Raw genomic sequence first — 52,865 nt, 5'->3', positions numbered from 1 at the left:
GGGCTGCTGTTGATTTACAGCATCCGGCGTCCGCCACAAACCTCCGTCATTTCCGAAATACATGACTCCGCTTGCGGCGTAAGTTGCGTCGAATGCGTGCTGCGAGGGCGCGACCCTGGCAGCCGCGCAGCCGTCGACATTCGTAGTGTTGCGCCAGGCACAGTTATTAAGCAGGCTGCAGCGAAAAATATCGCGCGTCCCGACGAAGAGCAGCGTATCGCCAAGCGCGGGCACTGCCGCGAGAGAAAGATCGTAGTCTCCCTGCGAAATTACCGTTCCGCTACCGCCGTCGATCGCAGCATCCTGTATCTGCTGAGAAAATGTCACGGTCGCAGAGGCGCATCCGCCATTGTTCAGATTGCATTGATCCTGCCAAAGCCCCTGGTCGTTATTCGCATTGTCGACAGTGAGAGCAAAAAGGTCGCCGGTCACTGGCTGCGCAGTAATCGTTCCACGAAAGATCGGGCATGCCGGAGAGCCGACACCGCCTGGATTGGCAGGGCATTGCCCTGAAAAAAGTGTCGATAGGCTGGGCTGATTGTCCAGGCGTGTCCACGTAATACCGTCCGCAGACTCGTAATAGCCGTGATAGCGAACCGCCGCATAAAACTTGTTCCGCACGGGATTCCATGTGACGGATGTTGCCGAATTGCCGGGATCGCCGGTCGACGCGCCCTGGGACGATTGAATAATTTTCTCCGACCCGTCTTCGATGGTGGCAAGCAGCCACGTCTTCCCGTCGTCAGTGGAATAGTAGAGGCCTGCGAAGCTGCTGGCGCTGGTGGCATTCACCGCATCGCCTTCTGCTGACCTGGCGGCCGCGGCCACCACGAGATGCGAATTCAGAGTGCTCCAGGCGAATCCCGCGAAGCCCAGCCCGCGAAAAGAGAACCCACGCAGCGCCCCGTAAAAGGCGTCCATGGAGTTCGGAATCAGGCACCACGTTTTTCCGTTATCAGTGGATCGAAGAATGCCCGTACCGTAATAGGAGTCCAGCGAGTCGTTTGGATCCCCCGTACCCGCAAGCACAACACCTGTGGCGCCCGGCTGCACTGTAAGCGCACCGATGCTCAACGACGCCAGAATCGGCGCCGAACAACTACTTGATGTGGGAAGCGTATCGGTAAGCGGTGCAAAGGTAGGCGAAGAGTCTGCAGCATTACTCGATTTCCAGACCCCTCCGCCGGTTGTGCCGACATAAACAACATTCGAATTGGAGGGATCGGCGGCAATACTGGTAACGCGTCCGCTCACCTCTCCGTAGTTCGAAGTCTGCACCGCAGATGGGCCCAGCGATACCCATGGAGCATTGAGCGATGCTGGGCCTGAAGATGCCGCAGCCAAATCGCGATGCTGCTGGCGTGCATGCTGCAACATCTCCGCTGGACTGGATTCGGCGGCGGCCCCGAGACTGCGCTGCGATAAAAAGCGTTGCGAGGTCCGCGCGGGCTTTGGCAAGGACGGATGCTGCGTCTGCTGTGCGGGCAGCAGCCCGCAACCCGGTGCGACCATTGAGGCCCACAGGGCCAGCTTCCAGCAGCGAATCGTTGCCATGAGTCCCTAGTCCGCACACAGGGAAAATCGCTTCTGCGCCATAGACAGGCGCAGAAGCATGTCCAGTGACTTACTCTAAGTTGCGGAAAGTGGCTTTATTATGTGGGAAGCTCTGCGGAACGCAAAGTTACTTTGGTTCAGCTAATCGCCACTCCAGTTGCCGTCTGCAATGTTCTCGATGTAGCGCTTCGAATTGAATTTCTTCCCGGTAGAAGCTCCAGACATATAGCGAATCGTTCCAAATACAGGCCGCTCAAACCATGGCCGGTCATGCACGCCCGCGATCGCCCAGGCTATGCCCTGGTAGCCATTTGGATCGCGACCGTCCAACTCGTACTTGTCATTCAGAATCACCGCGTATTCGAAAGCGCTCGCCGGATTAGGTGACCATTCGAGGATCTTCTTCGCCCAGTACATGCGCAGGTAATTATGCATCCATCCGTACTTCATCATCTGCATCTGCGCGGCGTTCCACAGTTCGTCGTAGGTTTTAGCTTGCTCTAATTCTTCCAGCGCGTATTGCGGTTCCCGCTTGTCGCGCGCATGTTCGCGCAGCGTTTTCTGTGCCCATTCCGGCGCGCACTCCAGCGAGTCATAGTTGGGTACATACTTCACAAAGTTGACCGAAATTTCCCTCCAACCGATCAACTCATTCACGTAAACATCATAGGAGTCCTGAGTAGCTTTACCCTGATCAACAGCTTTCTGCGCGGCCAGCGCAATCGTGACCGGACTGATGTGTCCGAAGTGCAGATAGGGTGACAGGCGGCTCGTCCCGTCCCATTCGGGATGGTTGCGCTTCTTCGGGTACGCATGCAGATGGTTTTCTACGAAATCCTTTAGACGTTTTGTGGCCGCGTGCGATCCTCCGACGAACGTATCGACCGGCGGCACGCTGCGGTCTAGTTCCTTCCAGCCTTTGGTCACGTCCTCTCGCACATCGAACAATGCAAAGTTGGCAGGCCGCTTCCAAGCGTGTTGCGCCTTCCTGTTCGGGTGGGCCACCAGATACTTCGGCAGCTCGGCATACAGTTTTGGCTTCATGATGTGCAGAGCATACTGATGTTTCGGAAAGAGCTTTGACGGCACAACAACATCGGCATCGACGGTGACATAGGGCAGCTGTAGACGCCGCGACAGCACTCTTCTCCAACGCTCGGGCTCGCGGCAGGGATTTTCATCCCCAACGACAAGTGCCGCGCCGACTTCCTGCAGAAGACGTTCGAGCTGATGGTGTGGAGGCCTTCGCACCACAAAAGAAACATTCCGTTCTGCGAGATCCTCCTCAATATCGGGAAGGCCCTGATTCAGAAAAACGTAGTGCCTCAGATTCGCGTGGGGAAAATTGGAAATCGCAGAAAAGTATGTGATGACCGGTAGACCCAGCTCATTGCCAAGCGAGATAGCAAGATCGAGTGCAGGATTATCGATGCCACGCTGAGCACGCTGCATCCAGTAGACGATGCATTTACCGTCTTTGAGCGGTTCGCCGCCACGACGAATGGTAACTCGCGGATCATCGACGTAAGGCCGGAAAATTTCGGGCAAGGCATCGGCTTGAGTCATCGCTTTGATGATGGTAGATGCTCAAGTCCGTATGCCCGACAATCTGGAAGCATCAGATTTTGATCAGCGCAAAAAGGAAAACGGCGACCCGCAGGTCGCCGCAATTTTCAAAACGTGGTCGCCTACCAAAGCCCCCATGCGCGGCTGATGTAATCCGTCATGGTCATGGTAATTAGAACGAGGAAAGTGAAAAAACCGGCGGCAACAGTTAGCTTGGTGAGTCGCGAGCTGTATTTGATGTGCATGAAGAACAAAATGACCAGGACTGCCTTCGTCACGGCAATGGCGATGGCCACAATCGGATTGAATATTCCCAGCTCGAGGTAGGACGCTCCCACCGTCAGCGCGGTGAAGATCAGCAGTGCTCCAAAAATCAGACCGTAGACTTTCGGACTGACGATGTGCTCCTCATGGTGGGTCGGTTCCTGGTCGAGTTGCTCGCGACGTGTAGGCTCGGTCATTGGTTTTTCAAATCCTCACTGGTGACGACTGATCAAATAAAGCAATGGAAAGAGGAATATCCAGACGATATCGACAAAGTGCCAGTACAGGCCGAAGTTTTCTATCGTCGTCATATGGCCCGCGGTGTAGGCCCCGCCCCACGCCTTTACTACGAGCACCAACAGGATTGAGATACCGATAACCATGTGGAGCGCGTGCATGCCGGTCATGGCGAAGTAAAGCGAGAAGTACACCTGCGTCTTCTGCGCCATGTCCAGGGGCAGCGCCGGTTCAGCGTCCGTGGGGTGTGTAAAGTCCTGGACGCTGAAGTTCAGTCCGGGGACGTGATGCTTTTCCCACTTCTCGTGGTATTCATCGGCTTTAATACCAAGAAAGACCCCGCCCAATATGATCGTCGCCAACAGCCAGCCTACGAGTGCCTTCCGGCGCTTCATCTCTGCGCTGTAGACGCCCATGGCCATAGTAAAGCTGGAGCAGATCAGTACGGCCGTATTGATAGTGCCGAGCACGATCGAAAGCTGGTGGCTGCCCACCACAAACGCGGGATAGTACCAGTTACGGTAAATCAGGTAGGCCGTAAACAGGCCGCCGAAGAACATGATTTCGGTCAGCAGGAAGAGCCACATGCCGAAGCTCGATGCTTCGCGCTGCTGCTCCACCGTTTCAAAGTGGTGACGCAGGTAAGGCGCGTGGGCATGGGCCTCATGCGCATCGTGCACAGGCTGGGTTGCGATCACGTGACTATCCAACGGTCTGCACCTCGTGTTCCGTCTGGTGTGCCAGCCACTCGTAGTCATATGCCTCATGATCTACCAGTGGCGTTTCGATAAAGTTTTCTGTCAGAGGCGGCGATTGAATCTGCCATTCCAGGCCCGTTGCCTGCCACGGATTGCTGCCGGCAATCTTTCCGTACTTCAACGACCAGGTCAAATAGAGCATTGGAAGAAGATACCCGATACCCAGCACGGTGGCCCCGGCAGTCGAAAGCACGTTCAGAACCTGGAATTCCGGCGGATAGGCGGCATAGCGGCGCGGCATGCCTAGATAGCCCACGATGAACTGCGGGAAGAAGGTCAGGTTGAATCCAATGAACGTGGTGAGCGCGGCCAGCTTCGAGAGCGCTTCCGGATACATACGCCCTGTCATCTTTGGCCACCAGAAGTGGATGCCGGACAGAAACGCCATCAGCATGCCGCCCACCATCACGAAATGGAAGTGCGCAACGATAAAGTAGGTTTCAGTCAGATGAATGTCCATACCCAGCGAACCGAGGAAGACACCGGTAAGGCCGCCGATGGTGAATAACCCCATGAAGCCAAAGGCATAGAGCATGGGCGTCTCAAAAGTGATCGAGCCTTTGTATAAGGTTGCTGCCCAGTTGAAAATTTTGATTGCCGAAGGCACCGCAACCAGCATCGTCAGCAACGAAAAGACCAGTGCGGAATAATTCGAGACACCCATGATGAACATGTGGTGCGCCCAGACAAAGAATCCGAAGACGGCAATTGCGACCGAGGAGAACGCAACCGCGGTATAGCCGAAAACGCGCTTGCGCGAGAAAGTGCTGATGACTTCAGAGATGACACCCATGCCCGGAAGAATCATGATGTACACGGCAGGATGCGAATAGAACCAGAACAAATGCTGGAAGAGCAGCGGGTCGCCGCCCTTGGCCGGATCGAAGACGCCAATGCCGATGGCGCGTTCAAGAATGACCAGCACCAGCGTAATCGCCAGCACCGGCGTACCCAGAACCATCAGGATGGAAGCTGCATAATTCGACCAGCAAAACAGCGGCAGCCGGAACCACGTCATGCCCGGAGCGCGCATGCGGTGAATGGTCACGATGAAGTTCAGTCCGGTAAAGATGGAACTAAAACCCGCGATAAAGATTCCCAGGCCTGCCGTAATGACATGCGTATTGAGATAATGCGTACTTAGCGGTGTGGTGAATGTCCAGCCGGTGTCTACGCCTCCAAGTACGAGAGCGGAGATAGTAAAGATTCCGGCCACAATATAGAGGTACCAGCTCAGCAGGTTCACTTTAGGGAAAGCCAGATCTTTGGCTCCCACCATGATAGGGATGACAAAGTTGCCGATCGTCGCCGGAACCGATGGCACCAGGAACAGGAAGACCATGATGATGCCGTGCATGGTGAACACCTTGTTATAGGTGTCGGTCGCCATCAGGTCAGACTGCGGGGTCAGCAATTCCAGGCGGATCAAACCAGCCATGGCGCCCCCGATAAAGAAGAAGAAGGTGATCGAGATCAGATAAAGGATCGCGATGCGCTTGTGGTCGCCCGTCAGCAGCCAGCTCTTCAGTCCATACTCACTGTTCAGATACGACCTCTTGGGAAGACTGGCCGTCTCCTGCGGAGGAAGCTTGACGATTGTAGCTGTGCTCATTGCTTCACCATCCCCTGCCCTGCCGCCGGCGCTGCTGGCGTCGTGCTCTGGACCGTGCTCGTGGTCAACGTCTGCTGGACACGATAGTTTGAGTTTAAGTTCTTAATGTATTCGACGAGATCAATCAAACCTTCTTCGCTGACCTGTCCCTGATAGGTCGGCATGATCGGCGAATAGCCTGCAATCTGGTGCATCGTCGGGTTCAGGATTGAATCCCGCAGGAAGGCATCATCCACGGTGGCAAACGATCCATTCGCCAGTTGCACTTTACCGCCGTACGCCTGCGCCAGGCTCGGGCCGTGTGAGTCCGCATTGCCCGAGTGGCAGGAGCTGCAGCCAAGGCTGGCAAAGAGCCTTTCGCCGTTCTGCGCAAGGGAAGCGCCGCTGGTCGAGCCGTTCGTCCATTTTTCGTAATCGTCCGGCGTCATGACGACAATCTGGCCGATCATCTGCGAATGCAGCGTGCCGCAATACTGTGTGCAGAAGAGATGATACGTGCCGATTTGGGTTGCCTTAAACCACACCGTCGAATAGCGCCCTGGAATCACTTCGCGCTTTACACGAAATGCCGGAATTGAAAAGCTGTGAAAAACATCCTGCGAAATCATGGTGAGCTGCACTGCCCGGTTGACCGGAATGTGCAGCGCATTGATCTCGTGCTGGCCGCCCGGATGCTCGGCCTTCCACATCCACTGCTTGCCGACGATGTAGATGTTCATCGCATTGGTCGGCGGGTTGTAGATGCGGAAGTAAAGCAGCGCGCCCCAGACAAACGTGACCATGAAGAGCGCCAGCGGAATGATCGTCCAGGTGGCCTCAAGCAGCGTGGAGCCCTCGATCTGCGTCGGCTCCGGGTTGCGTTCCTTGCGGTACATGACCGAGAAGAGCACGACCAGCAGCACGACCACCGTCATGCCCACCAGCGAGATCAGCACCAGGAAGAAATAAAGCGAATCTGTGTAAGGCGCAATCTCAGAGGCTTCGGGCGGAAACAGCGCGAAGTGCGTGAGCCAATTAACTAGAAACTGCCAAAGTACTGGACTGATGAAATGCATCGTTCCCTTTTATCCGATCACGTTTTTCCAGTTTGGTAACGGCATGGCTTTCTTTTGCTTCAAATCACGCCGGAACATAACCACCATGTATCCGCCCAGGCAAAACATTGTCAGGACGCAACCAAGTTGCACTACGCGGGCCACGACCAGACTGTGCCTGTTCAACATCGGGTCATAGCGGTAGCAATACGTCAGAATCGCGTCCACCGGCGATCCAATCTTGCCTTCAGAAGCTTCTACCAGCCCGATACGCAAATCTTTCGGCGAATATTCGACGCCAAGGTAATACTGCGAGAGCCTCCCGTCGGGAGTCAGCAGTTGAATGGCGCTGGCATGCGCAAACTGCGTCATCTTCCCGTCCGGTCCGGGTACGCGCACATAGCCAAAGCCGGTCGCCGTGGCCAGCGCGTTGATGGCGGGCTGCTCTCCCGTTAAGAAGTGCCAGCCGTTCGCTGTCTCCGGATGCCCATAGCGCTTGAGATAAAAAACCTTTTTCTTGGCTGCTATCTGCGGCGTCTCGCTGGGATCGATGCTCACCACGATCACATCGAAATCATTGCCGGGCCGGAATTTCACCATCTCCAGCGCCCCGGTGAGTCCATCCAGCTCTTCCGAACACAGCGTCGGGCAGTTGTAATACACCAGCGCAAGAATCGCGGGCCGCTTCCCCAGGTAATCGCCGATTCTGACAGCTTTGCCGCTCTCATCGCGAAATTCTCCGTTAAGCGGAATCCGCGTGTTCAATCGCTGCACGATGCTGACCTTGTTCAGGACAGTCGGCAGATGATCACTCGCCGGATCACCCATCTGCTTATCGCCATAGCTCGAAACCTGCGCCAGCGCAGCCGAGCCCGCAAGCACCAGACAGGTCGCAAGCGCACAAAACCCTTGTGCCATCTTGCTTTTTCGAATTGTGTTTGCTGCCTGCATCTGTTCTTATGCTAATCCCCGGCGATGTATGCCGTTTTCAGGTTCAGTCCTTGCCTAGTTGTTATTTGCCTTCGTCGAGGTCTGTTCACCCGGCTCCTTGGCGCTTCCTTCACGCAGCTCCTGCTCGTAGGCAGTCCGCGCAAATCCGTCCGTTAGCGGCACTTGCACCGATACCTTGCTGTCGCCCGCCATCAGCGGCTCGTTCTGCTGCGGTTGCTGCGCTACTGGCAGTCCACGCTGCGCAATCAATTCCATTGCGCGATCGATGGGAATGCGAATGCTGCCTTTAGAGCGATCGATCCAGCTGTAGTTTTCGAGCAGCAGGTCTTCGCGCGCATGGAGATCGGCCGTATCCAGATTTCCATCATCCCCCTGCAAACGCGGCGTCGGAAAACTCTGCGTCAGCTGTTGCAATTGCTTTTGCCGCATTGCCGGATCCGATTCCATGTTCTGCCGTTTGCCTGCTGGAAAATTTGCCTGGTTCCATTGATTAGGTGGACCGTCACGCTTCTCGAGGGCATTATTGATCACCTTGCCCATGCCGAAACAGAAGACAAAGAAGACGCCCACCGAAATCGCCAGTCCGACCAGGAAGACCATGATTCCCTGTGCGCTGACGTCAGTAACTTCGTAGCCTTCGCGGACCGAAGCCGGCTTGTTATGCGACTCGTGCTCGTGAGGGTTAGGCGTGTGCATGTTCGGGCTCCAGAATCTCCGCTACGTGCGGATCGTTGGTGGCAACCAGCGGCCTGGTCTTCAATTGCGAGAAGTAATTCGCCATCCAGAAGGCGATCAGCCCGGTCGGAACAAAAATGTATTCCAGGATGCCGATGCTGAAATGAAGATTGCGTGCCGCGTCCTTAAAGTTCGGCTCAATCAGCCAGAACATATCCCAGCAGCGGGCGAAGATCATAATGCAGCAGACCACCACCAGCTTGCGCTTGATGCGCTTCAAGTCGCGCGAAAGCAAGAGTGTGAAGGGCAGCAACCAGTGGAAGACGAAATCGAGTGTGGCAATCACGCCCCATCCGCCGCGGATACGGTCTAGGTACCAGGGAATCTCTTCCGGCGAGTTGCCCGACCAGATAATGAGGAACGCTGCGAACGCGAGATAAATATTCAGCATGGTGAAGGCGAGGCAGAGCTTGCCCAGATCATGTTGTTCGGTAACGCGGAAGATCGTCTTGATGGGCTGGGCCGAAGATAATCCGATCAGTGTAAGAATGACCAGCGCCAGCACGCCGTAAGCCTGCCCTACGAGGAACTGCAGGCCATAAACCGTCGAATACCAGGTCGGGTCCAGTGACATCACCCAGTAAATGGCCGCGGCAGTGAGCGTAATGGAATAGAAGACCACTCCGAAGCCGCTCAGGTTCTCGAATCTCTTCTGCCAGTAAAAAACATTCGGCTGCGAATCCGCATCGCGCTGCAGAGACCAGCGATTGAGCAGGAACGTATAGAGCGCCCAGCTGGCGAAGATGAAGATTGAGACTTCCCAGAAAGTCACCGGATTCAGCAGAGGCTTCTTGAAGTGAATCGAATGCGCCTGCGTAGCATTGATGAGATGGTTCTTCAACGCATTTTCAGTGTCCGGATATTGCGCCCAGAGATATAGCTTTTTCAGCGATACGCCGAAAATTCCCACCGGCAGAAAATAGAGGAAGACCAATGGCAATGTCCGCGTCATCGCTTCCAGCGGCCGCCGCACCAGCAGGCCCCACTTGCCACCCGAGAGGTACTGCGTCATCAGCAGCGCCATACCGCCGCAGCAGAAGCCGAAAGAGATCATGAAACCCAGCAGCCATGCGCGCAGGAAGTGTGCCCAGCCGTCATTCGCCAGAAAGCCGAGGATGACGCCGATAATGGAGAACACTGCGCCGATGATGAGCGCCCGGCTTCGCCAGCCATTTACAAAGGCCGGCGCCGAAAGGTCAGCGGGCAATGTCTTCTCGTGATATCCCGAATGTTGCTCCATGCGATCTGGTCCTTATTTCCTGTGCTCAGGCGAATTTGCTTCGCCTTGTTTCGCGTTTGTCGCCGTCCGCCCGGTCAGGGTGGGAGTAGCCGGATTTTCTGCCGGCGCGCCTGCCGCAGTTCCCTCCGTCGGCAACGCCTGCACATTGGTATCGACCGCCATTGGCCACGGCCCGGCAAAGCTCGCCGGAAGCCCTTGCTGCTCGGCAATGTCCTTCAGGTTGCGCACCTGCGCTCCCTCCGGGACATCGGACTGCTTCGCGTTCTGGCTCAACTGCAGCGCCCGGATATACGCCGACACCGCCCAGCGATCCGCAGGAGTGAGCTGGGCCGAATAATCCGGCATGGCCCCGTATCCATTGGTCATGACGTAGAAATAATGGCTCAAAGGTTCAGCCAGCCGCTTGGCATCGTGATAGTTGCCCGCCGGCTTGTAGCCGCGATCGACGATCATTCCCTGGCCGTTACCAACCCGCGAATGGCAGGGCGTGCAATAAATGTTGTAGCGCTCCTGTCCGCGCTCGAGCACCGTCATCGTTGCCGGAAAAGGCATCGCATCCTGTTCTTTTCCATTCACCAGACCGGTATAAAAATACTCGTCTTCACGCAGTTGCCCGCGTGCCACCGTGTGCTCCACCTGCGGACGCGCCGAGCGCCCATCGGCAAAGAAATCCGTGCCTCGCTGCGGAATGAATTTCGGCTGGTTGTGCATGTCCTGGCGGCAGCCTGCAACCAATCCGATGGCTGCCAAGGCGCTCAAGGGCACCAGTCGCATTACACCCCATCGACGAAAACCTGTCGCCCGGGACCCCGTTGTGCGGATTCGGTCCATCGTCTTAATACTCCACCTCCACCACGGAGACTGGCTTAAATCCTTCAAGAAACACACGCGATTCAGCCACGTCGAACTTCGGATCGGTCGACTCCAGGCACAAAAAGAACTTGTCCGAAGTTGCGCCGTTGCGAAAGTTGACCGAGTTGAATAACGGATGGTAAACCTGCGGCAGTCCGTTTAACGCCAGCATGCCAAAAGCAGCCGAAAGTCCGGCGAACAGAATCGTCCATTCATAGGCCGGCACAACAAACGCAGGCCACGAATAATAAGGACGGCCCGCAATGTTCAGCGGATATGCCCAGACGGAAATCCATGTCTCCAGGCTGAACATCGCCACCAATCCAAGTAGCCCGCCGAGCAGGCAAAGCAACGAAACATTATCGCGATGAAAGCCAATCGCAGCAGCCGCCTCTTCGACGGGATACGGCGTGTAGCAATCCATGCGCCGGTAGCCGGAGTCGTACGCAGACTGCGCGGCCCGCACCAGTTCGCTGGGCGTATCGAATTCGGCAAGTAATCCGTAAGTTCCTTCTTGTATCGGCATTAGTCACCCGCCTCGGGCAGTGGTTCGCCTTCCGCATGAATCTTTGCCTGGGGCAGCAGAATGCGCAGCTCAGACATGGGAATCATGGGCAGGAAGCGAACGAAGAGGAAAAAGAGGAATGTAAACAGGCCCAACGTTCCGGCAAAGGTTGCATAGTCCCAGCGCGTTGCTCTGTACGTTCCCCAGGACGAAGGCAGGTAATCGCGGTACAGGCTGGTGACGACGATCACGAAGCGCTCAAACCACATGCCTGTATTGATGATGAAAGACATGATGAACATCAGCGGCACGTTTCTGCGGAATGCGCGAAACCACATTAGTTGCGGCAGAGCGATATTGCAGGTCACGAGAACCCAGTAGGACCAGCCCATCGGCCCGAACATGCGGTTCCACATCATGAAATATTCCCAGTGGCTCGCCGAATACCAGTAGGACATGAAGACTTCCATCGCATATCCGTAGGCTACAATCAGGCCGGTCGTAAGCATGACCTTGCCCATGTTCTCGATATGGCGGATGGTGATGACGTCTTCCAGGTGATAGAACTTGCGAATCGGCACAGCCAGGGTGATAACCATGGCAAAGCCCGAATACACAGCTCCGGCAACAAAGTACGGCGGGAAAATTGTCGTATGCCATCCGGGAAGCAGCGCCACAGCGAAGTCGAAGCTGATGACCGTGTGTACCGAGAGCACCAGTGGCGTCGCCAGTCCGGCCAGCAGCAGCGACGCTGTCTCATACCGGACCCAGTGCCGCACCGAGCCGCGCCAGCCCAGGGCCAGCCATCCATAGGCAAATTGCGCAATCTTCGATTGAGAGCGGTCGCGGAGGGTTCCCAGGTCAGGAATCAGTCCGATGTACCAGAACACTACCGAGATCGTCGCGTAGGTCGAAACCGCGAAGACGTCCCACAACAGCGGTGAACGGAACTGCGGCCACACATTCATCGAGTTAGGGTAAGGAAAGAGCCAGTATCCCAGCCACGGCCGCCCGACGTGAATCAACGGGAACATGCCGGCGCAAACTACGGCAAAGATCGTCATCGCTTCCGCGAAGCGGTTGATCGAATTGCGCCAGCTCTGCTTGAAGAGCAGCAGAATGGCCGAGATCAGTGTTCCCGCATGGCCAATACCGATCCACCAGACAAAATTGATGATCGCGAAGCCCCAGGCGACTGGCTGCGTAATCGCCCAGATGCCGACGCCCTTTAGAAAGAGCCAGCTGACTGCGACCAGCAGCATCGAGACGCCACCGCCAGCCAGCAGAAGACCGCCAAACCAGCCGATCGGCGTATGGCTGGTCAGTACGATGCGTGAGATCTTCTCCGTAACCGACTTGAAGGTATGCCCAGGCGCGATGACCCGGTCTTCGCCGGTGATCGGATCCAGCATCGGATCATTTAGTGGTTGATTCTTGGTTGCCATGTTCCGTTCAACCTCTCCTACGCTTCGGCCAGTTCAGGGTTCAGATTCAGCACTTCAGCAACATATGTCGTGCGTGGGCGCGTGTTGTTGTCTGCCAGCACTCCATAAGTGCGCGACTGCTCCTTGAGCTTCCGCACCTTGCTGCCGCGATCATTGATGTTGCCGAAGATGATCGCATTCGTCGGGCATGCCTGCTGGCACGCCGTCACGATTTCGCCGTCTCGTATCTCGCGGTTTTCCTTGTCGGCCTCAATCTTCGCTCCGTTGATGCGCTGCACGCAGTAGCTGCACTTTTCCATGACGCCGCGGCTGCGGACGGTTACATCCGGGTTATGCATAAACTTCAGGCTCTCGGTCTCGTAATCGGAGAAGAGCAGGAAGTTGAAGCGGCGCACCTTGTACGGACAGTTGTTCGAGCAGTAGCGGGTGCCCACGCAGCGGTTGTAGACCATCGTGTTGAGGCCTTCCGGTGTATGCACTGTGGCGCCTACCGGGCAGACCTGTTCGCAGGGAGCGTTCTCGCAGTGCTGGCAGGTCATCGGCTGGAAGTGCGCGCGCGGTGCAGCCAGATCGCCTTCAAAATAAGTATCGATACGCAGCCACTGCATGTTGCGCCCGATCTGCACCTGATGTTTGCCGACAACCGCGATATTGTTCTCCGCGTAGCAGCTCACGATGCAGGCGTTGCAGCCAACGCATGCGTTCATATCGATCGACATGCCCCACGCGTTCTGGTCATAACGCCAGGCCGGGAACATGCTCTCGTCCGCTTCCGGATCTTCCTTGCCTTCGCCCTCGTGCGCGAAGTTCGGATTCTGCTTGAACTCTTCAAGCGTGGCATAGCGAACGATGGCGCGGTCAATCGCCTCATTGCCTTCGATCGAATGCGTCCCGCTCCCATCGCCGCCGGCAAACACGGCGCGGTGATCGGTGTAGTGGCTCTTGGTGACGGCGAATTCATATGTGTCGCCGGTCTTGCGCAGGCTCGCGCCGGCGAAAAACAGCGGCGAGGCGGAGCTGCGCACAGCGTTCGCGTTAAAGCCGTGGCCGCTGCCGACACGCCCCGCATGGCTGCGTCCCTGTCCGAGCGTCAGCGTAATCGAGTTATCCGGATGCCCGGGCACCGCCAGCACCGGAGCAAGAACCTTCTGCCCGTTTGCGCTGATCTCGACCACGTCGTGCTCTGCGAGTCCGAGCTTCGCGAGCGTGCCGTAGCTCAGCTGCGCCGCGTTATCCCATGAAAGGTTCGTGACCGGCTGTGGCAATTCCTGCAGCCAGCCGATGTTTGCGAAGCGTCCATCGTAGACGTTGTAATCAGCGCGGAAGACGATCTCCAGAGCATCGCTCTGCGCCGGGAGATTCTGTCCCGAACCGGTAGCAGCCTTTCCGGCCCCGCCCTTTGGCTGAAATGCTGTGCCTGCAATGAAGCCGTCATGCAGAGTCTTGCGCCAGTTGAACTCGAAATCGCCTTTTCCGGAAAGCTGCTGCTTCCAGGTGTCGCGCACAGTTTCATATGCCGAAAGATCTGGATTATCGAGCATCGCCTGCACAATTTCATGCGCCGTGTGGCCGCCGTACAGCGGATCAATCATCGGCTGAACGATCGAAACCGTACCGTCGTATGCGCGCGCATCTGACCAGCTTTCGAGATAATGCGCTCCGTTCAGGTGCCAGTGCGCCAACTGCGCCGTCTCATCCACATGCGAGCCGAGATGCACAATCGTCTTGACCTTGCCGGCCGCCTCATCGAACTTCAGATCGCCGGGCGCAGCATAGACGGGGTTGCTGTTGAGAACCACCAGCCACTCCACCTTGCCCGCATTCATATCGGCAACCAGCGATTTCAGATCGTCCGTCTGGATCGAGGGAAGCGGGTTCACCGTTTCGGTGTAAACCACAGTCTTGCCAACATTGCCGAGAGCTTCATTGATCGCGATGGCCGCCAGGTGCACCTGCGGCGACTGCTGCTCGCCCGGAATCACCACGCACTTGCCGGTGTTCGCCTTCAGGTCCTTCGCAACTGCGGCGAGAAACTTCTTCGCATCATCTGAACCGCTATAGCTCGCGCCGCCCGTGGCTAGCGTTCCTGCCAGAGCTGCAGCAAACGGAACGATGTCACTCGCCCGCAGCGCCAGCCGATGTTCTGCCTTCAGCCCTGTCGTCGTGGTCCGGCTTTCGACGGAGTAAAGGCGATTCATCTCCGTCGTGCCGTCAAGCCTGCGCTTATTCGCGTAATCCTTAGCCAGCCTGTGGAAGCCCGGGTGCACTGCGCTTGATAGAAAATCTGCATCGAGCGAAAGAATCACATCCGCAGCATCAAGCTTGTACTGCGCATCCTGATAATCGCCGAACGCCGCCTTCGATGCCGCATATGCCGAATCGCGGTTCACCGCGTCATACTGCACCAGCTTCGCATTCGGGAAAGTGGCCTGCGCCTTCTTCCACTGCGCCGCCAGAGTTGGTGAGGTGACCGTGCCGCTCAGAAGATAAATTCCGGCGCCGCTGGAAGCCTTCTTGCTGGCCAGCGTCGAACGCCATGCCGCCTGAAAAGCCGCCCACGTCCGCGTCTCTCCGCGATAGATCACATGCTGCGAGCGATCCGGATCGTACAGATCGAGCAGCGTCCCCTGCGTGAGAGCGTCGGATGAGCCCTGGTTATAGGGGTGCTCCGGATTGCCGTCGACCTTCACCGGGCGGAAGGCATCGCTCTTCACCAGCACTGGAACTGCGCCAGTCGGGAAGGGAAACGCCGTGGCAAAATACATCGGTTTGCCCAGCAGTAAATCTTCCGGAGCTTTGACGTAGGGATAAATCGGCTCATCCGGCTGCTTGGTACAACCGGCAAGCCCGGCGAGCGCCAACGACGCGCCTGCCAGTTTCAGGAATCCGCGACGCGAAACCGGGTCGATCCACTCCGAAGCCTGCTGCGGAAATTCGCGGGCCAGCATTTCGCCGAATCCCGGCTTATCCGACAATTCTTCCAGGCTCCGCCAGTATTTCTTGCCCGTCTTGCCATTCAGCTTTCCACGGACTTCTTCGAGCGTCAGCCCTTCTTTCTTCTCAGGCTGCGCCGCAAGCCTTACCAATCCGTCCCCGCCTGCTCCGTTTGTGCTCATTTCCTGATCGCGTCTCTCGTCTTCCGCAGATGTGTAAAGCTGCTTGTCGCTCATCGATGACAAACCTCGCAGCTCGACAAATCACGCGGTGTGCGGATGTGGTATTGCCCCGCCAGGAACTTGCCCAGTTCCTCCTGGCTGTTGAACTTTTCGTAATGCAGCGTCGCCGGAACCGCCATGCCACCGGCATCGCGGGCTGTCGCCTGACCATGCAATCCGACAGGCAGCATCTGCATGGAAGCCAGCTGCGCGCCACCGCTCGAAGCCGGATCGGTAGCCGTGCAGGTTACGTCCTGCGCCGTGGGCACGCCCGCCTGCGAATTCTTCTTCACCGCGCACCATTCCGGCTTCAGCTCGCTCGGGCCCGTCCACGCCATGTTGTAGATCTCTCCGGTCGGACGCAGATTCTTCTCCGGGTTGCGATGGCAGTTCAGGCACCATTCCATCTGCAATGTGTTCTGCTCATACATGATCGGCATCTCGTCGACGCGCCCGTGACAACTCGAACATCCGATGCCTTTACTCACGTGAATTTCGTGGCTGAAGTACACATAATCGGGAAGGTCGTGAACCTTGGTCCAGACCAGCGATTCGTTCGTCTCCCAGCTGTGACGAACTGGTTCGAGCAGGTTCGCGTTGGTCCAGATCTGCGCATGACAGTTCATGCAGGTCTTGGTCGGCGGAATGCCCGCGTAGCTCGACTTTTCGACCGACGTATGGCAGTACTGACACTGCAATCCCAGGCCCTGTACATGGTGCTTGTGGCTGAACGGAACCGGCTGGTCGGCGCGCTGGCCCTGCCGCGTGACCCATGGTGATCTTTGCAGTTCGTTCAGCGTTACACCCAAAGCAATGACGATCAATCCCGTTAAGACCAGGCTCATACGTGCCAGCGCGTTTGAGCTGCGGTCAAAAATCTGCGCCATGTATGCGTTCCCTGCTTCCTCTTCAGTCCCAAGTAGTGGGAAGGGTTAGCGTTAGCGACACCGGCGTTTTTTCACGCCGGAAAATATCTCGGTTTTTTTTGAAGAAACACTATAACAGGCGAATAGGGACGCTCGGCAAGTGCCGAGAGTGCTGTCATAAACTTTTGACGTCTGCTTTGTTTTCAAAATAAACACGGATTATTTCGGTCCAAATTATCAACTTACTACTGCATCAAGACGACAGCCGAACCTGCTTCTTGCATCCGCTTTCGTCCCTCTATGAAACACCATTGTTGCATGACGTGCGTGTTCAACGATGCGCCAGGAAACGGGCTGCGTTTTGCTGCGAAACAGCTACCGGTATCCTCTGGCCTCTATAATCGTTTCCCAGCAGATGAAGCGTTTCCTTTTCCCGATCTTCGGACTGTGGCTGCTCCTCTATGGCTCATTCGCGCTCGTGCGTCCGCCCCTGCTCGACGACGCAGACGCACTGCACGCAGAAGCCGCACGCGAAATGCTTCTCAACCATGACTGGGTGACGCTCCACATAGACGGCGTCCGCTATCTCGCCAAGGCTCCCCTGCTTTACTGGAGTATCGCAACCAGCTTCCGCATCTTCGGCGAACACGATTGGGCAGCGCGCCTGCCACTGGCGCTTTACTCGCTCGCATTGTTCTTCGTGATCTTCGCGTTGGGCCGGCGGCTCTTCGGCTCGGCCCAGGCCGGCTTTTATACCGCAGTCTCCCTGTTAACGGCGAGCGGAATTTTCGGGTTCACGCGTATTTTGCTTCCAGACGCCATCCTCTGCCTTTGGCTTTCTCTTGCGATCTACTTTTTCTGGAAGTCGCTCGAAGAGCCCGCGCCGTCGCTGGCAACCGCTGCGGGATTCGCCGCCTGCTGCGCTCTCGCTGTGCTTACCAAGGGTTTGATTGGCCTTGGCTTCCCCTTCGCCATCGTCCTCGTCTATCTCTTCTTCACGCGCAATCTCCGCCATCTGCTGCGCTGGCATCCGGCCATCGGCGCCCTCGTATTTCTCGTGATCGCTGCCCCATGGCACATCCTCGCAGCACTCAGAAACCCGAATGTCGGGAGTCCGACTGGACCTCTTCCGACGCAGGGAAATATGCACGGATTTCTCTGGTTCTATTTCATGAACGAGCATTTCCGGCGCTACATGGGCCAGACCATTCCGCACTCATCTGACTCCGTGCCGCTGTTAATCTTCTGGTTACTGCTCTTCGTCTTTATCGCGCCATGGTTTGTCTTCGCCATCAAGGCGCTTTTTCACCAGCACTGGGGTGCAGCGCTGCGGCGTGAAGAGATCGACCAGCGTCAGCGCGTGCTTCTGCTGCTGGCCATCTGGGCAGTAGCGGTCATGCTCTTCTTCAGCTTCTCCGCTCGCCAGGAATACTACGTGCTTCCAGCGCTGCCGCCGCTGGCGCTCCTTGCCGGATACTGGCTCGCTGAAGATGAAATCGCGCCCTCCTGCGCAGGCCAACGGACCGCCTGGGTCCTGTTTGTGGTGGGCGTTCTTGCAGCGATCGCTTCGGCTCTCTTCGCCGCTCACTTCAAGCCGCTGCCTGTTGGCACAGATGTAACATCTGTAGTAAGGGATGCGACACGCACGCATCGGCTTTTCTTCGGACATTTCTTCGATCTGACTCTGCGCGCCTTAGGCGCTTTCCGCATTTCCTTCGTTATTACGACCGCGGCTCTCCTGGTCGGGGTCTCTGCCAACCTCTGGTTCCGGCTGAAGGACAAAGCGCGCCTCGCTAACTGTTTTCTCATTGGAACTGTGACGGCCTTCCTCATCGCCGCGCACCTGGCTCTCAACACCCTCTCGCCCGTTCTTTCGTCGCAGATTCTCGCCAACGCCATCAAGCCGGAGATGGATCAGGACGACGTGATCATCGTCAATGGCAGATTTGAATATGCTTCCTCGCTGGCCTTTTATCTTGACCGGCAGGTGCAGATACTGAATGGCCGCAGTGGTGGCCTTTGGTATGGCTCATTTTTTCCGGATGCACCAAAGGTCTTCATCGAAAACGGCCAGACGAACCAGCTTTGGAGCGGCAACAACCGCGTCTTCCTATGGACACCACTAGATCAGGTGCCTCAGTTGCCTGGACAGACCTTCGTCATTGGCCGCAGCGGTGGCAAGGAAATACTCAGTAACCGTCCCGGCTCTCATGGCGCCGAATTTTAGCAACAATAGAAAAATGAGCTTCCGCTATTCTCCACTGGGATTGGCAATAAATTTTGGCGTAACTGCTTCTGAGCAAACAGCCGAGCTGCGAGATACGCGAGCTCGAGATTTTCGTCATCTTCGCGTGGTCAAATTTTGCCCGGCACAGCGCGCCACGACAGTTTCCGTGAGGCTGGCAGATTTTCCGCTCTATTCGTTCATTTCTGCATAGTGCTCCACCGTCGGAAAGGGATCATAAAACTTGTGCAGTAGAGCCTTCCATTCCAGGTACCGCTGCGAGCCGCGAAATCCGATAGTGTGGTCCTCGAGCGTCTGCCATTGCACCAGCAGCAGGTAGCGGTTCGGAGTTTCCATGCATCTGCGCAGCTCGTGTGAAATATAGCCAGCGGAAGCGGCAATCAAGGGACGCGCCAAACGAAATGCTTCCTCAAACCCTTCCTGCATGGATGGCACTACGTTAAGAATCGCTACTTCCAGAATCACATTCCGCTCCTATCATCCGCTCCGGATATTCTTAGCAGCTTCCCATCTCTCAACGTGAATTTCTTCCCACGCCACGCTACTGTATTCCCTGCGTAGCTCCACGCCCATACAGCCAGCGCGACCATATCGCGCAGCGGCAGCAGCCACAGATCGCGCAGCACCTGAGCGTCGCGCAACACGCCAACACCGACAGCGAGAGCCAGCGTTACCCGCGCCGCCAGCACAAGGCTCAGCAGCGCAAGGCTTGAGAGACTTGCTCCTGCCGCGATCACATTGAGCAAAGCCCACGGCAGCCCGAATGTAAATACCACGCCAAGATAACCAAGTTTGCGCGCGTCACGCATTCCCCGTGCCCAGCGCAACTGGTGCTCAAGAAACTGGCCAAAGCGGTACGCTGGAACCGTCGTCTCAACCACTTCATCGATCAGCTCCACGCGGTAGCCCTTCGCAGCAATCCTTGCGCCTAACTCATAATCATCGGCCAGATAATCGGCCAGCGGAGTCAGACCGCCGATCGCATCGAGCGCAGCGCGTGGCATGGCCAGCGTAGAACCAAGACCGAAGCGAATTCCTCCTTCGATCTTCCGGGCCGTCAAGACTCCAGCAGCGAAATCGGTCGAGATGCCAAGCGCTTCCATCTTCGATCCCACCGTCCTATGCGAACGACCGCGATAGAGCGCAGTTACCATGCCGACCCGCTCATCGGCAAAAGGAGCCATCACCCGCGCAAGATAATGTGGCGATACCTTGATGTCGCTGTCATTGATGACGAGATAGTCCCCCTTAGCCTGTGGAACCATCTGCGCCAGGTTGCCAACCTTACCGTTCGCGCCCAGCACCTCAGGCGTCAAAATCAGCCGGATCAAAGACTCCGGAAACTCCGCCTTCAACTGTTCGACGGCTGCGACTGCAGGATCGTCCGCACTGCTCACCCCGAAGAGCAGCTCGTATTCGCCCGCATATTGCTGGCGGCAATGGCTGACAAAACTTCCGTACATGTCATGATCGAAGCCCTTGAGCGGCTTCAGAATACTCACTGGCGGATAAAAGGTCGTAGCTTCCGGACGCTTGCGGCGCACGAAGTCACGCGCGCTCCACAACGCAGCAAAATAAAATCCCAGCCCGCAGAGAGCAAGAATGGTCGTAACACTTTCAATGATGATGCCGAGCATGAATGCTCAGTTTACAAGGATGGCTCGTCAATAATTTGGGTGCCCCAGGTTCGCGAAGCTAACCTGGGATATTTTCTCGCCAGGAAGCCAGCCAAAGATGAACACCAACTCCATGGCGCCTTTCACTCATACCGCAGCGCTTCAATCGGGTCGAGATTCGCGGCCTTCCATGCCGGATAAATCCCGAAGACCAAACCAATCACGCACGAGACTGTGAATCCGATCATCGCCCACATGCCCGACATACTTGCCGGCAGTGCGCTGATAAGCAGCCGTATGAGCAGCGTGATAATACCGCCAATCAGGATGCCGATGACGCCGCCGATCGCACAAAGCGTAATTGCCTCTGTCGTGAATTGCAGCAGGATGTTTCGCTTGGTCGCGCCAATTGCCTTGCGCACGCCAATCTCTTTGGTACGCTCGGTGACGGAAACCAGCATGATATTCATCACGCCCACGCCGCCCACCATCAGACCAACGCTCGAAACCGCAACCATGAAGATGGCAAGACCGCCGGTTAGCTGATTCCAGAGGCGCGTCAGCGAGTCAGGCGAGAAGACTTCAAAGTTGTCAGGAGCCTCCACGCGCACCTTGCGGCGGCGGCGCAGCAGCTCGCGCACCTCATCTTCCACCAGGCTGCGGTTTTTCTGATCGTCATATTTTACTGATACCCAGACTCCGCCGGTTACAGCGTCTTCCGGATGCAGCTTCATAAATGTGCCGATCGGAAAGTTGGCCATGTTGTCTTCCTGATTGCGGCCACCACCAAACACCTGCTTGCGCTTGTCGAAAACTCCGATCACGGTAAAGAGATTTCCTTCAATCGTCACTTCCTTACCGAGGGCGCTCTCTTTTCCAAAAAGCGTCTGCGCTGTGTCATACCCCAGAATCACCACGTTGGCGCGGCGCTCATCCTCGTCCTGCGTGAACATCCGCCCTTCCACCATGGCCACATCGTCCACTTCCGCAACCTGCGCCGTGTCCCCCTGCAGCAGCACGCCCTGAGCCTTTTTCGTGCCGTATTTCACGCCGATGACGCCCGCCTGAAAGATCGGGTTTACGTGGCGCACGCCACCATCAGCGGCAACCACGTGCGGCAGCAGCCGCATCGCCGCCACATCATCAAAGGTCAGTTTTTTGCGCGCCAGCTGCTCGACCGTTGGTCGCACGCCGATCACTGGCATATGGAAGACCCAAAGCACATTCGTTCCGAGCGAATTGACCCAGTTCTGTACGTTATTGTTGAGGCCACTGATGATCGAAGAGATCGTAATGACCGTAGCCACTCCGATCACAATGCCGAGCACGGTCAGGCCGGAGCGCAACTTGTTCGCGCGCAGCGTCTCAAAGGCCATGTTTACTGCTTCGCGGGAATCCGTCAGTCTCATATCGACCTCACATCTCCGACCGCAGCGCGACAATAGGATCCAGCATCGCTGCCTTGCGCGCCGGATACACCCCAAAGAAAATACCAACGCTTGCCGAAACGAAAAGCGCCATCAGGACCGACCAGACCTGAATGTCGGAAGGGAATCCGATCGCCAGCGTAACCAGCTTCGCCACGCCCGAGCCACAGATCACGCCAATCGCTCCGCCGATGAGCGACATCGTTGCTGACTCAATCAGGAATTGCAGCAGAATATCCGTGTAGCGCGCGCCCAGCGCCTTGCGCACACCGATCTCGCGAGTGCGTTCGCTCACGCTCACCAGCATGATGTTCATGATGACGATGCCGCCGACGACGAGCGAAATGGACGCAATCCCGATCACCACAAAGAGGAATGTCGAGCTGATGCTCGTCCACAAGCCGACAAACGTCTCATTGGTATCGAGCGAAAAGCTGTCGTCTCCGCCGGAAGCATCGTGCCGGCGCGACCGCAGAATAGCGCGTGCCTCATCCGAGGAGCGATCGAGCGCAGGCCCCACCGATCCAGCTTTTATGTAGATCACGACACTCTTGTTCGTCCCGTATTTGCGCTGATACGTTGTAATCGGCACCGAAACATAGTTGTCCTGGCTCTGTCCCAGCGTCTTGCCCTGACGTTCGCCGACGCCGATCACGACGTAAGGTTCGCCATCAACCCGAATTTCCTTGCCCAGCGGATCGCTGCCCGGCATCAGGTTATCGACAATGTCATAACCGACAATCGCCGTATGCGTGGCATATTGCTCATCGGCCGGCGTAAAGCTGCGGCCCAGTACCACGTTCAGGTTCGACATGGCGGGCATGTTCCAGCTCCAGCCGCGAATGCCCGTATCGGTGCTCGAGTGCGCTCCATAGACGACTTTGCCTGTCGTACTTTGCAGCGCGCCTACATCCACGCATGACTTGCAGGTATCGCGGATCGCCTGGTAGTCCTCAAGGTGAATGTCTTTCCGGCGCTGGAATTTCTCGTATTCCTCATAGCTGAAGATCACAGGCGGCTGCTTGCTGAGGGTAAACACGTCCGCGCCATAGCCATACACCTTCGTGGCTACATATTTATTCACTCCATTGGTCAGCGTGATCACAGCGATCACCGAAGCCACCCCAATGACCACACCAATAAGCGTGAGCACGGAGCGCAGCTTGTTCGCCCAGAGCGATTGCAGCGCGATTCTAATTGCCTCAATAAATTCCATAGAGCAACGACAGCCTGTCAACAGGAGTGTGCATTTAAGAATACGCCAGCCACGGCGTCACAAGACACACTTCCGCCATCCGGCTAGAGATACGCGACCGGCCGTGCATTTGTTCCAGTGAAAATCCCCTAATGCCTGGTTTGCGCGGGCTCCGCGTCGCGGTCGGTCAGGGTCTCCAGGAATGCGATCACATCGTCGATCTCGGCGTCTGACCATGCCGGAGCAGCGCCTTCTTTGCGCGTCAGCGGCTCGTCAATGACATCGGCATTGCCACGCAGGTGCTCCGGCAGGTCGTCGAATTTTTCAACGCTGCCCGATGCCGACACTGGATACCACAACTGCGGATCGGTATCGCGGCGCACATAAAAACGCATCGCCTCCCGCAGCGTGTGAAAGCGTCCGTTGTGAAAAAACACCTTTCGAATCGCCACATTGCGCAGCGTCGGCGTCTTGAATAATCCGCAATACGTCCGATCGCCGCCCTGGTCGGTTCGCAGAGGCCCGCAAAGCCCCATATCGAAATATGCAGCCGAGCCATTCGCCAGAATTTTAGGGTTGCGCGGCACGCCGAGCGCCTCGAACTGATAATCCGTGAACAGCGGGTGCGAACCATCCACCCCCTTGCGGTCGAGATGGCAGGTGGCGCAGTTGCCGCGCGATGGATCGTCAAAGAGAGCCAGCCCGCGCTGCTCCTTCGCGCTCAGCTTCACCTTTCCATCCAGGTAGTCGTCGTACTTGCTGCTGTAAGGATGAAAGCTGGGATCGTCCAGCTCGAAACGCTCCAACGCCAGCCGCATTCCAGCGTATGCCTGCGACACATTCTCGAATATCCGAGCGCCAAACGCCTTGCGAAAATCATCCGCATACGTTGCCCGTTTCAGCCTTGCGACCACCTCATCCGGACTGGCATTGGCCATCTCAGTCGGGGTCAGCAGCGGGAAACTGGCCTGATCAAGCAGTGTATTAAAACGGCCATCCCACCCGAAGCCGCCTGCGGGCGGCTCATTGCCCTCAAGCGTGCGCTCCGCTGGATTCGAGATAAACTCCTTATTCCAGATCGGCGTGCGGTTCAGATCGTAACGCAGTGAGGGAACGGAGCGCGCTCCCTGGCGATCCATTCCCGGTCCGCCCAGCTGCACCGCCAGTCCATTGGGAGGCCCGTAGGCATGAGCGGGATCGTGGCATGTAGCGCAGGACATTCGCCCCGACGCGGATAATGAGACATCGAAAAAAATCTTTTGGCCTAGAGCGCTGAGATCCGCCTCCGATGGTTCGCTTCCGGTATCGGCCGCCTGCGATGCGTAGACAGACGCTTCCTCTCTGCCATGCAGGAGAAGGGTGGCGGCGAGGATCACGAGAAAAGTGGGAACAGCAAGCTTCCGATAGAAGAATCGGTCGCGCGGACTTCGACGATACATCCTGGGTATGACCTTTAAGAGACTGCTGACGGCATCGCCGTCCGAGAACAACTTCCCGAACGGCGACGCGGCGTTGAATTAGTACCAGGGCTGCTTGAAGTGAGGATCGTTCCAGCCGTCAAAATCATGGCCGTGATCATGACCGTGGCCACGTCCCGGACCAGAGTAGAAAACATCCTCATCGTCCCCGATCGTATCCAGGGAATAATGTGCCCGCCAATCGTCAGCCGCATAGCCGATACGGTCGAGATGGAAGATATCTTCTAAGCTCTTCAGCAGGGAATAGTGGTTGTAGGCAGTATCCGACGTGCTTCCGGGCTTGACGAACGGGGACAACAGCAATGCGCCGATCCGGTCGCCACCGAAGCCATTGATGACAATGTTCTCAACCAGTGTGGGCGTGCTGACCAGCGTAAAGCTGCCAGGGCGCACACCGCTCAGGTTTGGACCCGGCTGCTGATTGCAGCAGGTCTGGCCCGGAAAAGTGATGTCTACCGTTGTCTGTCCGCTCGAGCTCGTGCTGACGCTTTGCGTGTAGCTGCTCTCATCGAAGGTAATGATGAGCAATCCGTCCTTCTTGTAAGCAGCCGAATCCATAATCTTCGGAACCCATGTCTTCAGGAAGGCGTCGGCAGAAGTGAGTCCGCCCGGCTGGCCATTGGCGCAGGTCGTACCGGGAGCTCCCGTGCCGCTGCCATCATGGCCGTCATCACAGAGGTTCGGAGTGATGAAAATGAGATTCGGCGTGCTCCGCTCTTCAGCCAGATCTGCCGTCAGATGATTCAGATTCACCACGTGCTTGGCGCAGCTAGCCTTATCATCAATGATCGAGTGGAAGTACATGAAGGGATCATGCCGGGTCGCATAAGCATCGCCCAGCGGCACTGCGGCGCTCGGAGCCTCCGCCGAGTTGGTGTTGTCCGTGCCCACACCAATCGTGGGATGGCCGCACGCAGCGCTCTCGCGGGTGGGATCATTTCCCATGTCGCCCATATAGCCGCGCCACGTCAGACCTGCCTCTTCTAGCTGCTTTGGCAGCGTCGGAACATCCCTGGCATAAATGCAGCCGCCGCTGGCAGCGACCTGTCCCTGCCGAGCCACGCCCGTCTGCTTTACGTCGTTATAGTTGCCGATGGTGCCGGTAAAACCAGGAAGGCAGTCGTTATCGGTATCCTGTGTCGGCGCCTGTCCGCTGATCAGCGAAATATAGTTGTCCAGGCTGACATGGCCCGTGCCGTAATACTGTGTCATCAGGCCGCCCATCGGCACCAGGGTCTTCTGCAGATAAGGATCCTGCGTGCTGGTTCCGAAAGTGTCACTGAAATTCTTGTTTTCCAGCACGATCACAAACACGTGCTTTACATAGGCGGCCGCCGTTGAAACTCGGTCTTCACGGTTATCGGCGAAGGCGGAATGACTTGCGCCAGCCACCATTGCGGCGAAGCACATGAAAGACGCAAGACGCTTCCAGAAAAAATTCGGCATGAACAATTTGCTCCTTGGCTGCCTGGCATCATGCACAGGAACGCCTCACGTAGATTCGAGGCGGAAAATTACACCTGGATTACTGCGAGGTTACAGAGCAGTGAACTTTCACTTTCGTGATCGCGCGCTATCGGAAGCAGAAATAAAAATCGGCTGCAGGAGGCAGCCGAAGGAAGGAATGCTTTTGAAAGTCAGATCAGACAAGCAAAGCTACTGCAGCGGTAGCTCCACGCCATTCGGAGCTGGCGGCTGTGAGGGCCGCTGTGCAAACTCACGCTCAATATGCTCGTTGATGCCAGCCTGGGCAAACTCCGCAGCCACGCGAATACCGTTATAAATCGCCCGCTCATTCGACGAGCCATGCCCGATGATGCAGACGCCACGCACCCCAAGCAGAGGCGCTCCACCATATTCGGAAGGATCAAGCCGCTTCTTAAAAGCATTAAAAGCTTTGCGCGAGAGCAAAGCGCCAACCTGTGCCGTGACCGTCGTATTCAGCGACTGTTTCAGCATGTCGCGAACAAGCTTCGTCAGTCCTTCTGAAGTCTTCAGTGCCACGTTGCCGACAAAACCATCGCAGACAATCACATCAGCATGGCCGTTGTAGATATCGCGGCCTTCGACATTGCCAATGAAATTGACTGGCAGCTGCTTCAACAGCGGCAAAGTCTCAGCCGTCAGCTCGTTCCCCTTGCCCTCTTCTTCGCCAATCGAAAGCAGTCCCACACGCGGGCGCGAAATCTTCAGTACGCTGCGAGCATAAAGCTCGCCCATCACGGCAAATTGTTCAAGATTCTGCGGCTTGCAATCGACATTCGCGCCCACGTCGAGCAACACGCAGGGCGAACCGGCCGTGGTCGGCATCACCATCGCCAGCGCCGGACGATCGACACCCGGCAATGCGCCGAGGACCATCTTGGCCGTAGCCATGGCCGCCCCGGTGTTGCCGGCGGTGAAGAACCCCGCCACTTTCTTTTCGCGAACAAGGCGAAGCCCCACGCGCATCGAACTGTCGCGCTTGGAGCGGACCGCATGCGCGGCTTTCTCGTCCATGCCTATGATTTCGCTGGCGTGAACGATCTCGATCGGGAGCCGTTCATTGCGCAGATACTCGTTGAGTAACGGACGTATCCTCTCCTGCTGTCCCACCAAATGCACGCGCACAGGCAGGTTACGGCAGGCAAGAATAGCGCCCCGAATCTCCGGCTCAGGTGCCTTGTCGGCACCCATGGCATCGAGAGCGATATGGGTCAGCATCGTTGCTGAACTAGCTGGCTTCCTTCACTTCGAGCACTTCACGACCCTTGTACGTGCCGCACTTCGGGCACGCATGGTGAGGCAACTTGCGCTCATGGCAGTTCGGGCACTCGGAGACACCGGTGGCAGTCAGCGCATCGTGCGCGCGGCGTTTGGAGGTGCGGGCCTTTGAATGGCGCCGCTTTGGATTAGGCATTGCTGATTCCTTTCAATCGAACAACCGCTGCCCGTTGAGGCAGGAAAGTAGCTGTTCCACAAAAACTTATGACTTTAACCGGCTGCCTAGGTCTGAAAGCGCCGACCAGCGCGGGTCGACTGGCGCCGCATCGCAGGTACAGGTTTCAGAATTCAGATTTCGGCCGCAACGCGGGCAAAGTCCTTTGCAGTCCTGGCGACAGAGCGTTTTTGCCGGCAGGGACAAAAGCACCTGTTCCCGCAGCACGTCTTCAAGCACAAGGCCGCTCTTTTGATAATAACCGATTTCCGTCTCATCCGTGGTAATGGAATGCTCGGAACCACCCTCATCGAGACCTAATGGGCGAAAAATCAGGTCAAAATCCCCTTTTAGGGCGTGTTCCACCGGTTCCAGGCAGCGCGCGCACACCACTTCCACTTTCCCGGAATATTTTGCCCGCAGCCGGATGTCCGGCACCACTTCGCGCGGCCCACGATGTTCTTCAAGTACCTCAGCCAGACCGGCAACGGCCAGCGGTCCCACCTGGCTTACTTCTTCGCCATAGTCGACCGCACCCGGGGCAAGAGAAAGATCAAATACTAGCGGTTCCCGCTCAAGATCAGGAATGGTAATCAGCATGGCAAGCCTCGAAGATGATGAAAATCTCTCTCTTTAGGGTAAGGATGCGCCTCACCGAGGTCAAATTGCAGCGGCGCGGCGACACGGGCCTGCTTTTCTGAATCTCAACAGTACAGCGTCAAATTGCGACGCTACCGCACCAACCCACTTTTTCCCCGATATTGAGGAGCCCTCCCTGGTTATGTCTTTGACCCGACAGCGTAACGTTCTGCTAGTGTGTGCCGTGGTTCTCGTAATTTTCTGTCTGGGCCTGCTCCTATGGCATCTGCATTCGCGGACCACTGCTGCGTCAGCCGCACCGGAAACAGCGGTGCCTCACACGCTCGCAAGCAGTAGTAACGATACCTCTCCGACCACGCTTTATGCGCACAACATACGCCTGCATAAAGGGCCCAACTTCCGCATCTACATCCGCTGGATCCACGGCCAGATGCTGCGCACCCACCCCGACGTCACTCCATCCTTCGACGATCCCGATTCGTTCGTGTTGGAGATCGAAAAAGGTGTCGTACGCGCAAATATTGGCGATGTCGCCAACTATCTCAACGCCAACATGCCTTCTGATGCCGCACTGAAGAACATCTCCATCGTGCCGGACGGCGATCAGCTCAAGCTCCGGGGAACCGCCCACAAAGTGATATCGATGCCCGTCGAGCTCGAAGGAACGCTCTCTTCGACGCCTGATGGCCGCGTGCAATTCCATGTCGCCAGGATCACTGCGCTTAAAATCCCCATCAAAGGGCTTCTCGGCGGCTTTCATATCCAGCTTGCCGACCTCGTGCATGCCACCAACGTGGCCGGCGTGGAGGTTTCAGGAAACGATATTATCTTTGATACCCAGCGACTGCTGCCCCCGCCTCATATCCGCGGACGTCTCACCGCGCTGCACGTCAGTCCGCCCGACATTGAAGTCATCTACGGCGACGCGTCCGATGACGACGCCCAACTCGCCAAGTGGCACAATTTTCTCCGCCTCAACGGAGGTACGCTTGCCTTCGGCAAACTCACCATGCAGTACGTCGATCTCACCATGATCGACGCCACGAAGGATCCCTGGTTCGATCTCGACCTCGTCAATTATCAGGCACAGCTCGTCAAAGGCTACACTCGCATGACTCCTCAGGCCGGCCTTGAAATCTTTATGCCCAATGTTGGCGACCAGCAGGCCTCAAACCAGTCAGAGATCAGCCTTGAATGGCTGAGGGATCGCAACCGCTCGGTTCCCGCAGATATTCCTGCAAGCGTGAAGAAGTGATAGCGATCAGTTAGACAGCCTTCAATCCTCGCCAATCGCCCAGCACAAAGAGCCGGATCGCCGCAACGCCCGCGGCCCCGGCCCGCACACAGTCCTGCGCATTCTCTGTCGTGACACCACCAAGCGCAAAAACCGGCATGGGCGCTCCTGCTTGGCAGGCTGCAGCCAACGCATCGAGTCCCTGCCCTGCAACAATCTCCGCACCCAGTTTCTTCTCGAAAACAGGCGCAAATAAAGCCAGCGTCGCCCCCTGATCGCGCGCAGTCTGTATCTCGCCCAGATCATGGCATGAGACGCTGACCATGCTTACCGTCCTCCGCGCCAGGGCAATCGCCGCGGCTGGTAAGTTCGAAGGCAGATGCACCCCGTCACAACCCGCCGCAACCGCCAGCTCCACCGGACCGTTCAGCAGGACCCGCGTCCTGCTTCCGGCTGCCTTCACCGTCTGAACCAGCTCCATTGCCAGGTCCATCATCTCGGCCGCATCCAGGTCTTTTTCCCGAATCTGCACATAGTCCACGCCGGACCTGCTCCACTGAGCAGCGCGCGTCAACAAAGCCTCGCGGCTGGTAAACAACCGCCGATCGGTAATAGCATAGAGATGCATCCTATGCAGAGTGTAAGCGCGTCACGCGCTCATGCAGCTCATCTCCGGAATCGCGCCCGAAACAGAACGGATTTCATCGAATCGCAAAACACGTTTGCACAAACTTGCACTAAGCAGAGTTACAGTAATGTGTTGCGTTGAAAAAAGTTAGAGCAGCAAAATCTTTAACCGCGGACTCCTCATGGACAAATACGATTTGCTCGTCATCGGTTCTGGCCCTTCCGGACAACGCGCTGCAGTTTCCGCGGTGAAGAAGGGAAAACGCGTCGCGCTGGTCGAAATGAGCACCGTTGTCGGCGGCGTCTGTATCAACACCGGCACCATTCCCAGCAAGACCATGCGCGAAGCCGTCCTGCATCTTTCCGGCTACACCTACCGCTCCATCTACGGCATGAATTACCGCGTGAAGGAAAAGATCACCATGTCCGATCTTGCCTTCCGCGTGCAGCACGTCATCAAGACTGAAATCGATGTCACCGAGGCGCAGCTCTCCCGCAACGGCGTCGATGTGCTCACCGGCATCGCCGCCTTCGTCGATCCCAACACCATTCGCGTGGATGGGCCGCGCGGCACCCACACCTACACCGCCGAAAAGATCATCATCGCCGTAGGCACCAAGCCCGCCAGCACGACAAAAGTGCCCATCAACGGCAAGACCATCATCAACAGCGACCAGGTGATGGAGCTGACTGACCTGCCCAAAACCCTCATCGTGGTCGGCGGCGGCGTCATCGGCGTCGAATATACCTGTATGTTTGCCGCGCTCGGCGTGCGTGTCACACTCGTCGAAAAACGCCCCAAGCTCCTCGAATTCGCTGACCAGGAGATCGTCGAGGCCCTCAGCTACCACCTGCGGGACAGCCGCGTCACCATGCGTCTTGCCGAAGAGGTGGAGAGTGTCGAGGAACAAGCCGGCGGAACTGTCGTAGCCAATCTCGAAAGCAAAAAGCGCATCTCTGGCGACGCTCTTCTTTATGCCGTGGGCCGCCAGGGCAACATTGACGAGCTGAACCTCGCAACAGCTGGCATTGAGGCCGACGCCCGCGGCCGCATCCCAGTAGACAAGGACTTCCGCACGAAGGTCCCGCACATCTTCGCCGTCGGCGACGTCATCGGCTTTCCCAGCCTCGCATCCGTCTCCATGGAGCAGGGGCGCATTGCCGTTGCCCGCGCTTACGGCGATGAAAATGAGCAGTCCAATCCCAGCTTCTATCCTTACGGCATCTACACCATCCCGGAAATCTCCTTCATCGGCAAAACCGAAGAGCAGCTCACCGACGAAGATGTGCCCTATGAAGTCGGCGTCGCCTACTACCGCGAAATCGCACGCGGCCAGATTCGCGGCGACACCACAGGTCGCCTGAAGCTGATCTTCCACCGCGAGACCCGCGCCATTCTTGGCGTTCACATCATCGGCGAAGGCGCAGCCGAGCTCGTCCACATCGGTCAGGCTGTCATGGCGCTCAACGGCACAGTAGACTACTTCATCGATACAGTGTTCAACTATCCCACGTTGGCTGAGTGCTATAAAGCTGCCGCCTTCAACGGTGTCAACCGCCTGGCCAAGTTCGACTAGCGATCAAAGAGGGGCAAAATGGCAAAGACCATCGGCGTTGTCATGACTGAGGCCATTCGTTCCGGCCTCATCGACGATCATAAGATCACAGGAGCGCCGCGCAGGTTCCCCGACCACATGGACGAATCGAATGGACTGATAGAGTTTCCAGCCGACGCCCTTGCCGCCAGCATCTCCGACGAAATCCGCGCCCTCATCCCTGACGGCACCACCGTCGACGCCATCGGTGTAGCCATGCCCGGCATCATCCGCAACGGCGTTGTCGAAGATTCGCCCAACCTGCCCCAGCTCAAAGGCGCGCACATCGCAGAGACAATACAGGCCGGACTCAAGGCACGCGGCATCGCCACCAGCGTCAGCTGCTTCAATGATGCCGACGCAGCAGCAGCGGGGCTCGCCGCCACTCGTGGCCAGCTTGACCGCCTCATCCGCGTCTGGACCATCGGTAATGGCATCGGCTTTGGTCGGTATCCTTATGCCGAAGGCCCATGGGAAGGCGGCCACACCGTCGTCAGCCTTGACCCTAAAGAAAATTATTGCCCTTGCGGCGGAATCGGCCACCTCGAAGGCATCATGGGCCACCGTGCCATGCGCCTGCGCTTCCTCGACCTTGAACCGGACGAAGTCTTTGCCGCTGCGAAAAAAGGCGACAAGCGCTGCATGGATTTCTTTCACCGCTACCATCGCGGCTTAGCCGCAGCCACCGCAACGCAGATTCACCTCGAAGGCCCGGGCAAGTTCTACTTCACTGGCCGCGACATCCAGCGCCTGGAAATCTCCCTGCTCAAGCAATATCTATACGAGATGGTGAAGATGAGCCCGCTCCAAAGCTACACGCTCGAAGTCCTGACCGAAGACCCGACCATCGCTATCATCGGGGCCGGTGCAGCCGCGGAGCAGTCGACAAAGCTCTAGCCTCCCTCACTGGGCAGGCTGAATGCATTTCGCCACCTGCCGCCCGACTTCAGCCAGAACCGCATCGCGTTTCGATTCAGGCCCCGCGCAACTGGTCAGGTAAGCAGCCACTATCACCGGAGCCTGGGCCGTGGGCCAGAGAATGGCAACATCGTTGGTAGTGTTCTCTCCATTCGAGCCTGTCTTGTCTCCCACCGTCCATCCAGTCGGGGAGCCTGCCCGCAGCCGCTCATCGCCGGTCTTGTTCGCAATCAGCCAGTCGGTAAGCTGCTTGCGCGATGCCGTCAAGAGCTTGTCGCCAAGTAGAACCTTACGCCAGTTTGCAGCCATCGCTGCCGGTGAAGTGGTATCCCGCGGATCGCCCGGCAACGCCTCGTTCAACGCCGTTTCCACGCGATCCAACCGCGTGACGTTGTCGCCCAGCGAACGCGCAAATTGAGTAATGCCCGCAGGACCGCCGATCGTCTCCAGCAATAAATTGGCGCCCGTGTTGTCGCTCCGCGTGAGAATGGCCACGCACAAATCGCTCACCGCCATCTTGCCGCCTGCATGCGGCTGCGTCATCGGAGAATTAAAGAGAAATCCTGTCGTCGGCATCTGAACCATCCTGTCCAGGTTCTCTTTGCCCGTGTCCACTCGCTGCAATACTGCCGCTGCCAACAGCATCTTGAAAGTGCTGCACATGGCAAAGCGCTCGTCCACACGATAGCCGCTGCTCTCACCGGAGCCAATATCCAGAACAGCTACGCCGAGACGGCCCTCGCAATCCTTCTCCAGCTTCGCCAATGATTCGGGCAAGCTGCTGAAGCGAGCGCTGGCCGCAAAGATTACGCGGGACGATGTGACAGCGCCAGCCACAAGGCTGCCGGTGATTAAAAACTTTCTTCTGTTGATGTGCATTCGAACGTGAGACCAGACCTTCAGTTGTGAACAGGAAATGATTGCTGACGGATCAGCCCTATCGATAGCTCCGCTGGTACGTCCGCGTCATGCGATCATGCCAGCCCAGATGATCTTCGTCGAAGAATGACCAGAGAAATCCCAGTCCAAGCGACAACGCCGAGAGCAGCAGCGCGCCCACCCGGCTCCGCAGTGACTTCCGCGTTGGGTTCTCGTCTTCAAAGGTGCAGAGAGCAATCTTCGCGTAACGCATGCCCGGCGTTGCATCCGAATAGGTAAAGAAAAGCCATTCGTAGAGCATGCCAAGTCCCACCAGCGCGATAGCCGCTCCTGCAAGCGCTGCCTTTCCTGTCGGCGGGTGAGCCGTGCAGGCTACAAATACCAGCACGAAGAGCAGAAACGATGCCATCACCAGCGAAGCATCCACTATCCCGGCCATCAGCCGGTCTCCGAGCGGTGCAATCTGCAGCGGAAGCTCGAACAAGGGACTATAGACGCTCGTTGCCGGCTTTTCCGGCTCGTGAAATTCTTCGCGCGGCTTGGCATCGAGCCGAATCGAATGCCACTCCGGCAACACCGACGCCGAAACCGGCTCCTTGGAAATCGTCTCCGGCTCAACTTCGAAGATCCGCAGCTGCGAGCCGTCATGCGCTACTGCCTCGGTCTCACGCAGCGGCCCCTCAGCCAGCCGTGGACGCGCCTTGCGTGTCGCTATCAGCTCACGTGGAAATTCAATCAGCTTAGCCGGCAAAGGCTGCGCCGGAGTGACGGTCGCTTCCTCAAATGGATCGACAATTTCCGTAATCAGCGGACGCCGCGCCGCAACAGCTTGTTCCGAACGCCGCGGCTCGGCGACTTGGTACTCCGCAACTGTAGGCGCTGCTTCTTCCATTTCCATTTCAGCAAAGACCGCCTGCGTTGCCGCATGCGCCTGTGCCGCGGCCTCTGCGGCAGCTTCAGCCGCGCGCGCAGCAGCAGCCTGCGCCGCAAGCATTTCGCTGTACGAGGGCGCTTTGGCGTAGCGCTCGGCTACACGCGCAGCTACGCTCGTCTGCGACTCTTGCCGTCCCCGCGTGTTTTCAGTTTCAAAGCCCGGGAGCGCAGACTGCCCATCGGGCGTGCGCGTCCGCCGCGTGCGATGCGCGGCAAGACGGGCGTTCACTTCGTCTTTCCATGAAGAGGGGTCGGTGGCGGCAGAATCAAATTGCAGGCGTGACGTCGATGTGCTCAATGGAGTTCCCCGTATTGCTGTGGAAGTGCCTGCATCCATGCGAATGCAGGCGCTCCTTACTACTGTGTTGGAGGACCGAAGGCAGCGGAGACACGTACAACTCACCCCTTCCAGCCAGGCGGGACGGAGCGAGCAGCCGAATTGTCATACACCAGAGCAGCGGCGCTTTCTCCCTCGTAAGGCCGCTCCAGATTTACCTGCTGGAGCTTTGTTATGCTGAGATTGCCCCTCGTGATGAGAGCCCGCACCTTTTTATGTATCACGCTGCTCTACCTCTGTCATCCGCAGCTTTGGCCGCAGGCAGTAACGAAGCAGTTTCCTCCCGCCGCTGGCACAGCTGACGCCGGGGAAAAACGCTCATCCGAAACTCTCGTGCAGGATGCGGGAATCTCGTCAGACATTCCCGTCGCAAAGGTCATACCCGCGCCGCCCACAGGCGTTCCCGTTGAGATACACGCCACCACCCAGCGTGAACAAAACAACATCTTCACCCTCGAAGGCGATGTCCTCATTTATTACCGTGACTACACGGTGCAGGCCGACAAAGTCACCTATAACCGCGATACCGGCGACGTTACCGCCGAGGGGCACATCGTCGTCGACGGCAGTCCCGATAACGAACACATCACCGCCACGCATGGCGAAATGAACTTCGACCGCGATACGGCGCACTTCTACGACGTAGTCGGCACTCTGGGCGTCTCCTCCGGCCCGCATAACCGGATGATCTTCACCTCGCCGAATCCATTCGCGTTCACTGGCCGCGAGCTCATCAAGCTCGGCCCTGGCGAGTACAAAATCGTTGACGGAACCATGACCTCCTGCCGCCTGCCCAAGCCCGACTGGCAGCTTTTGGCAAAGCAAATCAACCTCGCCAATGGAAAGGCCAGCGCCCGCAACAGCTTCTTCCAGCTTTTGAGCGTTCCACTCTTCTACCTGCCCTACGTCACGCATCCCATGGGCGAAGAAACCCGCAGCTCCGGCATCCTGCTCCCCATCCTTGGCAACAGCACCACCAAGGGCTTCATCATTGGCGAAGAAGTCTACTTCGCCCTCAGCCGCAACTCTGACCTCACCATCGGCACGGAATATTTTTCCAAGCGCGGCTTCTCGCCCATGGCCAGCTTCCGCTATCGAGGTTTCGGCGAAGACTTCTTCAATGTCCGCTTCCACGCCCTGCTCGACCGTCTGCCGGCGGCTGAAAATCAGGGCGGCACAGACATCCTTGTCGATGGCCGCCGCGACTGGGGTGGGCACACGCGAGCCATCGTCGATGCCGAATATCTCAGCTCCTACGTCTACCGCCAGGCCTTTGAAGAAAACTACGCCGTAGCCATCAACTCTGAGGTCAAATCGCAGCTCTTCGGCCAGCATGCGCTCAATGGCCTTGCCGAAAGCCTCCGCCTCGACCGCTACCAGAGCTTTCAGAACAACACCACCAACGCCGAAATCCGCATCCTGCACCTGCCCACGCTGCAGTTTGAGGGCGAGGATCAGTATCTCGGCATCACCCCCTTAATGTGGGGCGGCGTCGCCTCGGTCGCAGGTCTCTCTCGCTCCGAGCCTGCCAATGCCGTGAACTCGGCAACCTTCCGCGTGCACGAGGTCCCGCGCGTCGATCTCTACCCGCATCTGGCGCTGCCCTTTTCCGCAGGCGGCTGGACCTTCCGCCCCGAAGTCGCCGTGCGCGACACCTTCTACGGCAAGAGCCAGAACCCCGCACCTCTCGGCATCGTTCCCAGCGAGCGCGATGCCAGCGTAAATCGCAAAGACTTTGAAGCAGGCATCGACCTGCGTCCGCCCGCCATCGAGCGCGACTTCTCCGCTCCCTGGCTCACCCGCCTCTTCGGCGGCGACCTGCGCCACACCATTGAGCCCGACTTGCAATACCACTACGTCTCCGGCATCGACAACTTCGACTCCATCCTGCGCTTTGACGATGTCGACATTGCCAGCGACACAAATGAGCTCGACTACTCCGTAACTCAGCGCCTCTTCCTGCGCCACCTGCGCCCGCATCCATGCACCGGCGACGAAGCCCTCGGCCCCAGCGATCTTTGCGGCGGAGGCACCGTCGACTGGCTCTCCTGGCAGGTTGCGCAAAAATACTTCTTCAACGAAGATTTCGGCCGCGCCGTCACCCCCGGCACCCGCAATGTGCTGACGACCTCGCTCGACCTGACCGGCGTCGCCTTCCTCACCGGTCCGCGTAACTTCTCACCCGTCATCTCACGCCTGCGCATGCGGAGCTCTTCATCCACAGACCTCGAATGGGACCTCGACTACGATCCACGCCTCGGCCGCATGACGGCCAGCAACGTATATGCCGAATACAAGAAGGGCAACTACGCCTTTTCTGCGGGAGACTTCCACCTGAACGCCCCCGAAGCTCCCTCCGTGGTGCTGCCCACTGCACCATCGCCGAATCCTACATCCAATTACAACCAGCTGCGCTTCTCAGCCAGTTACGGCAGAGCCACCAAAGCCGGGTTCAGCGCCGGAACCACCCTCGGATATGACTTCGTCCAGAATCAGTTTCAATACGATGCCTTCCAGGCCGGCTACAACTGGGACTGCTGCGGCCTGAGCTTCGAGATGCGCCGCTACTCCCTCGGCAGCGTCCGTGACGACACCCAATACCTCTACAGCTTCACTCTCGCCGGAGTCGGCTCCGCCGGAAGCCTTCGTCGCGCCGCCCGCATCTTCTAAATCCCAAACCGGGTGCCCCAGGTTCGCGAAGCTAACCTGGGGCTTTACCATAAGAGCCAAGCGCATTAGAGATTCCACCCCAAAGTCCGAGCATCGTACATGGGAATCGATTTCCCCCAACACCCGCAAATTCCCCCGAATGAGATAATCGAAATAAGACTTCTCCCACGGGAGAAAGGTGGTTTTCTTGTTTCGAACCCGTTTTCTTTTTGGCTGCCTCTTCGTACTTCTCGCAGCCGGGTGCAAGGCCCAGGACGCTCCCCGCAATCCCAAAGTAGATCGTCGCATCGAGATACTTGTGCGCACGCAGCTCAATGTCCCGCAGGATTGGAACGTCGAGGTCGGAGCACGCAGCAAAAGTGACATCGCAGGATACGACACCGTCCCGATTACGTTTTCGTCCGCCACCGATCCCACCAAGCGCCAGTCGTTGAACTTCCTCATCTCGAAGGATGGCAACACCCTCGCGCGCCTCTCTAAATGGGATCTGAGCAAAGACCCCTCCGACGAGATTTCTACCGGCAACCGCCCCATGCGCGGCAATCCGCAGGCCAAGGTCACCATCATCAATTTCGATGACCTCGAATGCCCCTACTGCGCCCGCATGCACGCGCAGCTCTTTCCCGACACTCTGAATCGCTACAAGGATCAGATCAAAGTCGTCTATAAAGATTTCCCGCTGCTCGAAATCCACCCCTGGGCCCTCCGCGCTTCGATTGACGCCAACTGCCTCGCCACTCAGAACCCCAGCGCCTATTGGAACTACGTCGATTACCTGCACACCCATGGAGAAGACGTTACCGGCCCCGACCGCGATCCAGCCAAGTCCGCCGCAACGCTCGATAAGCTGGCACGCGACGAGGGCCAGCGCAGCAAGCTCGACACTACAAAGCTGAATGCCTGCCTCACGAAGCAGGACGACTCCGTCGTTCGCTCTTCGCTCAAAGAAGGCGACGCCCTCGGCGTGGATGGCACCCCGACACTCTTCATCAATGGCGAGCGTCTCTCCGGAGCGCTGCCCGAATCGCAGGTCTGGCTCGCGATCGATCGCGCCCTGAAAGCGGAAGGCATCACCCCGCCTCCCGAACCGGCAACCGCACAGCAAGCTCCGGCAAAGAATCCGGGCGGAAGATGACGGCGGCTTTCCTTCAATGAGTCCGCAGATTATGCTGAAAGAACTGGTGAGCGCGGCCGTCGCGCTTCCAAGGAGATATGTATTGCAGCGTCCATCGAAAGCCACTCGCGTTTCCCGTTTTAGCGTATTGAATCTTCCGCAGCAGATGGCCTTTGTCGGCGTGGCTGCTCTCTGCCTGGTCGGCATTGGCTGCCGCCGCACCCATGGCCCCGATGTGGTTGCTACCGTCAACGGCAAGCCCATCATGCGCTCGGAAGTGGAAAAGCTTTACGAGAACAATCTCGGCGAATCGCAGCAGCAGCCATCCAAAGAGCAGGCAGACATCGTGCGTCTCAACCTCATCCGCCAGCTCATTGACGAAGAGATCCTGCTCGAGCGCGCCACCAAGCTCAATCTCACGGCGACCGATGAGGAAATCGATAATCAGATCAACGAATTCAAGGCGCCTTTCACCCAGGACGAGTTCAACAAGCGCCTCGCCGCCAAGCACCTCACCCTTGACGATCTGAAGCGCCAGGTTCGCCGCTCGAAGACCGAGGACAAGCTTCTCAACAAAGAGATCAACTCGAAGATCAACATTACCGACGCCGACATCGCCACGTATTACAACGCGCACAAGGCCGAGTTCAATCTGATCGAGCCCATGTATCACCTCGCGCAGATCATGGTCACCGGCCAGCCGCTGCCACCGCAGCAGCAGAGCATCAACCTGCAGAACAGCAAGGCAACCAACGACGCCGAAGCAAAGAAGAAGATTGAAACGCTGCACAACCGCCTCGAAAGCGGCGAAGATTTCGGCCTGCTGGCGCAGAACTTCTCCGAGCGTCCTGATACTGCTTCAAACGGTGGCGATATGGGCTTCGTCTCTGAGTCACAGCTGCACGCAAGCCCGGAGGTCTACGCTGTCATGTCGAAAATCCAGCCCGGCCAGATCACCGAGATCATGCCGGTCTACGACAACCAGCACAAGACCATCGGCTACGCCATCTACAAGCTGCTCGACAAGCAGGCCGCCGGACAGCGCGAGCTGAACGATCCTCGCGTACAGCAGAGCATCCGCGGCCAGTTGCGCGATGCCCGCGTCCAGCTTCTCCGCAACGCGTATCTCGAAATGCTGCGCGACGAAGCCCGCGTAGAAAACTTCTTCGCCGAGGAAGTCTTCAAGAACGGCGCACAGTAGAAAACGAATCACCTCACAGTCACGGGTGCCCCAGGTTCGCGAAGCTAACCTGGGGTTTTTACCATCAGAGCCAGCCTGGGTGCCCCATTCTGAGCGAAGCGAAGGGTGGGGATTCTCATTTCACTCTAAAATCAAGCCACTTGAACCCCCATTCACCCCTATGGTTTACGCCAATCACTCCACCGAACAATGGTAGAAAAAGGAGAGGGGTTCACCCCAATTGAACGGAGATCACATGACCCGCTACGGCATCCTCGGTTTCGGCCATCACGCCATCAAACGCATGCTTCCCGGCTTTGCCGAAGCAAAGGAATCCACGCTGACAGGCATGTGGCGGCGCGATCCCGCAAAGGCTGCAGCGAACGGCCGCGAGTACAACATCCCGCGTATCTTCAATTCCGCTGAAGAGCTCTGCGCCTCGCCTGAAATTGACGCCGTCTTCATCGCGTCGCCCGACGCACTGCATCTCCCGCACGTCCTCCTCGCAGCGCAACACGGCAAACACGTCCTATGCGAAAAGCCTCTCGCGCTCAACGCCTCCGAAGTCGAGCAGATGCTCTTTGCCACTCGCGCCGCCGGAGTCGTCTTCGGAGTAGCCCAGAACATGCGCTACAACTCAAGCATCCAGCTTATCCGCGAATGGATCGCCGAAGGCCGCATCGGCCAGCCGCTGCTCGCGCATTCACAGTTTTGCTACAACGCCGACAAGAGCCCGCGCGCCTGGATCTACGATCCATCTCTCGCCACCGGAGGCCCCATCGGCGACGTGGCCATTCACTGCCTCGACGGCCTGCGCTTCGTGCTCAATACTGATATCACCGAGGTCAGCACCCTGGCCCATAAAGACGCACATTCCGGTGCCGTCGAATCGCATGCCGTCGTCAGTTTCGCCTTCGGAAACGGGGCCATGGGAGCCGTCACCGTCACCACCCGCGGCTCCTATCGCTCGCTCATGGAAGTCACCGGCGAAACCGGCGTCATCCTCTGCGAGAACGGTCTCACCGTTGATCATCCGGTTGATGTCGTCCTTTACCGCCAGGACAAGGTAGCCGCCCACCAGCGCGTCTCAAACGATGATGCCTATAGCCGCATGCTCGACAGCTTCTCGGCCGCCATCGCAGGACGCGGCGAATACCTCGCCACCGGCGAAGACGGCCTGCACAACCAGCGCGTTCTGGATGCCGCCTACAAAAGCTGGCACACCGGAAACAAGCAAACAGTAGCCTGAAATTCCAGCCTTACCTCGAAACCACCGGGTGCCCCAGGTTCGCGAAGCTAACCTGGGGTTTTATACAAAAGGGGGAGGGGGTACCCCGCACCGCAGCGCGGGGCACCAAACAGCATTAGAACGAGAACGAAATCTGTCCCGTAATCGCCCGAGGCGTCACGTAGTGCGTGCCGCTGAAGGTCGAGAGAAAGTTGTACAGCGCGTACTTATTCGTCACGTTGACAGCAGTCACACGCGCTCCCCAACGGTGGCGATCGCCATTGAAGAGATTGTCCTCGCCGGCTGCCATATCGAACAGGCTGCGCGGCTGCACACGCGGCGGGTTCTTGTCATTGTTCTCGGTTCCCAGAGCAGGAATCTTCACCAGGTTGGATGAAAGTCCATTCGCATCGCAGGCTGTAAAACCTGACGTCGGAGTAGCACGGACACCGTCGCAGGCAAGTCCGGCCTCGAACTGCTGGTCGGCAGTCAGGCCGCTCAGATCGATCCCCGGCCGGCCATCGGGCAGCGTAATCGAAGTTCCACCGCACCCACTGTTCGGATCGGTGGTGTTGTAGCAAGGTACCGCCCCGGCCACAAGTCCGCTGTCGTAGCGCCAGTTGAAGCTGAACCACGAGCTCTTGCGGAACGGCAGTGCGTACTGGAGGTGGGTCGTCTCGTTGTAGCGCTCGTCGTGGTCAATGCGGAAGGGATATCCGCTCTGACCAACGGTAGCGCCGGCGCCGCCATTTTGTGGCGGGAAGAACCGGGCTGCCACCGACGACATAACGACGAAAGCGCTGACACCGTGGAAATCCGGCACATCAGCCCGCAGCGTGAAGCCGGGAATCTTCGAGTTGTGCCAGCTGATCGGGAAGGTGATCGGCGTATTGCCGAGTACACTGAAATCCCACGCCCCATGCGTGTACTTCCAGATGTACTCGCCGCTCAGCACCAGGTTCTTGCCAAACGCCTGCTGGAAGCCGGCATGGAACTCATTCCGGAAACCGGGAGGCAGATTGCTCGACACCCCCGGCGTGCACAGAAGCAGCGGAGAGAGCACCGGATCGACGCACCCGTGGCTCGAGAGCACAAGGTTTTCATTGAACGGAGTCTCAAGCGTTCGCGCGTAAGAAGCGCGCAGGACTGTGTTCGTCCGCTTGAAGCTGTAAGCCGTACCGAGGCGAGGCTCCGCCTGGCTGGCCGTTGTCAGCCCGTTGTACAGATCGCCGCGAATGCCGACATTAAAGAGCCAGTTTCCCTTGGTGATCTGATCTTCGATATAAAGCGCTAGTTCCTTTACGTCCGTGTGCCCGTCGAAGCCGAAGAGGCCGCCGCCGCGCGTCAGATCATATGGCAGAAGAATGGGGTTGAATGGCGTCGCCGTTACATTCGGATTGGACCCGTCATTCGGAAATAATCCCGCTGCGGCGCACTGCGAGGGATTGCTGTATCCACTGACCGGCTTGCCGTTTCCATCGACGCATGGGGAATTGAGCGTAGGACTGACGATGCCGAGTAAATCGTTCTCCCGCAGGATCGTCTGTTCGTAAACCGCCCCGGCCTTGAAGTTATGAGCGCCGCGCACATACGAGATATCCCCGTGCGCTCCCGCGTTCAAAAGCGTCCGTCGCTGCCCGATACTCTCCTGCTGGATGGGACCAAGATCGGCGAAGGGATTGCTGCTCGGAAAGTAGTTATATGCGTCTTTACGCGCGTAAGCGCCAAGATTAAGCACCGAATACTGGCTTACAAGCCGCGTATACGTTGGCGAAATGTTGAAGGTTTCGATCTTCGACTTCTGATCGGTGTCGCCAACACTGTTTCCGTTCTGGTCCAGAACATTCAGGTTGTCATACGCATTCGGCGTCTGAAACCACGAGCGGCTGTAGTTCAGGTTCAGATGGATGGAATCCTTTTGCGTGAACTGATAATCGGCACGGTCAAATATATTCTGCAGGTTGCCCTTGTCGTGAAAGACCACGAACTCCGGCGGATCGAGAAAACGGCTGGTCTTCATGCCGCTGGCGGCAATAAAGTTGCCCCAGCTGTCGCCGCCATAGCCGAGATCGAAACCTCCGCTCGCGGAACCAAAAGCTCCGTACGAGGTGTAAATGGTGCCGGTAGGCTTGTTCACACCCTGTCCCGACCGAGTCGTAGCTTTAATGACGAGACTTGTCTTGTCCCCATACTCAGCCGGAGGCGCGCCATCGATCACTTCGAGCGATTGCACCGACTCAGCCGGAATTTGATTCGAGAAGGTCTTGCTCTGCTGATCGGTGATCGGCTGGCCGTCGACAGAGAATGAGTTCGAGGCATGGTCGCCAAGCCCGTGGAACATTCCGTTCGAATCCGCGGCTACACCAGGGGAGGCCAGCGTCACCATCGAACTCACCGATGAAGACTGGCTCTCAAGCGGCAACTTTTGAAAAAGCCCGCGATCGATGTCCGTGTGCATGCTCGTATCGTTCTCGACGAGGTCTTCGCCGGTCACTACGACCGTCGTATCCGCAGCCTCTCCGAGCTTCAAGCTGATATTGGCGGTCACAGGAACAGTGGAAACTACATCCACATCCTGCGCAGCATTGCTGAATCCCGTCATCGCCACGATAAGGTGATACGGATTCAGAGGGATATTAGGAAACTGGTAATGTCCCGCGTTGTCGGTCGTGGCCGTACGCTCATACTTGCTGACCGGATTGTGAATGGAAACCGTGGCGCCAGGAATCACTGCGCCGCTGGGATCAGTGACCGTACCGCTGACCGTGCCGGAATTGCCGGTTGCCTGTGCACAAAATGCTGCCGGCAAAAAAATCAAACTGCAGGTGAAAAGAAAAGCAGAAAGGACGCGACGTAGAAGCGTGCGCATAATAAGACCTCCAAAAGCCTGTTGTGTGTTTCCCCAGATAAAAGCCGGTTTAGGCAGCAATCTGGGATACAGGCGGAGGCCGGTTGGCCAACTTATGCAGAACTTTCTGGCGCGGCCGATCCAATGGCTTTTCTGAAGCGAGCCGCCATACCGGACGGACCGACACGGAGAGTGTTACCAGTGCAACCGTCTGCACCGCATGGTGCGCCGTATTGCAAAGCGAGCAGCCTTCGTGATCTACCTGGCCGTCGGGATGCGTATGCACGACCTGGATGAATCCGATCAGCATGACAAGCGCAACGCAGAGCACCGCTATCCAGCGCGTCCAGCTTAGCTGGGCACGGGATAGCTGGGATCGCTCGCTTGTACGAAATCCACGCATCTTAAGCTTAACTATATTGCATTAGCAATATAGACGCAAAATTCACCGCTAAGTCACCGGTTTCGGCGCAAAAGTTCGAGCACCGCGTCGTGCTTCATTTTCGCTGCCCAGGCTTCCGGCGTTGCCCAGGGCTCCGCATCTGGTTCCTTCACCGGCGCCCCACGTTCGATCAGTAACTGGGCTAGTTTCGGTCGCCCCCAGCGGCAGGCCCAGCCCAAAGGTGTCGAGCGCAGCAGGTCATCTCGCAAGTCTGGGCGCGCTCCGTGATCGAGCAGCATGGAAGCAAAATGCGCTCTGTCCTCATCGCTCAAACCGCCCTGTCGCGCCGCCGTGAAATGCAGAACTGTCTGGCCAAAGCGTGTGATATTGGGATCGATTCCGTGCTGTAGCAACAAGGCCATGCAGCGGAACTGACCTTCGTTGTCTGCATCACCACCACTCGTGCCTCGCGGAGGTTGAATCAGCACCCAGTGCCATCTCGGATCATCGAGTGGCCATTTGAGATGTGGTAATGCCAGCGCAACGATCTCTGGACATCCGTGATCGGCGGCAGACCATAGAAGCTCCTGTATAACCTCCTCACTCGGATCTGCTTTCAACAGCCGCGTCGCTTCGTTGACATCGTGTGTTTCGGCAACCATATACGGCGTCCGCTTAGCACCACGCTCCAAAAGCAGATTCTTTACAGACTCGTCCTTGTGATTCCACGCTTTGTTAAGCGGCCAGCCGGAGGCATAAACATTGGCATTAGGATCGGCACCTCTGTCGAGAAGCAACTTGACCATTGCAAAATTTCCAGCCAGAGCCGCGCACCAAAGAGGCATGCCCCAACTAAGGGCTGGCGTTTCCAGCTCTTCAAGCATGACTCGTTCATCTACATCGGCGCCCAAATCGAGCAACAGACTGGCGATTTCAAGATGTCCATAATTGACGGCCAATGTGAGAAGTCCACCACTCCAGGTTCCAATTCTGCGCAATACTTCCGGATTAGTGCTAATCAGTGTCCGGACGCGCGGAGCATCTGCCAACGCTACGGCGACATAGATAGTCATCTCTGCCCCACCCTCCAGCAACAATCGGGCGATATCGGGAAATCTACGAGCGTGCTGATTGCTACCAGGACCAGCGGCAAGTGCCGCGCGATCAAGTGCCATAAGATCATGCAGGTCTTTTTTCCGTACATTTGCGCGGCGCTTCAGCAGCCAGGCAATCAGTTCGACATCCGTTTGCTGCGCTGCAATGTGCAGCGGTGTCGCGCCGTCGCGATCGCAAGCCTGAATCAGGGAGCGATCTGCATCCAGCAGGCGCATGGCGGTATCACGGTCGCCGCGCATAATGGCGCTACTGATCTCATCCTGAACCGGGGAAACCGTGGCATTCGGACAACTCATTTCGGCCCGTCGCTGCCGCTCTTCTTCTTCGATGATGGCGACGAGTTCGCCGTAATCCCTGTCACGGGCGAGGCTGAACGCAGAAGTGGCGTCCCGGTGCGGGAATATCCCTTTGCGGGCATCGGAGCCGGCCTCCATCAACAGCCTCACCATCGCCGTATCGCGGCGCAGTACGGCGAAATGTATGGCGCGATGCTCGTCGTTAGCGCTCACGTCCATATCCACGAGTTCAGAGCGGGACACGAGCATCTTGCGAACCTGTGCCGCATCACCTATCTTGACTGCTTCCATAAACCGGACCACGTTGACGCCGTCCACGAATGCTTTGAGCTTTGCCCAGCTTGGATAGCCATAAGCCCGGGCGAGTACGCGCTGTGCGTCGTGTAACGCGAACGTAGCAGGATCAGGCTTGCGCTCGAACTGCTGTATCTCCGCCACGGTTGCCGGGTCGTGAGCGCGATACCGTTCCAATAAATCCTTGGCTTGTTTCTTGAGCTGCTCCAGACTTGGCTGCTGCGGGAGGCGGCGCGTAGGCACAGCATTGGGAAGACTTTCGGACATGACGATCTCCTTTCGAAGTACAGCCCGGCGTCCGCGTTACGGGCAAAAAGAAGATGCGTCTTCAAAAATTGTGAAGAATTACTTATCGGTAGGCTCAGCCCTGCCCGCGGACACGGAGGCGTCCGAATGCGCCGAATCCAATATAACGCAATCGAAAATGCGAGGGATGAGAATGAGCTACTCCACTATAGCCAGCACTTCGCCAGCTGAGACTGTACCGCCCTGTTCGACCCGAACTTGCACGACTTTACCCGCTTTTGGAGATTTCAATTCGTTCTGCATCTTCATCGCTTCGATCACGACGATGCCTTGATGCGCTTCCACCATGTCTCCGACTTTGGCGAGCACGCGCACCACTCGTCCGGGCATGGGAGCCGTAACTTTTTTTGGCCCATCCGCTCCGCCCTGGCGTTGACGGCGGGACTTCAGTGAGCGCGGATCGTCAACGCGATACTGAACCCGCCTGCCCTGAAGATGCACCGCTGTCCCCTCAGGGCTTCCTTCCAGCACGCAGCGATAGGTCTTTCCGCCGATCTGCATTGAGAGCACGCCTGGCTGCAGTTGCTCGGCATCGATAAGGATCTCAGGGCCATCGTCGACACTGACTTGGTATGCGTTCGTAGATTCCGTTCGCGTCAGCGCAATGCGCCGGAGTTTCCCATCGACTTCGAGCTGGATCATCATGGGCGCAGCCCTTCGCGTCTGGCCGTGATCTTCCATGCATTCGCTGTTGGGGAAAGATCCGCATGACTACGTCCATTGCTGTTGCCAGGACGAAGATTTTCGAAAATCGCGGCAGCGATCAGGGCTGCTATCTCCGCTTCCGCAGGCGCTTCGTCTGCGTTTCCATCCGCTCCCAGCAATCGATCAAGATAGCTCGTATCAATGCGCGCCGCCTGGAAGTCTGCATCGCGAAGGATGCGGCGGAAAAGTCCCAGATTTGTGCGGATGCCCCCAATCACATATTCATCGAGGGCCCGTAACATGCGTGCAATTGCCGCATCGCGCGTCGGCGCATACGCAATGAGTTTCGATAGCATCGGATCGTAGTCCAACGGTACCGTCCAGCCCTCATAGATACCGGAATCTTCGCGAATACCGGGACCGCCGGGTTGAAGAAGCCGGGTAATTTTTCCCGGAGACGGGAAGAATCCATTATCCGGATCTTCTGCGTAGACGCGGCACTCTATGGCGTGACCGCGCAGGCGAATATCTTCCTGCTTGAAGGGCAGCATCTCACCCTGAGCGATGCGAATCTGCAAATGGACCAGATCAAGCCCGGCCACCAGTTCCGTCACAGGGTGCTCCACCTGCAGGCGGGTGTTCATCTCGAGAAAATAAAAAATTTTCTGGTCATCCACGAGGAACTCGACTGTGCCCGCGTTGGTGTATCCGGCAGATTTTGCCAGTCGCACCGCGGCTTCGCCCATGCGCTTTCGCAACTCTTCACCGACTACTGCCGATGGTGCTTCTTCGATCACTTTCTGATGGCGGCGCTGAACGGAACACTCGCGCTCACCTAGAGACACACAGTTGCCATGTTCATCAGCGAGAATTTGAATTTCGATGTGGCGTGGCCGCTCGATCAATTTTTCCAGGTAAACTTCGCCCGATCCGAAGGCCCGTTCCGCCTCGCTGCTGGCACCAGAGAAGGCCACGCTTAGCTCTTCCCGGCTGAAGACTGCGCGCATACCTTTGCCTCCTCCGCCGGCTGCAGCCTTGAGCATGACGGGATAGCCGATCTCCTCGGCAACGGCGTGGGCTTCGTCGAGCGAAGCCAATCTCTTTACAGATCCAGGAGTGCGCGGCATCCCTGCTGCGTCAGCCGCCTGCCGGGCGCGCGTCTTTGAGCCGAGCGTCCGCATGGCACTTGCGGGTGGCCCAATAAATTTAATTTTTGCGCGCTCGCAGGCTTCGGCGAAGGCAGCGTTTTCAGAAAGAAATCCATAGCCAGGATGGATCGCGTCGGCACCCGAATGATGGGCAACCTCCAAAATCAGATCACCGCGCAGATACGATTCAGCGGCTGGAGCGGGCCCCAATCGGTAGGCCTCGTCTGCCTCTAGGACATGGAGAGCGGCGCGGTCGGCGCCTGAATAGACAGCTACCGTTGCGATATCCAACTCACGGCAGGCTCTCAGAATGCGGAGAGCGATTTCACCCCGATTGGCGATAAGAATTTTTCGAATGGATTTCGCGGGCTTCGACACGGCAAGGAAGGATTTTAAACAGAATTTTTGATTGCTGCCAAATCGGATCAATTTGCGCGGCAAAAGGACGCTTTAGACAGCAAAAAGCCGCCGAAATCGGCGGCTTTTTGCTGCTTTTGAAAGCGGAATTACTTCATTTTGCCTGAGCTGTCCATCACGATACCGCCCGGCTGATTGAGCTTCTTCTCTTCGTTAGCCTTGCGGGTACCCATGGTTTTTTCGCGCCATTGATCAGCCTGTGCAATGTCATCCTTGCGGGCCTGATCGTTGCCGCACTCGAGACTTGCCTTCTGGCGGTACATGAGGTTCATGTACGCCATCGCGTCATCATAGGTCGGGCGGATATCGAGGGCTTTCTGCAGGTACTGCATGCCTTCGTTTACAATCCCCGAGTTCTGATCCACGATTGTCTGGCAGGTCTTCTTGGGCGTCTTGGCGTTTCCATTTCCGTCATCCTGCAGTCCGGCTTCAGAGAGAATCTTCACTGAATTCTTATGCGCGATGCCCCAGTCGATGACTCCGATGGTGTAGGCGGCTTCGGCATCCTGAGGGTCAACGGCCAGCACTTTCTGCTGCCATTCTTTGGCTTTGTCAAACTCGTCAATCTGGAAGTAAAGGCCAGCAATACCCTTGAGGCTGCTGATGTCCTTGGGATCACGATCGAGTACACCCTGGAAGCCCTGAATCGCCAGATTAGCGTTCTTGAGATTGTCTGGCGTTGTTAAATCGGGAACTACCTGCTGCGCGTACGCGGTGGCGAGGTAAAGCCGCGCCATCGGAAGCTTGGGGTCGAGATTCACCGCATTCTGGAAATGACCAATTGCCTCTTCGTATCTGGCATTTTTATAGGCAGCCACGCCCTTATTCAACTGGTCGCGGGCCTTGAGGCGGCTGCACCCGGTCGTCATGGTCAGCATCGCCAGGAACGCGGCCGCCATTACCGGAAAACGTGCGATTCGATTCATTCTGTCTCTCATCTCCTTTGATCGCCTGATCGCCAGCTTACGCCCGATGTACCGCGTATAGCATTGGGATGCAAAAAAAGTATCTGCGCAGTGATTGTAATTTGTTTCTGTCGAATGGCAAGCACTTGGCGAGGGAACCCAGGCTGGCCGTAAAAAGCGGGCCTATTGGCCCGCTTCAATCTTCGGCGTAATCAGTCCGATGTGGTCCACGCCCACACCATGGGCCATATCCACAACCTCCGCCACGGAAGTAAAGTTCAGTTCGGGGTCACCCTTAATGAACATCACCTTTTCGGCGCGGGTCGAGTAGATGGCATCGAGCCTGGTTTTCAGATCGGTCTTTGCCACGGTGTCCGTATTGATCAGGTAGGCCGGAACTCCACCGGGGCCATTGTTGATCGAGACGACGATCGTACGATCATTCGGCTGCTGCTGCTGAGGGTTCTTCGGCGGCTGGGGAACCAGCGCATCCAAGCCCTTCGGCGTAACTGGCACGATGACCATGAAGATGATCAACAGCACCAACAGGACGTCGATCAGAGGGGTAACGTTGATATCGGCATTGAGTCCACCCGGACCGCTGCCACTTCCCATAGCCATAAGTCAGTTCCTCATTTCTCCGCTGCGTTGTGCTTATTCGCCGCCGGCACTCGGGGGCGGCTGGCGATTTTCCGCGCCCTGACGCTGTTCGGTCAACAGGCCCACCTGCTCCACACCCGTGGTACGCACGGCGTCGATCGCATCCATGACAGTGCCGTAGTGCGCGCGGGCATCCGCACGGAAAAACACTTCTTTGTTTGTCTTGTTCTGCAGCTGATCGCCAACTTTCGCGCCGAGATCGGCGAGAGAAACCTGATCCTGCCCCAGAAAAATCTTGCTGTCGCGGGTGACCGCTACCACCACGGCATCTTCGTGGTCGGCGTCGGGCATGGCCGTCGGGTTATCGGTCTGCGCCAGCTCCACGTTGACCTTGTTCTGGAGCATGGGCGTAATGACCATGAAGATAATCAACAGCACCAGCATCACGTCCACCATGGGGGTGACGTTGATGTTGGAGTTGACCTTTTTTCCTTCGTTTCTTTTAACGATTGCCATTTATGCTCCCCCGGATCACTATCCTATGCCGGGCTTTCAGCTCGAGCTTCTTCATCCTGGATTGCGGGTTGAAACTGCCGGAGCAGGGCATTTTGCAGCCCCGCTCCAAGCTCAGGATTCCCGCTCACCGATTATCGCGCCCGCCAATTAACGGCGGTTGCCCTGCTTGAGGAAGTAGTCGATCAGTTCGCTCGAGGAGTTGTCCATTTCGACGTCGAACGCTTCCACCTTGTTGGTGAAGTAGTTGAACGTCATAACGGCAGGAATAGCGACCAGCAGACCGAAGGCGGTTGTCACGAGTGCTTCAGAAATACCGCCGGCGACTGCGCCGATACCCGAGGTCTTCTGGGTTGCGATCTGACGGAATGCGTTCAAGATACCGATGACCGTTCCGAAGAGTCCGATAAACGGAGCCGTGGAACCAATGGTGGCCAGTCCGCCCAGGCCACGCTTCAGCTTGGCGTGCACAATGGCTTCGGACCGTTCGAGGGCGCGTTTGGAGGACTCAATTTGATCCTCGGTCACGGCGCCGCCGCTGCCGTAGTTGCGGAACTCCTGCAGACCGGCTGTTACAACTTCAGCCAGGTGCGACTTCTTGTTCCGATCGGCGACCTTGATGGCCTCGTCCAGCTTGCCTTCCTTGAGAGCGCCAGCAACGCGGGGAGCGAACTCACGCGACTGCTTGCGGGCTGCGCTGAAGTAGAGCCAGCGGTCGATGATGACGGCCAGAGACCAGATCGACATGATGAACAGAATGATGACAACGCCCTTGGCGAGCGAGCCCATGTTGTTCCACAGGTCGATGGGGCTGAAACCTACGGTCTGATCTTGGAAAAAGGCCAGCGTAGCCGGGTGAAATGCTTGTGTCAGATGAGCGAGAATCACGTGAATCTTTCCTCCTGAGGAGTTTGCTGCTGTTAAGAAATACCTGCGCGAAATGCGCGTGGCTGCCTTCGGTTCACCGCTGCGGCGCACTGCGCCGGAGCGGCAGGATGATGAGTACGGGCATCAACCGCCGAGGCTGAAGACCACGTTCACCTGCGTTTCCACCTCTACCGGCTCACTGTTGAGAAGATAGGGTTTATACCGCCAGGACCTTACCGCGTCCATGGCCGCCTGCTGCAACATAGGCGGACCACTGACTACGTGCAAGTTTTCGATGGTGCCGGACTTGGAAATCGTTGCCTGAAGTACAACGGTTCCTTGGATGCGGGCTGCCTTGGCAATGGCTGGATACTGCGGAACAGTTTTTACCAGCAAATTGCCCTGCATAACGCCCGATGAGACGGCAACCTTCTTTGGCGCAGCCGCTTTCACGACCGGCGCGGGACCATTACCAATTCCTCCGAGGACACCGCCGAGAACGCCACCGGATGAGCCACCGCCCATGCCTTCCATACCGGCAACACCGGTGCTGGGAGGAGCGGCCTCTTCCTTGACCATCTTGATGTCTTTCGGAATCTTGGTGGGTGCCGTCAGCTGGTTGTTCAACATCTCAGAGACGATCTTCTGTACATGTACAGGGGCCTGCGGCGGCGGCGGGGGTGGCGGCGGTGGCGGCGGTGGCGGTGCGACCAGCAGGGTTGCCATCATCGCTTTTGGCAGCGCATCCGGATTAATCAGCGGATAGAGGATCATGGCAGCGAGAATCGACCCGTTCAAGACAAATCCAATGATTGTTAGGTATTTGCTCTTGGTCTTAATCTTGCCGCCCGATTCCATCAGGGAATCTTCAAACATGGCCTACCTCTTCCAGAAACTTGTTACCACATATAGACACCAGACGGGTGTTTGTTTGTTCCCGGTTGCCCGGACTTTTTTTTAAGCGGGTGTCGAACTCTGAAAAAGCCGAGTGGAAAACCTATATCACACTCGGCATGTCTCTGGAAACGCTACACCCGGGCTTTTTTTGCCGCGGGCAAAACCGCGCCTTTGCCACGCTGCTGACGCCACTCCTGATAAGCCACCAGCATGGGTGCTGCTACTGCGATGGAAGAATAGGTGCCGATGAGAATGCCGACGACCAGTGCAAAGGAGAAGGCGTGCAGCACTTCACCGCCGAAAAGATAGAGGGAGAGCACGGTCAGGAAGGTCAGGCCCGATGTCAGCACCGTCCGGCTCAGCGTCTGGTTGATGCTGCGGTTAACGACGGCGGCGAGTGGCTCGCGACGGGTAAGGCGCAGGTTCTCGCGGATACGGTCGAAGACGACGATGGTGTCGTTCATCGAGTAGCCGACCAGGGTCAGAATGGCAGCGATGACAGTCAGCGAGATTTCCTTGTCCGCAAGACTGAAGGCTCCGACGGTGATCAGGGTGTCATGGAATACGGCGACAACCGCGGCCACACCATAGATCAGCTCAAAGCGGAACCAGAGATAGACCAGCATTCCCGCCAACGAATAGAGCGTTGCCAGCAGGGCCTGTT

General features: G+C 57.4%; 44 protein-coding genes and 1 pseudogene (1 of these 45 only partly in view). 8 read left to right on the top strand and 37 right to left on the bottom strand.

The annotated features are described in order from the left end of the window. From GSQ86_RS22810 to GSQ86_RS22745, 14 genes and pseudogenes are all read right to left on the bottom strand, one after another. Positions 1 to 1,554: pseudogene (locus tag GSQ86_RS22810) on the bottom strand (hypothetical protein); the annotation flags it as partial. Between the two features lie 141 nt (positions 1,555 to 1,695). Then, the gene (locus GSQ86_RS22805; RefSeq protein WP_158752426.1) at positions 1,696 to 3,120 is read right to left on the bottom strand and encodes a deoxyribodipyrimidine photo-lyase; all 1,425 of its coding nucleotides are present in this window, start codon (positions 3,118 to 3,120) and stop codon (positions 1,696 to 1,698) included. 122 nt (positions 3,121 to 3,242) lie between these two features. Continuing rightward, positions 3,243 to 3,581 (bottom strand): cytochrome C oxidase subunit IV family protein, encoded by a 339-nt coding sequence (locus tag GSQ86_RS22800; RefSeq protein WP_158752425.1) that lies wholly within the window; start codon positions 3,579 to 3,581, stop codon positions 3,243 to 3,245. Positions 3,582 to 3,596: 15 nt separating this feature from the next. After that, a complete protein-coding gene (locus GSQ86_RS22795; RefSeq protein WP_254062570.1) occupies positions 3,597 to 4,319 on the bottom strand; it encodes a cytochrome c oxidase subunit 3 family protein in 723 nt (240 codons plus the stop codon). A 4-nt stretch (positions 4,320 to 4,323) separates the two neighbouring features. Further along, on the bottom strand, positions 4,324 to 5,991 hold the full coding sequence (gene ctaD / locus GSQ86_RS22790) for a cytochrome c oxidase subunit I (RefSeq protein WP_158752423.1): 1,668 nt from the start codon (positions 5,989 to 5,991) through the stop codon (positions 4,324 to 4,326). Further along, positions 5,988 to 7,046, bottom strand: a complete 1,059-nt coding sequence (gene coxB / locus GSQ86_RS22785) for a cytochrome c oxidase subunit II (RefSeq protein ID WP_158752422.1) — start codon at positions 7,044 to 7,046, stop codon at positions 5,988 to 5,990. The genes ctaD and coxB overlap by 4 nt, the downstream gene beginning before the upstream one ends. Positions 7,047 to 7,055: 9 nt before the next feature. Continuing rightward, positions 7,056 to 7,943, bottom strand: a complete 888-nt coding sequence (locus GSQ86_RS22780) for an SCO family protein (RefSeq protein WP_158752421.1) — start codon at positions 7,941 to 7,943, stop codon at positions 7,056 to 7,058. 87 nt (positions 7,944 to 8,030) lie between these two features. Further along, positions 8,031 to 8,672: a hypothetical protein gene (locus GSQ86_RS22775; protein WP_158752420.1), complete on the bottom strand. Its 642-nt coding sequence runs from the start codon at positions 8,670 to 8,672 to the stop codon at positions 8,031 to 8,033. Further along, positions 8,659 to 9,951 carry a hypothetical protein gene (locus GSQ86_RS22770; protein WP_158752419.1) on the bottom strand — a complete coding sequence of 431 codons (1,293 nt, stop codon included), beginning with the start codon at positions 9,949 to 9,951 and terminating at the stop codon, positions 8,659 to 8,661. The genes GSQ86_RS22775 and GSQ86_RS22770 overlap by 14 nt, the downstream gene beginning before the upstream one ends. Positions 9,952 to 9,963: 12 nt before the next feature. Beyond that, positions 9,964 to 10,782, bottom strand: a complete 819-nt coding sequence (locus GSQ86_RS22765; RefSeq protein ID WP_254062569.1) for a cytochrome c — start codon at positions 10,780 to 10,782, stop codon at positions 9,964 to 9,966. 4 nt (positions 10,783 to 10,786) lie between these two features. Further along, positions 10,787 to 11,329 (bottom strand): DUF3341 domain-containing protein, encoded by a 543-nt coding sequence (locus GSQ86_RS22760; RefSeq protein WP_158752418.1) that lies wholly within the window; start codon positions 11,327 to 11,329, stop codon positions 10,787 to 10,789. Continuing rightward, the gene (nrfD, locus tag GSQ86_RS22755) at positions 11,329 to 12,753 is read right to left on the bottom strand and encodes an NrfD/PsrC family molybdoenzyme membrane anchor subunit (RefSeq protein WP_158752417.1); all 1,425 of its coding nucleotides are present in this window, start codon (positions 12,751 to 12,753) and stop codon (positions 11,329 to 11,331) included. Before nrfD ends, GSQ86_RS22760 begins: the two co-directional genes overlap by 1 nt. A 17-nt stretch (positions 12,754 to 12,770) precedes the next feature. Beyond that, on the bottom strand, positions 12,771 to 15,923 hold the full coding sequence (locus GSQ86_RS22750) for a TAT-variant-translocated molybdopterin oxidoreductase (RefSeq protein ID WP_254062568.1): 3,153 nt from the start codon (positions 15,921 to 15,923) through the stop codon (positions 12,771 to 12,773). After that, on the bottom strand, positions 15,920 to 16,795 hold the full coding sequence (locus tag GSQ86_RS22745) for a cytochrome c3 family protein (protein ID WP_158752416.1): 876 nt from the start codon (positions 16,793 to 16,795) through the stop codon (positions 15,920 to 15,922). The genes GSQ86_RS22750 and GSQ86_RS22745 overlap by 4 nt, the downstream gene beginning before the upstream one ends. A 394-nt stretch (positions 16,796 to 17,189) precedes the next feature. Here GSQ86_RS22745 and GSQ86_RS22740 point away from each other — a divergent pair, with 394 nt between their 5' ends. Further along, a complete protein-coding gene (locus GSQ86_RS22740; RefSeq protein WP_158752507.1) occupies positions 17,190 to 19,001 on the top strand; it encodes a glycosyltransferase family 39 protein in 1,812 nt (603 codons plus the stop codon). Between the two features lie 189 nt (positions 19,002 to 19,190). On the opposite strand, the gene GSQ86_RS22735 is transcribed toward GSQ86_RS22740, so the two are convergent. From GSQ86_RS22735 to GSQ86_RS22695, 9 genes are all read right to left on the bottom strand, one after another. Further along, entirely contained in the window at positions 19,191 to 19,484 is a 294-nt protein-coding gene (locus GSQ86_RS22735) for an antibiotic biosynthesis monooxygenase (RefSeq protein WP_158752415.1), read from the bottom strand. Next, entirely contained in the window at positions 19,481 to 20,656 is a 1,176-nt protein-coding gene (gene hpnI / locus GSQ86_RS22730) for a bacteriohopanetetrol glucosamine biosynthesis glycosyltransferase HpnI (protein ID WP_158752414.1), read from the bottom strand. The genes GSQ86_RS22735 and hpnI overlap by 4 nt, the downstream gene beginning before the upstream one ends. 122 nt (positions 20,657 to 20,778) lie before the next feature. After that, positions 20,779 to 22,044, bottom strand: coding sequence for an ABC transporter permease (locus GSQ86_RS22725; protein WP_158752413.1), 1,266 nt, complete (start codon positions 22,042 to 22,044; stop codon positions 20,779 to 20,781). Between the two features lie 7 nt (positions 22,045 to 22,051). Further along, the gene (locus GSQ86_RS22720) at positions 22,052 to 23,278 is read right to left on the bottom strand and encodes an ABC transporter permease (RefSeq protein ID WP_158752412.1); all 1,227 of its coding nucleotides are present in this window, start codon (positions 23,276 to 23,278) and stop codon (positions 22,052 to 22,054) included. A 128-nt stretch (positions 23,279 to 23,406) separates the two neighbouring features. Next, on the bottom strand, positions 23,407 to 24,696 hold the full coding sequence (locus GSQ86_RS22715) for a cytochrome-c peroxidase (RefSeq protein ID WP_158752411.1): 1,290 nt from the start codon (positions 24,694 to 24,696) through the stop codon (positions 23,407 to 23,409). A gap of 78 nt (positions 24,697 to 24,774) precedes the next feature. Beyond that, positions 24,775 to 26,181 carry an alkaline phosphatase family protein gene (locus GSQ86_RS22710; RefSeq protein ID WP_254062567.1) on the bottom strand — a complete coding sequence of 469 codons (1,407 nt, stop codon included), beginning with the start codon at positions 26,179 to 26,181 and terminating at the stop codon, positions 24,775 to 24,777. Positions 26,182 to 26,391: 210 nt separating this feature from the next. After that, on the bottom strand, positions 26,392 to 27,438 hold the full coding sequence (gene plsX, locus GSQ86_RS22705; protein WP_158752410.1) for a phosphate acyltransferase PlsX: 1,047 nt from the start codon (positions 27,436 to 27,438) through the stop codon (positions 26,392 to 26,394). A 10-nt stretch (positions 27,439 to 27,448) separates the two neighbouring features. After that, positions 27,449 to 27,634 (bottom strand): 50S ribosomal protein L32, encoded by a 186-nt coding sequence (gene rpmF / locus GSQ86_RS22700; protein ID WP_158752409.1) that lies wholly within the window; start codon positions 27,632 to 27,634, stop codon positions 27,449 to 27,451. 66 nt (positions 27,635 to 27,700) lie between these two features. Then, positions 27,701 to 28,252, bottom strand: a complete 552-nt coding sequence (locus tag GSQ86_RS22695; RefSeq protein WP_158752408.1) for a DUF177 domain-containing protein — start codon at positions 28,250 to 28,252, stop codon at positions 27,701 to 27,703. Between the two features lie 181 nt (positions 28,253 to 28,433). Between GSQ86_RS22695 and GSQ86_RS22690 the strand changes: the two genes are divergently transcribed. Beyond that, positions 28,434 to 29,507, top strand: coding sequence for a hypothetical protein (locus tag GSQ86_RS22690; protein WP_158752407.1), 1,074 nt, complete (start codon positions 28,434 to 28,436; stop codon positions 29,505 to 29,507). A 10-nt stretch (positions 29,508 to 29,517) separates the two neighbouring features. Here the strand turns inward: GSQ86_RS22690 and GSQ86_RS22685 are convergent, their stop codons facing one another. After that, the gene (locus GSQ86_RS22685; protein WP_158752406.1) at positions 29,518 to 30,114 is read right to left on the bottom strand and encodes a thiamine phosphate synthase; all 597 of its coding nucleotides are present in this window, start codon (positions 30,112 to 30,114) and stop codon (positions 29,518 to 29,520) included. A gap of 181 nt (positions 30,115 to 30,295) precedes the next feature. On the opposite strand from GSQ86_RS22685, the gene sthA reads away from it, so the two are divergent. Both sthA and GSQ86_RS22675 read left to right on the top strand, forming a co-directional pair. Continuing rightward, a complete protein-coding gene (gene sthA / locus GSQ86_RS22680; RefSeq protein WP_158752405.1) occupies positions 30,296 to 31,690 on the top strand; it encodes a Si-specific NAD(P)(+) transhydrogenase in 1,395 nt (464 codons plus the stop codon). An 18-nt stretch (positions 31,691 to 31,708) separates the two neighbouring features. Further along, the gene (locus tag GSQ86_RS22675) at positions 31,709 to 32,605 is read left to right on the top strand and encodes an ROK family protein (RefSeq protein ID WP_158752404.1); all 897 of its coding nucleotides are present in this window, start codon (positions 31,709 to 31,711) and stop codon (positions 32,603 to 32,605) included. Between the two features lie 6 nt (positions 32,606 to 32,611). Here the strand turns inward: GSQ86_RS22675 and bla are convergent, their stop codons facing one another. Both bla and GSQ86_RS22665 read right to left on the bottom strand, forming a co-directional pair. Continuing rightward, entirely contained in the window at positions 32,612 to 33,403 is a 792-nt protein-coding gene (gene bla, locus GSQ86_RS22670) for a class A beta-lactamase (protein ID WP_254062566.1), read from the bottom strand. A gap of 160 nt (positions 33,404 to 33,563) precedes the next feature. Further along, the gene (locus tag GSQ86_RS22665; RefSeq protein ID WP_216841259.1) at positions 33,564 to 34,736 is read right to left on the bottom strand and encodes an RDD family protein; all 1,173 of its coding nucleotides are present in this window, start codon (positions 34,734 to 34,736) and stop codon (positions 33,564 to 33,566) included. A gap of 213 nt (positions 34,737 to 34,949) precedes the next feature. On the opposite strand from GSQ86_RS22665, the gene GSQ86_RS22660 reads away from it, so the two are divergent. The 4 genes from GSQ86_RS22660 to GSQ86_RS22645 all read left to right on the top strand — a co-directional run bounded on the left by GSQ86_RS22660 (position 34,950) and on the right by GSQ86_RS22645 (position 40,988). Further along, positions 34,950 to 37,445, top strand: a complete 2,496-nt coding sequence (locus GSQ86_RS22660) for an LPS-assembly protein LptD (RefSeq protein WP_158752401.1) — start codon at positions 34,950 to 34,952, stop codon at positions 37,443 to 37,445. A 187-nt stretch (positions 37,446 to 37,632) separates the two neighbouring features. Then, positions 37,633 to 38,580 (top strand): thioredoxin domain-containing protein, encoded by a 948-nt coding sequence (locus GSQ86_RS22655; protein WP_158752400.1) that lies wholly within the window; start codon positions 37,633 to 37,635, stop codon positions 38,578 to 38,580. Positions 38,581 to 38,596: 16 nt separating this feature from the next. Then, positions 38,597 to 39,760, top strand: a complete 1,164-nt coding sequence (locus tag GSQ86_RS22650; RefSeq protein WP_254062565.1) for a SurA N-terminal domain-containing protein — start codon at positions 38,597 to 38,599, stop codon at positions 39,758 to 39,760. 235 nt (positions 39,761 to 39,995) lie between these two features. Beyond that, the gene (locus tag GSQ86_RS22645; RefSeq protein ID WP_158752399.1) at positions 39,996 to 40,988 is read left to right on the top strand and encodes a Gfo/Idh/MocA family protein; all 993 of its coding nucleotides are present in this window, start codon (positions 39,996 to 39,998) and stop codon (positions 40,986 to 40,988) included. Positions 40,989 to 41,103: 115 nt separating this feature from the next. On the opposite strand, the gene GSQ86_RS22640 is transcribed toward GSQ86_RS22645, so the two are convergent. The 11 genes from GSQ86_RS22640 to secF all read right to left on the bottom strand — a co-directional run. Continuing rightward, positions 41,104 to 43,836: a TonB-dependent receptor gene (locus GSQ86_RS22640; RefSeq protein WP_158752398.1), complete on the bottom strand. Its 2,733-nt coding sequence runs from the start codon at positions 43,834 to 43,836 to the stop codon at positions 41,104 to 41,106. Positions 43,837 to 43,885: 49 nt separating this feature from the next. Continuing rightward, on the bottom strand, positions 43,886 to 44,218 hold the full coding sequence (locus GSQ86_RS22635; RefSeq protein WP_158752397.1) for a DUF2607 family protein: 333 nt from the start codon (positions 44,216 to 44,218) through the stop codon (positions 43,886 to 43,888). Between the two features lie 53 nt (positions 44,219 to 44,271). Beyond that, positions 44,272 to 46,170, bottom strand: coding sequence for an ankyrin repeat domain-containing protein (locus GSQ86_RS22630; protein WP_158752396.1), 1,899 nt, complete (start codon positions 46,168 to 46,170; stop codon positions 44,272 to 44,274). 177 nt (positions 46,171 to 46,347) lie between these two features. Further along, complete coding sequence (locus tag GSQ86_RS22625; RefSeq protein ID WP_158752395.1) at positions 46,348 to 46,854, bottom strand: biotin/lipoyl-containing protein; 507 nt, start codon at positions 46,852 to 46,854, stop codon at positions 46,348 to 46,350. Beyond that, positions 46,851 to 48,380, bottom strand: coding sequence for an acetyl-CoA carboxylase biotin carboxylase subunit (accC, locus tag GSQ86_RS22620; protein ID WP_254062564.1), 1,530 nt, complete (start codon positions 48,378 to 48,380; stop codon positions 46,851 to 46,853). The genes GSQ86_RS22625 and accC overlap by 4 nt, the downstream gene beginning before the upstream one ends. 128 nt (positions 48,381 to 48,508) lie before the next feature. Beyond that, the gene (locus tag GSQ86_RS22615; RefSeq protein WP_158752394.1) at positions 48,509 to 49,345 is read right to left on the bottom strand and encodes a tetratricopeptide repeat protein; all 837 of its coding nucleotides are present in this window, start codon (positions 49,343 to 49,345) and stop codon (positions 48,509 to 48,511) included. A gap of 162 nt (positions 49,346 to 49,507) precedes the next feature. Further along, positions 49,508 to 49,945 carry a biopolymer transporter ExbD gene (locus GSQ86_RS22610; RefSeq protein WP_158752393.1) on the bottom strand — a complete coding sequence of 146 codons (438 nt, stop codon included), beginning with the start codon at positions 49,943 to 49,945 and terminating at the stop codon, positions 49,508 to 49,510. Between the two features lie 33 nt (positions 49,946 to 49,978). After that, the gene (locus tag GSQ86_RS22605) at positions 49,979 to 50,440 is read right to left on the bottom strand and encodes a biopolymer transporter ExbD (RefSeq protein ID WP_158752392.1); all 462 of its coding nucleotides are present in this window, start codon (positions 50,438 to 50,440) and stop codon (positions 49,979 to 49,981) included. Positions 50,441 to 50,587: 147 nt separating this feature from the next. After that, complete coding sequence (locus tag GSQ86_RS22600; RefSeq protein WP_158752391.1) at positions 50,588 to 51,325, bottom strand: MotA/TolQ/ExbB proton channel family protein; 738 nt, start codon at positions 51,323 to 51,325, stop codon at positions 50,588 to 50,590. A gap of 123 nt (positions 51,326 to 51,448) precedes the next feature. Then, positions 51,449 to 52,180 carry an energy transducer TonB gene (locus tag GSQ86_RS22595; protein WP_158752390.1) on the bottom strand — a complete coding sequence of 244 codons (732 nt, stop codon included), beginning with the start codon at positions 52,178 to 52,180 and terminating at the stop codon, positions 51,449 to 51,451. 152 nt (positions 52,181 to 52,332) lie between these two features. Then, positions 52,333 to 52,865 carry the final stretch of a protein translocase subunit SecF gene (secF, locus tag GSQ86_RS22590; protein ID WP_158752389.1) on the bottom strand. Its footprint extends 670 nt past the window's final position, so only the last 533 of its 1,203 coding nucleotides appear in the window; its start codon lies off the right edge, out of view; the stop codon is at positions 52,333 to 52,335.

Origin of the sequence: Acidobacterium sp. S8, from assembly GCF_009765985.1 — a bacterium.
Lineage (GTDB): Bacteria > Acidobacteriota > Terriglobia > Terriglobales > Acidobacteriaceae > Alloacidobacterium.
Note: the sequence above shows the minus strand (reverse complement) of the source record. Positions and strands in the feature narration are given on the sequence as shown.

Bases quoted from the DNA above. Each gene is read 5' to 3' on its own strand.
- GSQ86_RS22805 (WP_158752426.1), bottom strand. From the start codon at position 3,120: ATGACTCAAGCCGATGCCTTGCCCGAAATTTTCCGGCCTTACGTCGAT.
- GSQ86_RS22800 (WP_158752425.1), bottom strand. From the start codon at position 3,581: ATGACCGAGCCTACACGTCGCGAGCAACTCGACCAGGAACCGACCCAC.
- ctaD (WP_158752423.1), bottom strand. From the start codon at position 5,991: ATGAGCACAGCTACAATCGTCAAGCTTCCTCCGCAGGAGACGGCCAGT.
- coxB (WP_158752422.1), bottom strand. From the start codon at position 7,046: ATGCATTTCATCAGTCCAGTACTTTGGCAGTTTCTAGTTAATTGGCTC.
- GSQ86_RS22780 (WP_158752421.1), bottom strand. From the start codon at position 7,943: ATGGCACAAGGGTTTTGTGCGCTTGCGACCTGTCTGGTGCTTGCGGGC.
- GSQ86_RS22775 (WP_158752420.1), bottom strand. From the start codon at position 8,672: ATGCACACGCCTAACCCTCACGAGCACGAGTCGCATAACAAGCCGGCT.
- GSQ86_RS22770 (WP_158752419.1), bottom strand. From the start codon at position 9,951: ATGGAGCAACATTCGGGATATCACGAGAAGACATTGCCCGCTGACCTT.
- GSQ86_RS22765 (WP_254062569.1), bottom strand. From the start codon at position 10,782: ATGGACCGAATCCGCACAACGGGGTCCCGGGCGACAGGTTTTCGTCGA.
- GSQ86_RS22760 (WP_158752418.1), bottom strand. From the start codon at position 11,329: ATGCCGATACAAGAAGGAACTTACGGATTACTTGCCGAATTCGATACG.
- nrfD (WP_158752417.1), bottom strand. From the start codon at position 12,753: ATGGCAACCAAGAATCAACCACTAAATGATCCGATGCTGGATCCGATC.
- GSQ86_RS22750 (WP_254062568.1), bottom strand. From the start codon at position 15,923: ATGAGCGACAAGCAGCTTTACACATCTGCGGAAGACGAGAGACGCGAT.
- GSQ86_RS22745 (WP_158752416.1), bottom strand. From the start codon at position 16,795: ATGGCGCAGATTTTTGACCGCAGCTCAAACGCGCTGGCACGTATGAGC.
- GSQ86_RS22740 (WP_158752507.1), top strand. From the start codon at position 17,190: ATGAAGCGTTTCCTTTTCCCGATCTTCGGACTGTGGCTGCTCCTCTAT.
- hpnI (WP_158752414.1), bottom strand. From the start codon at position 20,656: ATGCTCGGCATCATCATTGAAAGTGTTACGACCATTCTTGCTCTCTGC.
- GSQ86_RS22725 (WP_158752413.1), bottom strand. From the start codon at position 22,044: ATGAGACTGACGGATTCCCGCGAAGCAGTAAACATGGCCTTTGAGACG.
- GSQ86_RS22720 (WP_158752412.1), bottom strand. From the start codon at position 23,278: ATGGAATTTATTGAGGCAATTAGAATCGCGCTGCAATCGCTCTGGGCG.
- GSQ86_RS22715 (WP_158752411.1), bottom strand. From the start codon at position 24,696: ATGTATCGTCGAAGTCCGCGCGACCGATTCTTCTATCGGAAGCTTGCT.
- GSQ86_RS22710 (WP_254062567.1), bottom strand. From the start codon at position 26,181: ATGCCGAATTTTTTCTGGAAGCGTCTTGCGTCTTTCATGTGCTTCGCC.
- plsX (WP_158752410.1), bottom strand. From the start codon at position 27,438: ATGCTGACCCATATCGCTCTCGATGCCATGGGTGCCGACAAGGCACCT.
- rpmF (WP_158752409.1), bottom strand. From the start codon at position 27,634: ATGCCTAATCCAAAGCGGCGCCATTCAAAGGCCCGCACCTCCAAACGC.
- GSQ86_RS22695 (WP_158752408.1), bottom strand. From the start codon at position 28,252: ATGCTGATTACCATTCCTGATCTTGAGCGGGAACCGCTAGTATTTGAT.
- GSQ86_RS22690 (WP_158752407.1), top strand. From the start codon at position 28,434: ATGTCTTTGACCCGACAGCGTAACGTTCTGCTAGTGTGTGCCGTGGTT.
- GSQ86_RS22685 (WP_158752406.1), bottom strand. From the start codon at position 30,114: ATGCATCTCTATGCTATTACCGATCGGCGGTTGTTTACCAGCCGCGAG.
- sthA (WP_158752405.1), top strand. From the start codon at position 30,296: ATGGACAAATACGATTTGCTCGTCATCGGTTCTGGCCCTTCCGGACAA.
- GSQ86_RS22675 (WP_158752404.1), top strand. From the start codon at position 31,709: ATGGCAAAGACCATCGGCGTTGTCATGACTGAGGCCATTCGTTCCGGC.
- GSQ86_RS22660 (WP_158752401.1), top strand. From the start codon at position 34,950: ATGCTGAGATTGCCCCTCGTGATGAGAGCCCGCACCTTTTTATGTATC.
- GSQ86_RS22650 (WP_254062565.1), top strand. From the start codon at position 38,597: ATGAGTCCGCAGATTATGCTGAAAGAACTGGTGAGCGCGGCCGTCGCG.
- GSQ86_RS22645 (WP_158752399.1), top strand. From the start codon at position 39,996: ATGACCCGCTACGGCATCCTCGGTTTCGGCCATCACGCCATCAAACGC.
- GSQ86_RS22640 (WP_158752398.1), bottom strand. From the start codon at position 43,836: ATGCGCACGCTTCTACGTCGCGTCCTTTCTGCTTTTCTTTTCACCTGC.
- GSQ86_RS22635 (WP_158752397.1), bottom strand. From the start codon at position 44,218: ATGCGTGGATTTCGTACAAGCGAGCGATCCCAGCTATCCCGTGCCCAG.
- GSQ86_RS22630 (WP_158752396.1), bottom strand. From the start codon at position 46,170: ATGTCCGAAAGTCTTCCCAATGCTGTGCCTACGCGCCGCCTCCCGCAG.
- GSQ86_RS22625 (WP_158752395.1), bottom strand. From the start codon at position 46,854: ATGATGATCCAGCTCGAAGTCGATGGGAAACTCCGGCGCATTGCGCTG.
- GSQ86_RS22615 (WP_158752394.1), bottom strand. From the start codon at position 49,345: ATGAATCGAATCGCACGTTTTCCGGTAATGGCGGCCGCGTTCCTGGCG.
- GSQ86_RS22610 (WP_158752393.1), bottom strand. From the start codon at position 49,945: ATGGCTATGGGAAGTGGCAGCGGTCCGGGTGGACTCAATGCCGATATC.
- GSQ86_RS22605 (WP_158752392.1), bottom strand. From the start codon at position 50,440: ATGGCAATCGTTAAAAGAAACGAAGGAAAAAAGGTCAACTCCAACATC.
- GSQ86_RS22595 (WP_158752390.1), bottom strand. From the start codon at position 52,180: ATGTTTGAAGATTCCCTGATGGAATCGGGCGGCAAGATTAAGACCAAG.